The sequence below is a fragment of the Ruegeria sp. BHSC276 genome (assembly GCF_059612945.1).
Genome location: NZ_JBXWRP010000005.1, coordinates 274361 through 330242, shown reverse-complemented (window position 1 = coordinate 330242; position 55882 = coordinate 274361). Strand labels below are relative to the sequence as shown.

56 protein-coding genes (2 of these 56 cut by a window edge) are annotated in these 55882 nt (G+C 62.9%); 25 read left to right on the top strand and 31 right to left on the bottom strand.

Going from position 1 to position 55882, the window contains the following annotated elements; genetic code table 11:
* A protein-coding gene (locus AC2FMD_RS10745; protein WP_496681955.1) for an ABC transporter permease crosses the window boundary here: on the bottom strand, window positions 1-183 show its 5' end (the start). Its footprint begins 891 nt before the window's first position; 183 of the gene's 1074 nt are visible here — the first part of the coding sequence; the start codon lies at window positions 181-183; the stop codon falls past the left edge of the window.
* 114 nt (window positions 184-297) lie between these two features.
* Window positions 298-1266, bottom strand: a complete 969-nt coding sequence (locus tag AC2FMD_RS10740) for a sugar ABC transporter substrate-binding protein (protein WP_496794990.1) — start codon at window positions 1264-1266, stop codon at window positions 298-300.
* A 305-nt stretch (window positions 1267-1571) separates the two neighbouring features.
* Here AC2FMD_RS10740 and AC2FMD_RS10735 point away from each other — a divergent pair, with 305 nt between their 5' ends.
* Complete coding sequence (locus AC2FMD_RS10735) at window positions 1572-2696, top strand: ROK family transcriptional regulator (RefSeq protein WP_496742252.1); 1125 nt, start codon at window positions 1572-1574, stop codon at window positions 2694-2696.
* 51 nt (window positions 2697-2747) lie between these two features.
* Here the strand turns inward: AC2FMD_RS10735 and AC2FMD_RS10730 are convergent, their stop codons facing one another.
* Window positions 2748-3224, bottom strand: coding sequence for a GNAT family N-acetyltransferase (locus tag AC2FMD_RS10730; RefSeq protein ID WP_496742239.1), 477 nt, complete (start codon window positions 3222-3224; stop codon window positions 2748-2750).
* Entirely contained in the window at window positions 3225-3536 is a 312-nt protein-coding gene (locus tag AC2FMD_RS10725; RefSeq protein WP_149777332.1) for an ETC complex I subunit, read from the bottom strand. It lies immediately after the preceding gene.
* A gap of 160 nt (window positions 3537-3696) precedes the next feature.
* On the opposite strand from AC2FMD_RS10725, the gene uvrB reads away from it, so the two are divergent.
* A complete protein-coding gene (gene uvrB, locus AC2FMD_RS10720) occupies window positions 3697-5883 on the top strand; it encodes an excinuclease ABC subunit UvrB (RefSeq protein ID WP_496742238.1) in 2187 nt (728 codons plus the stop codon).
* A 78-nt stretch (window positions 5884-5961) separates the two neighbouring features.
* On the opposite strand, the gene AC2FMD_RS10715 is transcribed toward uvrB, so the two are convergent.
* Entirely contained in the window at window positions 5962-6636 is a 675-nt protein-coding gene (locus AC2FMD_RS10715; RefSeq protein WP_496742237.1) for a hypothetical protein, read from the bottom strand.
* Window positions 6637-6928: 292 nt separating this feature from the next.
* Here AC2FMD_RS10715 and AC2FMD_RS10710 point away from each other — a divergent pair, with 292 nt between their 5' ends.
* Entirely contained in the window at window positions 6929-7636 is a 708-nt protein-coding gene (locus AC2FMD_RS10710) for an ORF6N domain-containing protein (RefSeq protein WP_496742236.1), read from the top strand.
* Here AC2FMD_RS10710 and AC2FMD_RS10705 read toward each other — a convergent pair.
* The 5 genes from AC2FMD_RS10705 to AC2FMD_RS10685 all read right to left on the bottom strand — a co-directional run bounded on the left by AC2FMD_RS10705 (window position 7633) and on the right by AC2FMD_RS10685 (window position 9759).
* A complete protein-coding gene (locus tag AC2FMD_RS10705; protein WP_496681940.1) occupies window positions 7633-7986 on the bottom strand; it encodes an MmcQ/YjbR family DNA-binding protein in 354 nt (117 codons plus the stop codon). The two genes, AC2FMD_RS10710 and AC2FMD_RS10705, sit on opposite strands and share 4 nt — an antisense overlap.
* Window positions 7987-8050: 64 nt before the next feature.
* The gene (locus AC2FMD_RS10700) at window positions 8051-8278 is read right to left on the bottom strand and encodes a hypothetical protein (protein ID WP_496681939.1); all 228 of its coding nucleotides are present in this window, start codon (window positions 8276-8278) and stop codon (window positions 8051-8053) included.
* A 177-nt stretch (window positions 8279-8455) separates the two neighbouring features.
* Window positions 8456-8794, bottom strand: coding sequence for an excalibur calcium-binding domain-containing protein (locus AC2FMD_RS10695; protein WP_496711692.1), 339 nt, complete (start codon window positions 8792-8794; stop codon window positions 8456-8458).
* A 164-nt stretch (window positions 8795-8958) separates the two neighbouring features.
* Window positions 8959-9366, bottom strand: a complete 408-nt coding sequence (locus AC2FMD_RS10690) for a universal stress protein (RefSeq protein ID WP_496711691.1) — start codon at window positions 9364-9366, stop codon at window positions 8959-8961.
* A 72-nt stretch (window positions 9367-9438) separates the two neighbouring features.
* Window positions 9439-9759 carry an antibiotic biosynthesis monooxygenase family protein gene (locus AC2FMD_RS10685; RefSeq protein WP_496711690.1) on the bottom strand — a complete coding sequence of 107 codons (321 nt, stop codon included), beginning with the start codon at window positions 9757-9759 and terminating at the stop codon, window positions 9439-9441.
* 152 nt (window positions 9760-9911) lie between these two features.
* Between AC2FMD_RS10685 and AC2FMD_RS10680 the strand changes: the two genes are divergently transcribed.
* The gene (locus AC2FMD_RS10680) at window positions 9912-10577 is read left to right on the top strand and encodes a hypothetical protein (protein WP_496711689.1); all 666 of its coding nucleotides are present in this window, start codon (window positions 9912-9914) and stop codon (window positions 10575-10577) included.
* A 43-nt stretch (window positions 10578-10620) separates the two neighbouring features.
* Here the strand turns inward: AC2FMD_RS10680 and AC2FMD_RS10675 are convergent, their stop codons facing one another.
* The 3 genes from AC2FMD_RS10675 to AC2FMD_RS10665 form a co-directional block, all read right to left on the bottom strand.
* Window positions 10621-12906, bottom strand: coding sequence for a glycosyl hydrolase family 28-related protein (locus tag AC2FMD_RS10675; RefSeq protein ID WP_496794989.1), 2286 nt, complete (start codon window positions 12904-12906; stop codon window positions 10621-10623).
* A gap of 139 nt (window positions 12907-13045) precedes the next feature.
* On the bottom strand, window positions 13046-13447 hold the full coding sequence (locus AC2FMD_RS10670) for a DUF4864 domain-containing protein (RefSeq protein WP_496794988.1): 402 nt from the start codon (window positions 13445-13447) through the stop codon (window positions 13046-13048).
* 49 nt (window positions 13448-13496) lie between these two features.
* Window positions 13497-15071 carry a lysine--tRNA ligase gene (locus AC2FMD_RS10665; RefSeq protein WP_496681923.1) on the bottom strand — a complete coding sequence of 525 codons (1575 nt, stop codon included), beginning with the start codon at window positions 15069-15071 and terminating at the stop codon, window positions 13497-13499.
* Between the two features lie 258 nt (window positions 15072-15329).
* On the opposite strand from AC2FMD_RS10665, the gene AC2FMD_RS10660 reads away from it, so the two are divergent.
* Entirely contained in the window at window positions 15330-15752 is a 423-nt protein-coding gene (locus tag AC2FMD_RS10660; RefSeq protein WP_040633393.1) for a tellurite resistance TerB family protein, read from the top strand.
* Window positions 15753-15763: 11 nt separating this feature from the next.
* On the opposite strand, the gene dacB is transcribed toward AC2FMD_RS10660, so the two are convergent.
* Together dacB and AC2FMD_RS10650 are read right to left on the bottom strand one after the other, a co-directional pair.
* Entirely contained in the window at window positions 15764-17242 is a 1479-nt protein-coding gene (gene dacB, locus AC2FMD_RS10655; RefSeq protein ID WP_496742231.1) for a D-alanyl-D-alanine carboxypeptidase/D-alanyl-D-alanine endopeptidase, read from the bottom strand.
* Window positions 17243-17323: 81 nt separating this feature from the next.
* The gene (locus AC2FMD_RS10650; protein WP_496681920.1) at window positions 17324-17929 is read right to left on the bottom strand and encodes a nicotinate-nucleotide adenylyltransferase; all 606 of its coding nucleotides are present in this window, start codon (window positions 17927-17929) and stop codon (window positions 17324-17326) included.
* A 150-nt stretch (window positions 17930-18079) separates the two neighbouring features.
* Between AC2FMD_RS10650 and ettA the strand changes: the two genes are divergently transcribed.
* From ettA to AC2FMD_RS10630, 4 genes are all read left to right on the top strand, one after another.
* Window positions 18080-19747: an energy-dependent translational throttle protein EttA gene (gene ettA / locus AC2FMD_RS10645; RefSeq protein WP_496681918.1), complete on the top strand. Its 1668-nt coding sequence runs from the start codon at window positions 18080-18082 to the stop codon at window positions 19745-19747.
* Between the two features lie 95 nt (window positions 19748-19842).
* Complete coding sequence (locus AC2FMD_RS10640) at window positions 19843-20664, top strand: sulfotransferase family 2 domain-containing protein (RefSeq protein ID WP_496688160.1); 822 nt, start codon at window positions 19843-19845, stop codon at window positions 20662-20664.
* A gap of 154 nt (window positions 20665-20818) precedes the next feature.
* A complete protein-coding gene (locus AC2FMD_RS10635; RefSeq protein WP_496681913.1) occupies window positions 20819-21703 on the top strand; it encodes a sulfotransferase domain-containing protein in 885 nt (294 codons plus the stop codon).
* A 191-nt stretch (window positions 21704-21894) separates the two neighbouring features.
* Complete coding sequence (locus AC2FMD_RS10630; RefSeq protein WP_149777124.1) at window positions 21895-22101, top strand: cold-shock protein; 207 nt, start codon at window positions 21895-21897, stop codon at window positions 22099-22101.
* Between the two features lie 29 nt (window positions 22102-22130).
* Here AC2FMD_RS10630 and trxC read toward each other — a convergent pair whose 3' ends face one another.
* A complete protein-coding gene (gene trxC / locus AC2FMD_RS10625) occupies window positions 22131-22556 on the bottom strand; it encodes a thioredoxin TrxC (RefSeq protein WP_496794987.1) in 426 nt (141 codons plus the stop codon).
* Window positions 22557-22711: 155 nt separating this feature from the next.
* Window positions 22712-23362: an arylesterase gene (locus AC2FMD_RS10620; protein ID WP_496711683.1), complete on the bottom strand. Its 651-nt coding sequence runs from the start codon at window positions 23360-23362 to the stop codon at window positions 22712-22714.
* A 41-nt stretch (window positions 23363-23403) separates the two neighbouring features.
* Between AC2FMD_RS10620 and AC2FMD_RS10615 the strand changes: the two genes are divergently transcribed.
* Both AC2FMD_RS10615 and AC2FMD_RS10610 read left to right on the top strand, forming a co-directional pair.
* Window positions 23404-24099 (top strand): ABC transporter ATP-binding protein, encoded by a 696-nt coding sequence (locus tag AC2FMD_RS10615; protein ID WP_496688153.1) that lies wholly within the window; start codon window positions 23404-23406, stop codon window positions 24097-24099.
* Entirely contained in the window at window positions 24096-26624 is a 2529-nt protein-coding gene (locus tag AC2FMD_RS10610) for an ABC transporter permease (RefSeq protein ID WP_496742230.1), read from the top strand. The genes AC2FMD_RS10615 and AC2FMD_RS10610 overlap by 4 nt, the downstream gene beginning before the upstream one ends.
* Window positions 26625-26627: 3 nt before the next feature.
* Here the strand turns inward: AC2FMD_RS10610 and AC2FMD_RS10605 are convergent, their stop codons facing one another.
* Window positions 26628-27074, bottom strand: a complete 447-nt coding sequence (locus AC2FMD_RS10605; RefSeq protein WP_005978780.1) for an RrF2 family transcriptional regulator — start codon at window positions 27072-27074, stop codon at window positions 26628-26630.
* 96 nt (window positions 27075-27170) lie between these two features.
* Here AC2FMD_RS10605 and AC2FMD_RS10600 point away from each other — a divergent pair, with 96 nt between their 5' ends.
* Window positions 27171-27740: a gamma-glutamylcyclotransferase family protein gene (locus AC2FMD_RS10600; RefSeq protein WP_496688147.1), complete on the top strand. Its 570-nt coding sequence runs from the start codon at window positions 27171-27173 to the stop codon at window positions 27738-27740.
* A gap of 69 nt (window positions 27741-27809) precedes the next feature.
* Here the strand turns inward: AC2FMD_RS10600 and gltX are convergent, their stop codons facing one another.
* Window positions 27810-29135: a glutamate--tRNA ligase gene (gltX, locus tag AC2FMD_RS10595; protein WP_496794986.1), complete on the bottom strand. Its 1326-nt coding sequence runs from the start codon at window positions 29133-29135 to the stop codon at window positions 27810-27812.
* A 140-nt stretch (window positions 29136-29275) separates the two neighbouring features.
* Between gltX and AC2FMD_RS10590 the strand changes: the two genes are divergently transcribed.
* Window positions 29276-30208, top strand: a complete 933-nt coding sequence (locus AC2FMD_RS10590) for an MBL fold metallo-hydrolase (protein ID WP_496794985.1) — start codon at window positions 29276-29278, stop codon at window positions 30206-30208.
* Between the two features lie 127 nt (window positions 30209-30335).
* Here the strand turns inward: AC2FMD_RS10590 and AC2FMD_RS10585 are convergent, their stop codons facing one another.
* Together AC2FMD_RS10585 and AC2FMD_RS10580 are read right to left on the bottom strand one after the other, a co-directional pair.
* The gene (locus tag AC2FMD_RS10585) at window positions 30336-30602 is read right to left on the bottom strand and encodes a hypothetical protein (RefSeq protein WP_496794984.1); all 267 of its coding nucleotides are present in this window, start codon (window positions 30600-30602) and stop codon (window positions 30336-30338) included.
* A gap of 270 nt (window positions 30603-30872) precedes the next feature.
* Entirely contained in the window at window positions 30873-32531 is a 1659-nt protein-coding gene (locus tag AC2FMD_RS10580; protein ID WP_496794983.1) for an NAD+ synthase, read from the bottom strand.
* Between the two features lie 155 nt (window positions 32532-32686).
* Here AC2FMD_RS10580 and AC2FMD_RS10575 point away from each other — a divergent pair, with 155 nt between their 5' ends.
* Window positions 32687-34156: a 2-isopropylmalate synthase gene (locus tag AC2FMD_RS10575; RefSeq protein ID WP_496794982.1), complete on the top strand. Its 1470-nt coding sequence runs from the start codon at window positions 32687-32689 to the stop codon at window positions 34154-34156.
* Between the two features lie 4 nt (window positions 34157-34160).
* Here AC2FMD_RS10575 and AC2FMD_RS10570 read toward each other — a convergent pair whose 3' ends face one another.
* The gene (locus tag AC2FMD_RS10570; RefSeq protein ID WP_260064203.1) at window positions 34161-34826 is read right to left on the bottom strand and encodes an SDR family NAD(P)-dependent oxidoreductase; all 666 of its coding nucleotides are present in this window, start codon (window positions 34824-34826) and stop codon (window positions 34161-34163) included.
* Between the two features lie 287 nt (window positions 34827-35113).
* Here AC2FMD_RS10570 and AC2FMD_RS10565 point away from each other — a divergent pair, with 287 nt between their 5' ends.
* Window positions 35114-36685: a 2-isopropylmalate synthase gene (locus AC2FMD_RS10565; protein ID WP_260064196.1), complete on the top strand. Its 1572-nt coding sequence runs from the start codon at window positions 35114-35116 to the stop codon at window positions 36683-36685.
* 169 nt (window positions 36686-36854) lie between these two features.
* Here AC2FMD_RS10565 and AC2FMD_RS10560 read toward each other — a convergent pair whose 3' ends face one another.
* A complete protein-coding gene (locus AC2FMD_RS10560) occupies window positions 36855-37640 on the bottom strand; it encodes a 23S rRNA (adenine(2030)-N(6))-methyltransferase RlmJ (protein WP_496742224.1) in 786 nt (261 codons plus the stop codon).
* A gap of 156 nt (window positions 37641-37796) precedes the next feature.
* On the opposite strand from AC2FMD_RS10560, the gene AC2FMD_RS10555 reads away from it, so the two are divergent.
* The 6 genes from AC2FMD_RS10555 to AC2FMD_RS10530 all read left to right on the top strand — a co-directional run bounded on the left by AC2FMD_RS10555 (window position 37797) and on the right by AC2FMD_RS10530 (window position 44360).
* On the top strand, window positions 37797-38843 hold the full coding sequence (locus AC2FMD_RS10555; RefSeq protein WP_093963423.1) for a rod shape-determining protein: 1047 nt from the start codon (window positions 37797-37799) through the stop codon (window positions 38841-38843).
* A gap of 61 nt (window positions 38844-38904) precedes the next feature.
* A complete protein-coding gene (gene mreC / locus AC2FMD_RS10550; RefSeq protein WP_496742223.1) occupies window positions 38905-39810 on the top strand; it encodes a rod shape-determining protein MreC in 906 nt (301 codons plus the stop codon).
* On the top strand, window positions 39803-40339 hold the full coding sequence (locus AC2FMD_RS10545; RefSeq protein WP_496688134.1) for a rod shape-determining protein MreD: 537 nt from the start codon (window positions 39803-39805) through the stop codon (window positions 40337-40339). The genes mreC and AC2FMD_RS10545 overlap by 8 nt, the downstream gene beginning before the upstream one ends.
* Window positions 40336-42282: a penicillin-binding protein 2 gene (gene mrdA / locus AC2FMD_RS10540; RefSeq protein ID WP_496688133.1), complete on the top strand. Its 1947-nt coding sequence runs from the start codon at window positions 40336-40338 to the stop codon at window positions 42280-42282. Before AC2FMD_RS10545 ends, mrdA begins: the two co-directional genes overlap by 4 nt.
* Complete coding sequence (rodA, locus tag AC2FMD_RS10535) at window positions 42279-43418, top strand: rod shape-determining protein RodA (protein ID WP_496681881.1); 1140 nt, start codon at window positions 42279-42281, stop codon at window positions 43416-43418. The genes mrdA and rodA overlap by 4 nt, the downstream gene beginning before the upstream one ends.
* A gap of 15 nt (window positions 43419-43433) precedes the next feature.
* The gene (locus tag AC2FMD_RS10530) at window positions 43434-44360 is read left to right on the top strand and encodes a 2-hydroxyacid dehydrogenase (RefSeq protein WP_496742222.1); all 927 of its coding nucleotides are present in this window, start codon (window positions 43434-43436) and stop codon (window positions 44358-44360) included.
* An 88-nt stretch (window positions 44361-44448) separates the two neighbouring features.
* On the opposite strand, the gene AC2FMD_RS10525 is transcribed toward AC2FMD_RS10530, so the two are convergent.
* From AC2FMD_RS10525 to AC2FMD_RS10500, 6 genes are all read right to left on the bottom strand, one after another.
* Entirely contained in the window at window positions 44449-46464 is a 2016-nt protein-coding gene (locus tag AC2FMD_RS10525; RefSeq protein WP_496742221.1) for a M3 family metallopeptidase, read from the bottom strand.
* Between the two features lie 82 nt (window positions 46465-46546).
* Window positions 46547-47593, bottom strand: coding sequence for a HesA/MoeB/ThiF family protein (locus tag AC2FMD_RS10520; RefSeq protein ID WP_496742220.1), 1047 nt, complete (start codon window positions 47591-47593; stop codon window positions 46547-46549).
* Window positions 47593-48048 (bottom strand): dUTP diphosphatase, encoded by a 456-nt coding sequence (dut, locus tag AC2FMD_RS10515; RefSeq protein ID WP_496742219.1) that lies wholly within the window; start codon window positions 48046-48048, stop codon window positions 47593-47595. Before dut ends, AC2FMD_RS10520 begins: the two co-directional genes overlap by 1 nt.
* Before the next feature lie 45 nt (window positions 48049-48093).
* The gene (gene coaBC, locus AC2FMD_RS10510) at window positions 48094-49290 is read right to left on the bottom strand and encodes a bifunctional phosphopantothenoylcysteine decarboxylase/phosphopantothenate--cysteine ligase CoaBC (protein WP_496742218.1); all 1197 of its coding nucleotides are present in this window, start codon (window positions 49288-49290) and stop codon (window positions 48094-48096) included.
* 64 nt (window positions 49291-49354) lie between these two features.
* The gene (locus AC2FMD_RS10505; RefSeq protein WP_496742217.1) at window positions 49355-50179 is read right to left on the bottom strand and encodes a ChaN family lipoprotein; all 825 of its coding nucleotides are present in this window, start codon (window positions 50177-50179) and stop codon (window positions 49355-49357) included.
* Window positions 50176-51054 carry an RNA polymerase factor sigma-32 gene (locus AC2FMD_RS10500; RefSeq protein WP_496682065.1) on the bottom strand — a complete coding sequence of 293 codons (879 nt, stop codon included), beginning with the start codon at window positions 51052-51054 and terminating at the stop codon, window positions 50176-50178. The genes AC2FMD_RS10505 and AC2FMD_RS10500 overlap by 4 nt, the downstream gene beginning before the upstream one ends.
* 101 nt (window positions 51055-51155) lie before the next feature.
* Here AC2FMD_RS10500 and cobU point away from each other — a divergent pair, with 101 nt between their 5' ends.
* The 4 genes from cobU to AC2FMD_RS10480 all read left to right on the top strand — a co-directional run bounded on the left by cobU (window position 51156) and on the right by AC2FMD_RS10480 (window position 54768).
* A complete protein-coding gene (cobU, locus tag AC2FMD_RS10495; protein WP_496742216.1) occupies window positions 51156-51677 on the top strand; it encodes a bifunctional adenosylcobinamide kinase/adenosylcobinamide-phosphate guanylyltransferase in 522 nt (173 codons plus the stop codon).
* Entirely contained in the window at window positions 51674-52252 is a 579-nt protein-coding gene (locus tag AC2FMD_RS10490; protein ID WP_496682071.1) for a histidine phosphatase family protein, read from the top strand. The genes cobU and AC2FMD_RS10490 overlap by 4 nt, the downstream gene beginning before the upstream one ends.
* Window positions 52253-52310: 58 nt before the next feature.
* Window positions 52311-53189, top strand: a complete 879-nt coding sequence (locus tag AC2FMD_RS10485) for a glutathione S-transferase (protein ID WP_496742215.1) — start codon at window positions 52311-52313, stop codon at window positions 53187-53189.
* A 64-nt stretch (window positions 53190-53253) separates the two neighbouring features.
* Window positions 53254-54768, top strand: coding sequence for a YifB family Mg chelatase-like AAA ATPase (locus AC2FMD_RS10480; protein WP_496742214.1), 1515 nt, complete (start codon window positions 53254-53256; stop codon window positions 54766-54768).
* Here AC2FMD_RS10480 and gshB read toward each other — a convergent pair.
* Both gshB and AC2FMD_RS10470 read right to left on the bottom strand, forming a co-directional pair.
* The gene (gene gshB / locus AC2FMD_RS10475; protein ID WP_496688115.1) at window positions 54765-55697 is read right to left on the bottom strand and encodes a glutathione synthase; all 933 of its coding nucleotides are present in this window, start codon (window positions 55695-55697) and stop codon (window positions 54765-54767) included. The two genes, AC2FMD_RS10480 and gshB, sit on opposite strands and share 4 nt — an antisense overlap.
* Window positions 55698-55758: 61 nt before the next feature.
* On the bottom strand, window positions 55759-55882 hold the 3' end of the coding sequence (locus AC2FMD_RS10470; RefSeq protein WP_496682081.1) for a YraN family protein. The gene runs 248 nt beyond the window's last position; the window shows 124 of its 372 coding nt (coding positions 249-372); its start codon lies off the right edge, out of view — the gene reads right to left on this strand; the stop codon is at window positions 55759-55761.

The following is a 55882-nucleotide window of genomic DNA, read 5'->3' as shown; positions in this document are numbered from 1 at the left end:
GACGCCGAAAATCAGGATCGCCGCCACCAAAACGATCAGCGGCACCAGCGACGGGTTCACATGCAGAAAGTGTTGGACTGTCCCCATGAACCCGCGGTGGTGATCTTCGAATTCGGCAACCTGTTCCGGGCTGCCTTTGGCTGCGGCTTCGAAATCGTCGGACTGTCTCGATGTGTCGGACATCAATGAGGTTCCCCCATGCGCCAAGCTCCCGTCTTGGGGCGACTCTAGCAAAATTTCGGGTGAGGTCGTGGTTCAATTCAGGGGCCGCAGCGCGCGGCCCCTGAAGGGATCAGATCAGCCCCAGCAGAGGTCCATGCCCTCTTTGACCGAGATCGACTCGACGCCAGCGGCCGGCTTGTCCGTTACCAGCGCAACACCGGTGTCATAGAAATTTTTGCCGGGCGTGTTCTCGGGCTTCACGCCCTCGTCGGCCCATTTCTTGACTGCCTCGACGCCAAGCGACGCCATCAGCAGCGGGTATTGCTGCGAGGTAGCGCCGATCACACCGTCGGCCACGTTCTGCACACCGGGGCAGCCGCCGTCGACCGAAACGATCAGCACATCGTTTTCGCGGCCGATGGCCTTGAGCGCCTCATACGCACCGGCGGCAGCCGGTTCGTTGATCGTGTAGACCACATTGACCATCGGATCCTTGGCCAGAAGGTTCTCCATGGCCTTGCGGCCGCCCTCTTCGTTCCCGGCGGTGACGTCATGGCCCACGATGCGCGGGTCGGTCTCGTCGCCCCATTTGTTCGGGTCGCCCAGGTCAATGCCGAACCCCTGCAGGAAGCCTTGGTCGCGCAGCACCCCGACCGAGGGCTGGCTGACTGCCAGGTCCAGCATGGCGATCTTGGCGTTCTGGGCTTCGTCCCCCAGTGTGGCCGCGGCCCATTTGCCGATCAGCTCGCCGGCCAGAAAGTTGTCGGTGGCAAAGGTTGCATCGGCCGCGTCGATCGGCTCCAGCGGTGTATCCAGCGCGATGACCAGCACACCCGCGTCGCGCGCCTGCTGGACGGCGGGGACGATCGACGAGGTATCAGATGCGGTCAAGAGGATACCCTTGGCGCCATCCAGAATGCAGGTCTCGATCGCCTGCACCTGAGTTTCATGGTCGCCGTCGATCTTGCCGGCAAACGCCTTGAGCGTCATGCCCAGCTCTTCGGCCTTGGCGGTGGCCCCCTCTTTCATCTTCACGAAGAAGGGGTTGGTGTCGGTTTTGGTGATCAGACAGACCGTGTCCTGCGCGGCGGCAGCGCTCGCCATGGCTGTCAGGGCCAACGCGGTCGCGCCAGCAAATGCTGAAATTTTCAAAGCTTTTCCTCCCGTTATCTCCGACGCCCGCAGACGTCTTGGGCAAGCGGGCGAAATTCGATCCGCTCCCATGGACAAAACCATCAGGCAATTCCCGATTCCTGTCAATAATTAAATCACTCTTAATTATTATTGACACCCCACGGCCCACGCCACATTCTTGCTGGAACAAGGAGCACCCCGTGACCGAGAAACCCGCAATCGAGACCGGCCCCTCGAACCGCCCGTCAAACGTGCGCGGGACCAACCAAAGCGGCATGCGCGCGCGCAATGAAAAACTGGTTTTGTCGCTGGTCCGGCGCCATCAGGCGCTGGCCAAGTCAGAATTGGCGCGCATGGCCGGCCTGTCGGCGCAGACCGTCTCGGTCATCATGCGGCAGTTGGAAAGCGACGGGCTGCTGTTGCGCGGCGAGCCGCAACGAGGCAAGGTCGGACAGCCTTCGGTGCCGATGCGATTGAACCCGGACGGTGCCTATTTCCTGGGCCTGAAGGTCGGGCGCCGTAGCTCGGAGATGGTGCTGACCGATTTCCTGGGGCGGGTTCGCGACCGGTCCCGCACCACTTATGACTACCCCACCCCGCAGCAGACGCTCGATTTCGCAGTCCGGTCCCTGACCCACATGACAGAGGCGCTGTCCGAACCCGCACGCGCGCGAGTGGCAGGCTTGGGCATCGCCATGCCCTTTTACCTGTGGGACTGGGCACAGATTCTGCAGGTCCCGCAGGAAAAGATGGACCCATGGCGCATGGCCGACCTGCGGGCCAGCCTTTCGGACATCTGCGATGTTCCGGTCTATGCCCAAAATGACGCGACGGCCGCCTGCGGCGCGGAACTGGTATTCGGCCCAACCGAAGGACCGCGGGATTTCCTTTATTTCTATGTCGGCTATTTCGTCGGCGGCGGCGTTGTGTTGAACGGGTCCATCTTTGCCGGCCGGGGAAACGCCGGCGCGTTGGGGCCGATGCCGGTCTCCGTCGGGTCGGGGCAAGTACTACCCCTGATCGAGGTGGCCAGCCTGTATGTCCTCGAACGCGCGTTGGCGGCCTCTGGTTGCGACGCATCGGGCCTGTGGCATTCGCCCGAGCGCTGGACGATTCCCGCCGACCTGCTCGAGCGGTGGCTGAACCGGGCGGCACAGGGTCTGGCCCATGCCATCCTGTCCAGTTGTAGCCTGATCGATTTCGAGTGCGTCAAGATCGACGGCTGGATGCCGAATGCGGTCAAGTCCCGGCTGATTACGTTGGTTCGGGACCGCCTGTCCCGGCTGAACCTGACCGGGCTGGAAGCACCGTCGATTTCGGCCGGCTCGGTCGGACCGGACGCACGCGCGTTGGGCGCCGCCAGCCTGCCATTGTCGGACCGATATCTGGTCGAGACGTGAAGCGGCCCTTGAACATGGGCTGTCGAATGTGTCGTCGGGTCACCCGGCCGATCAGGGCCGTGGCACAAGATCCAAACGCATGAATGCGCTGTTGGGATCGTGATGATATCCAAAGATTGGGCCGCAATAGCCGTAGCCCAACGCCTCGTACAGTTTGCGAGCAGCGTCATAGTCCGGAAGATGCGCCGCGCCGGTTTCCAGAACAAGCGCTGCAAAGCCTTCTGACCGGGCGATTTCAGCCAGATGCTCCATCATCCGGCGGGCCAGCCCCCGGCCCCGCGCCTGCGGCAGCACATGCACCGATTTGACCTCGGCCGTGCCATCGGGCAGCGCCTTGAGCGCCCCGCAGCCCAGCACCTGATCGTCCTCTAGGATCGCCCAGAACCGGATGTCCGGCGCGGTCAATGCATCAGGTTGCAGCGTATGATTGCTCTCTGCAGGGCCGGCCCACCGGCTGTGCGCGACATGGGCCTCTACCACCGGACGCAATGCATCCGATGTCGGATCGGCCGGACAAATCCGGATCATTCAGTGGGTCCAGGGGCCGCGCCGGTCGGTGGCAAAGTTTTCGCCATATCCGCGCGGGCGGATATTGGGTTTGCGCTTGTGGGGCTCGACGACCTGCGCGTCGATGCCGTGTTCCCGCGCATAGTGCAGCGCCTCTTCCTTGGTGTCGAACCGCAGGCGCACCTGGGTCTGGGTGTCGCTGGAAGATGTCCAGCCCATCAGCGGATCGACCTCGCGCGCCGAGGCCGGGGCGTATTCCAGAACCCATTTGCGGGTCTTGGCCATTCCCGACGTCATTGCGTTTCGGGCAGGCTGGTAAATCCGTGCGCGCATGTCGCCTCTCCATACTCGGGTTGTCGCGCCCGTTTATGCGGCAGAGCGCGGGCGGCGACAAGATTGCAATTGCCGCAGGGCGATGCAAATGACCCGCCCGGCGGGGGTTGCATGCGGACAAAATAAGAACAAATGTAAGGGGCCGAAGCGGAGCCTGCTCATGCCCTACGCACATTCCGACAAGACCCAGTTGACCGCCGACGACGTGCGCGCCCGCCTGAAGCTCGAAGGCGGCAAGCGCTTTGTCATGCATACCGAGTTCGCCCCCGCCGGCGACCAACCCACCGCGATCAGGGAACTGGCGCAGGGCATTCTGGACGGCGAGCGCAACCAGGTGCTGCTGGGCGCCACCGGCACCGGCAAGACCTTCACTATGGCCAAGGTGATCGAGGAAACCCAGCGCCCCGCCATCATCCTCGCCCCCAACAAGACGCTGGCGGCGCAGCTCTATGGCGAGTTCAAGGGCTTCTTCCCGGACAATGCGGTCGAATATTTCGTCTCGTACTACGACTACTACCAGCCCGAAGCCTATGTGCCGCGCAGCGATACCTATATCGAAAAGGAATCGCAGATCAACGAACAGATCGACCGGATGCGCCACTCGGCCACCCGGGCGCTGCTGGAACGCGACGACGTGATCATCGTGGCCTCGGTCTCGTGCATCTATGGCATCGGCTCGGTCGAGACCTACGGGGCGATGACGCAGGATCTGAAGGTCGGGAACGAATACGACCAGCGGCAGGTGATGGCCGATCTGGTGGCCCAGCAATACCGTCGCAACGATCAGGCCTTCCAGCGCGGCAGCTTCCGGGTGCGGGGCGATTCCCTGGAAATCTGGCCCGCCCACCTCGAGGACCGGGCGTGGAAACTCTCGTTCTTCGGCGAAGAACTGGAACAGATCACCGAGTTCGACCCCCTGACCGGCGAGCGTACCGACACGATGGACCAGATCCGCGTCTATGCGAACTCGCACTACGTCACGCCGAAACCGACGATGCAGCAGGCGATCCTTGGCATCAAAAAGGAATTGCGCCAGCGCCTCGACCAACTGGTGGGCGAGGGCAAACTGCTGGAAGCACAGCGGCTGGAACAACGCACCAATTTCGACCTCGAGATGCTCGAGGCGACCGGCGTCTGCAACGGGATCGAGAACTATTCCCGTTACCTCACCGGCCGCGCGCCGGGTGAACCGCCGCCGACCCTGTTCGAATTCATCCCCGACAACGCCATCGTCTTTGCCGATGAATCCCACGTCAGCGTACCGCAGATCGGCGGCATGTATCGCGGCGACTACCGGCGCAAGTTCACGCTGGCGGAACACGGGTTCCGCCTGCCCTCCTGCATGGACAACCGTCCCCTCAAGTTCGAGGAATGGGACGCCATGCGCCCGCAGTCCGTCTTCGTCAGCGCCACCCCCGCGGCGTGGGAGCTGGAGCAGACCGGTGGCGTTTTCACCGAACAGGTGATCCGCCCCACGGGCCTCTTGGATCCCGAGGTCGAAATCCGCCCCGTCGAAATGCAGGTCGACGACCTTCTGGACGAGGTGCGCAAGGTCTCGGCCAAGGGCTATCGCACGCTGGTGACGACGCTGACCAAACGCATGGCCGAAGACCTGACCGAATACATGCACGAACAGGGCATCAAGGTCCGCTACATGCATTCCGACATCGACACGATCGAGCGGATCGAGATCCTGCGCGACCTGCGGCTGGGCGCGTTCGACGTGCTGGTGGGCATCAACCTGCTGCGCGAGGGGCTGGACATTCCCGAATGCGGTCTGGTCGCCATTCTGGACGCGGACAAAGAGGGCTTCCTGCGCTCGGAAACCTCGCTGATCCAGACCATCGGCCGCGCCGCCCGCAACGCCGAGGGCCGCGTGATCATGTATGCCGACCGCATCACCGGCAGCATGGAGCGTGCGCTGGAGGAAACCAACCGCCGCCGCGCCAAGCAGATCGCCTATAACGAGGAACACGGCATCACGCCCGAGACGGTGAAGAAGAATGTCGAGGACGTTCTGGCCGGTCTCTATGCTGGCGACGTGGACATGAACCGCGTCACCGCCACCATCGACAAGCCGATGCACGGCGCCAACCTCGAGGCCCATCTGGACGGGCTGCGCGAGCAGATGCGCAAGGCGGCCGAGAACCTGGAATTCGAGGAAGCCGCCCGCATCCGCGACGAGATCAAACGTCTGGAAGCGGTCGATCTGGCCGTCGCCGACGACCCCATGGCGCGTCAATGGGCGGTCGAGAAGGCCTCGGAAGAGGCGGTCCGGTCGCAGGGGCGGTCAACGGCCGGACGGCCGGGGCAGCGAGGTGGGAATGTGAAGAGAAGGAAGAGGTGAATCTTTTGTTAGCCTTCACCAAACTTTTTCTGGCAGAAGCTCCTTCGCGGCACCAAGCGTTTCTTGATAGCGGTCATTTTAGCTGCCTTTAAGTCGCTCAACTGACTCATTAAAAAACGAAGTAGCGGAGCCGACTACTGATTGTGTCGACGCGGTAACCCACTCCCAGCTTTGAGCAAAGACTTCAGACTCAAGCAGTTCCGGAAAGTTTTCTTTGACTGTCGCCAATGCTTCGCCACGTGCGGTGTACGCCGCTCTCCAAAGATCCGATGCGGACGGGAGGTCTTCTCGATCTGGTATTAGAGTTTCGGAACAATCAAAGCTTTCCATTGCCTCAATTTGTGCTGCCGTCGGATCCTTCTCTGCGTTGATAGCCGCCTCCAAGCCGGCCATTTCTTTTGCGTTTTGGCAGGCATCCTCGATTTCCAAGTATAATCCGCCAACAATTACTGCCGTACCCAGAAACGGAACCGCCTCACCAAAAGATGTTCCGATGTTTCTTGCCGCAGCTTTTCCCAGCCGTTCAGAGACACTTTTTCTCGTTTCTTTCGCGATTTTCTTTTGAGCCTTTCTTTTCCCAACACGCTCAGAAACCTCTTGAGTGGCGGCCGTTGTAATACCAACGCTGTTTAGGGCACCAGAAACCATCGCAAATGCGCCCCAAACTGAAAAGACAACGACATTCAATGCTACTGAAATACATAGCGTCAGCGCCGCAAACAGCCTGAAAGCCAGCCTAATCCGTCGAGTCATGTCCTGAACTCCAATCTTTCAACAAACTTGTTCGTCACGTAATTGGCGTTTGCACCAACTTTAGTCTTGCTTTCTCCAGCCAATTGCTTGCGCCTTCCGGACATGAAACATCGGGTTTTTGGTCTCTATGTGTGTTTGACTTGTTTCTGTGTCCTGACTGGCGAATGTGGGTCGATTGCTTTGGACGCCGACTGACTTTCGTTTATGAATGAGGTAGTCCCAATCCACCCTTGCCACCCACCTCCCCCTCCTCCACGTTTGAAATCACAAATTGTGATTCCAAACGGTTGCCATGACGAACACCAAGAACCTGCCCTCCACGCATGAGGTCCAAAGCGCCATTCACCGGGTGCGTGGCGCCCGCGTGGTGCTGGCCGAGGATCTGGCGCGGTTCTACGGAAAATCCGTCAGCGCCTTCAATCAGGCCGCCTCGCGCAACAAGGACCTGTTCGAGGGCTACCGCTTTCAGCTGACCGATGCCGAGGTCGCCGATTTGATATCACGGAATGTGATTTCAAAGCCCAAAGGCCGCGGTGGGCGGCGGGTCAATCCGTGGGTCTATACCGATTACGGCGTGGCCATCGCCTCGACCCTGTTCAAGGACCCGCGCGCGATCAAGATCACCCGGATGATCACCGAGGCCTTCGTCGACGGCGCCAACGCCCTGGCTGAAACCCCACGCAGCGCGCCCGAGATCCTGCCGCCCGAAGGCACTCCCGCCCCGCTGCTGCCCAATGGCGAGCAGTTGCGGGCGCTGGCCGAAAACATCCTCGATTCCGGGCAGCAGAGCCTGGTCGATTACATCGCCAACCCCACCACCAAGCGCCAGCAGGCGGTGGCGGTGATCATGAAAACGCTGGCCGAAACCGCAGGCGAAGAGGTGCGCACCCAGCACGAGCGCCTGCGCCTGCGCATCGCTGAACGGTTGGCCGCGGGCGATTACGCCGATGACGATGACCGCAAGCGGCTGATCGAACTGCTGCAGGCGATGAAGGGTTAAAGCCCCAGCTCTGCCCGCATCTTTTTCGTAAGCTTGGCCACGACCATCTCGTAGGACGTAACGATGTGGTCGCGCAGGGACGCGTCGCTGATCCCGCGTTCGTCGTAAACCTGCAGCCATTTCATGCCGCGCGAGGCCAGATAGGGCGCGGGCCGGATGCCGGGCTGATCCTGCAGTACTTCGTAGGTCAGATCGGTGGCCTTGAAAGTAAAGGCGTCCTTGCCGTCGTTCCAGCCGCAGATCGCAAACACCTTGCCGCCCACCTTCCACACATCCGCGTTGCCCCACTGCACAACGTGGCTTGTGGCCTTCAGAGAGGCGCAGAAGGCGTTGAATTCGTCCCGGGTCATGGGGCGCAGTGTCACCGACCCGCTCAACACTGGCAAGCGGGTAGCGATGGCCATGCCAAAGGGATCAGCCCTTGTCCCAGTGCGCCACCACATCAAAACCGGCCGGCGAGGGCGGTCCTTCCATGAATTCGGCGAAATGGCCCCACAGCTCGGCCACCTTCGGCGCATTCGCGTTCGAGGTTTCCTCGCTCTCGACCACCGAAATCACATATCCGCTGCCGTCTTCGTTCATCACGTTGGTAAAGCAATGCATGCCGGGCATGCCCATTATTTCGGCCTTCAATTCATTCATTTTTGCCGTGGCCGCCTCACGCGTTCCAGGCTTCATCTTGAATTGGGTTATTCTTGCAAACATGGTTTTTCTCCCTGTCTGTGGGCGAAATTGCCGCTTGCAGCTTAGCATACACGGGCAATTTTCCGTACAGACACAGGCAGAACGATCGCTGCATGCGGACGAGACAACCGCAGGTCAATCCACTTGGGGACGAACGAATTTGGCTGAACCAATTTTGCGTTGAGTTTGGCTTTTGGACCGGTCGGGCCTCGGCGCGACCGATTGAACTGGCGCCGGTGCGTTGAACCGATCTGTCGCGCCGGTTTCGCAGGCGATCCCGTTGCCATCGGGGTCGTTGCGCTCGTGATACCCCAATTGCCCCTTGCGCATCGGGCCAAGCCCGACCGAACGCGCCGCCTCGCAGCCCGCCAGCGCCCAAAGGTGCATCATCGCACCGGTGCGGTCATACTCGGACGTGCGCAGGTAGATACCCAAGGCGATGCCCGCAACGGTCACCGGCAGGGTCAGCACCATGAACAGGATGCGCCACGGCGAAAGCGCCCGCCGCCGCGTTGCCTCCGCAAGACACGTCTGTCGGTAGCCGAGCCTTGGGCGGCCTTCGTTTCATCGATCATGCGCCGTTTCTGAACCAACACTGTGGCAATGCCGTGGCGCCGACACCGAACCGGCCCACGGCGTCAACGCACCACATGCACCGCGCATTTGGCGTGGCGCACCACATGGGTCGCCGTCGACCCCAGCAGCAGATCCTGCATGCCGGGCCGGTGCGAGGCCAGAATGATCAGGTCAGGCTTGTTGGACTCGGCCCAGTCAAGGATCGTACGGCCTGAATGACCCTCAACCACGACGCCCTTGGCGTTTGGCAGCTTTGCGGCCAGGGTGTTGAGCTCGTCCTGGACCGCCTTGCGCGCCTCGGTCAGATATTCTGCCGGCATGTAGGAAATCGCATAGTCGGGAATGTGCTCGACCACATGCAACAGCGTCACCTTCGCATCCGGTGTCGCCAGGATCTTCGCCAGTTTCAGCGGCGCCGAGGTGTCACGCTCGGCATCGAAGGAAATCGGGACAAGAATATTGTGATACATGGCTCGCGCCTCCTTGAGTTTCGCCGGCAGAATGAAACGCCCGGCGGAAACGGACCTTGATCCAGGTCACGGTCAGTCGAAAGTTTCGGCAACGTCGTACATCACCGGCTCGAAACTTTTGCACAGTTCGTTGATCCGACGGTTGCGCTCTCGCATCTCGGGCGTCCGCAGCATGGCCAGAAAGTCCTCGCGCCGCCGCCACTGGGAATAGTTCGCGATCCGCGTCTGGGCGTCGTTGACATGCAGGCCCGCGGCAATGAACCCGGGCTGCTTGGAAATGAAGTCCGCATAGGCGTCCGTCAGCGCTTCGAGCAGGTCCTGGCATGTGCCCGGCGTCATTTCGAACGTGGTGATAACGGTCTGAACATTCGCATCTTTTGAAATCCTGGGCATCTTGCTCCTCCTGTTTTGAGATCAAGATTATCACAGCTTTTCGTAAGGTCTCGGTTTTCCTGCATTGGCGGGAACGCCCCGGTTCAAATGGCATTCAGAGAAATGAAAGCAAAGCTAACACTCTGTTAACCAAGATTGACGAATTTGCCTTCATGACCCGTTTGATCGCGCTTCTGCTCTCTTGTCTTCTTGCGTCCGGCCCGGCGCTGGCCGGTGCCTGGCTGCGCGAACAGAACAAGGCGTTCACGGCCCTGTCCGTGACCGGGTTCCGCCAAGAGGATGGGACGACCGCCTACAAGACGTCGCTGTACGCCGAATGGGGGCTGCGGCCGAACCTGACCATAGGGTTGGACGCCGAGGAACACCGCGATCTCTACGGCCATGCGCTGGTGTTCGCGCGGGTTCCCGTGGCGGATCTCGAAGAGGCGGGGCGTTTTGCCGCCGAATTCGGCATCGGCGCCCATCATCGGCAGCTTCAGGCCTGGGCGATGTACAAGGCGACATTGTCGTGGGGAAAAGGGTTCAAGACCCGGGTCGGCGGAGGGTGGATGGCGGTGGACGCGTCTTTTGAATACCGAACCCACGAGGCGGTGATCCGAAAGCTGGACTTTACCGCAGGCCTGTCCTCGCCGCGGCGCATCGACCCGCTGTTGCAGGTCGAAACCTCTTATGTGTCCGGGCGCCCGTTCTATTGGAGCGCCCGGCCATCCATCACGTATCGCCCGAAAGACGGCCCAAACACCTGGCTCGTGGGGCTCGAGAAGAACTCGTTCAAAGAGTCGGTCGGCCTCAAGCTATCCCTGTGGCGCGATTTCTGATCGCAGGCGACCGGCAGCGCTGAGACTGCCGGTCAACGGACGATCACCTCTCGACGCGCATGACCACAGTGACCTGACCACTCAGGCTTTCTGGCCACCGCAACCGCACCCGATCCTCTGCGCCACCCTGTTGCAATTGCACGTAAGGGGCCGCATAGCGAATCGCGCCCAGCGATGACTTGAGCGCCGCAACGGCCACAACACTGTCGCAACCGCGGGCTTGCCCGCCAAAGGGCAAGGCGCCACCGGAATCGACCAACCAGGCTTGCGCGGCCGAGTTCTGTTCGTGGCGCACCCGCAGAGGGTTGGCGGTTTTAATGGTCACGTTGTGATAGGTATTGTTGGCGAAGGTGACGTTGACAAAGCGGTCTGGGTCCAGCCCGGCAAAGCTGGTGTCGACGCGATCCACCCGATCGATCTTCCCATTGGCGGTACGGAACTTGTTGCCCGTAACCGTCAGCCCGTTCAGGAAGTGGCCGCTTCCATAGGGCCGGATAACGATATAGCTGAACCAGGCCGCGACATCGCTGCTGTAGAAGATGTTGTCAGTGATGCTCATGGCGCTGAACGAAAAGCCCGAGGCATAGTCAGGCGCGGCATCTCGTTCGTTGGTCCATTCGACAAAGCAGTTGTCAATGTAATTCTCGGCAATGGCCGAGCTGTTGTACGTGCCGATCATGACCAACCCGGCGTTCCGCACCCCGTTCGGAACGCTGTCCCCCTGAAAGAAGTGGTTGCCTAGAACAAGGTTGTTGTCGCCGCCCAGCACCGCAAAGTGATGGAACCGCACCGCCCGGTTGTGGCGCAACTTGACGTCATTGGCGTTGGCATTCAGCGCGATCGAACTGCGATCCGGCACATCCAGGGCCTCCTCGCTGGACAGAAACTGACACCCGTCGATCAGCATCCCCTGGCAGCCCACCCCGATCGAGGTGATGCCGCGATCCTTGGGCCGGCTGACGAAACAATTCTTCAATACGAAGGTGTTGCCACCCGGTGCTAGGCGAATGCCGCTGGACCGGCCGTTGCACTGGAATTCGATGTCCTCCATGCCGAATTTCTGCAACGCGCTGAAGCCGCTGAAGTCCAGCAGATACTTGAAATCCACGAAAGTGTAGGTCTGTGTTCCGGCGGCGTCATGGATCGGAGCGTTCAACGTGATCTCGTCCGCGCCTTCGTTTTTGGACCGCACATAGATTTCGCGTCCGACGCCGCTTCCCTGGACCAGGGCGCCGACCGGAATGTTGGCAACGTTTGCCACGTTGGTCAGCCTGTATGGATCCGCCGGATCATAGGTCGCGGTCGAGGTGAACGTCTGGGTATCCCACGCAGTGCTGTCCTTAACGTCGAACTGCCCGTTTCGGATCACGCGGCGGGTGGAATAGCTGGAGCGGTTTGGCACAGCGGCCTGCATGTCGATGGGGGCCGAGACCGAAATCTTGCGGCCGCACAGATCCAACGACTCATGATCGACGTTGTTCAACAGCGCCTGAAACGCCTTCTTGAAGGCGAGCGCCTCGTCGCCAAACGCTGTGACATAGGTCGACAGGTCGAAATTCTTGGTCAGCAGCAGCATCCGGTCATCGGGCATAATGACCGTACCTTCGAAATCGACCTCCGAATCCAGCCCCACGTCCTGGCCCAGGTAATAGACGCCCTCGGGCACATAGACCCGGCGGCCGTTGGCGGCTTGATCGGCGGCCTCGAAAGCCGCGGAATCATCAGTGACCCCGTCGCCCACGGCACCGAAATCGCGCACGTCCACCAGGCTGATCATGTCGCGCAGAAACACGCCGGTCACGTCGGTGATCTCGATGTCATCGACGCGCACCACGGCCCCGTTGGCGCCTTCGATATCCAGCCCGAAATGCCCATAAATGGCCGACATGCCCCACGGCATGTCCACGCCGGAGCGCTGGCCAGTGCCGACGATGGCCGTGATCTCGTGAACCAAGCCATAGGCCGTCAGTTGCGTGGCAGGCCCCTGTTCGACCAGTCCCGGAACATGCATGTCGCCGGCACCGCCGGCCCAACCTGCAATCCGTACTCGCGGCAGCGGACCGCTGACCGCCTTGACCCGTGCCTTGATCTGCAAATAGCACCCTGGCAACAGCGGTGTCTGTCCCATATAGCGCAGCTGCTGGATCGTATTGACCTTCAGGATCTCCAGGCACCCGCCGAAATCCGCATCCGCCGGCACGAACGCCCCCGAACCCGATCCATCGTATGTGGGCGTACCGGGCGTCCCGTCGCCGCTTGACCATACATCCAGACCATTCGCGAATTGCGGCGGCATGAACACGATGCCGTCGGTGATTGCCTTGTTCATTGAATACCCTTTCCCAATCGCGCCACGCTCCAACGCGGCACAGGCCAGCTCCCAGGCCCGGATGTTTCCGGACACGCGGGCTTGAGATATCGGAAAGGATTTAACCGCCGCTCACGGCACCGTGACGGTGGGTGTTGCGTCAGGCCGCGGGGTCGGCGTTACCCAGAAGGAGAACGCCATTGATTTTCCAGCCGTTCTCCCGCTGCACCATCTGATAGTCCAGGATATGCGCCCGACCGTCACCATCGACCACCATAACCTTTTGCCACCACTGGCCGTCGATCTGACGCAGGTCGAGAAACCTGACATCGGCAGGTCGCCAAACCATCGGATAGCCGTTGCGCACCATGGCACCGAAGTTTTCGGGCGTACGAAACAGGGTCTGGATTCCGGGGCTGGCGTAGGTGAAAGCGGTAACGAAGTCATCCGCCTGGAACGCCCGCATCTGGGCGAGGATATTCGCCTCGATCTCGGCGTTCTGGGCCAGGGCACCGGTTGCCATACCGGCGATCAGAGAAACGGCAATCAACAAACGACGCATGGGGCCACCTCCTGGGTCAGAGCGTAGCCCTGGGCGCGTTCGGGTCAAATCAGGCCAATTCTCCGGCCAGGGCCTTATCGATCAGGGCGATGGTTTCCGGCACGCCATAAAGCGCGATGAACCCGCCGAAGCGCGGCCCCTGGCTGGCGCCCAGCAGCACCTCGTACAACGCTGTGAACCAGGCGCGCATCGGATCGAACCGTTCGCGGCCGATCGCATAGACCACCGATTGCAACGCTTCGTCTTCGACCGGGCCGTCATAGGTTTCCAACGCCGCCTGCAATGCCTCCAGCGCCTCGCGCTCCTGCTCGGTCGGCAGGCGGAACGTGCGGGTCGGCTTGACGAAATCGTTGTAGTAACGCACCGCGAATCCGGCCGCCTGGTCCAGGTCGGGATGGGTCTCGGGTGTGGCCTCGGGCGCATAGCGGCGGATGAAGCCCCACAGCGTCTCCTTGTCCTCGGCCCCGGACACCGAGGCCAGGTTCAACAGCATGGCAAAAGGCACGATAAGGGTAGATTCAGGCACCTCGCCGCCGTGGATATGCCAGACGGGGTTGTTCAACTGCGCCTTCAGCTCCTGCCCCGGATAGGCCCGCAGTTGCTGATGATATTCGTCCACCGCCTTGGGGATCACGTCGAAATACAGCCGCTTTGCCGTCTTGGGCTTCTGGTACATGAAGTACGACAGGCTCTCGGGCGCGGCATAGGTCAGCCACTCCTCCATCGACAACCCGTTGCCCTTCGATTTCGAGATCTTCTGACCGTGCTCGTCGTTGAACAGCTCATAGCTCAGCGACTCGGGCGGCTGCTTGCCCAGCGCCCGGCAGATCTTGGAGGATTGCGTGACCGAGTCGATCAGGTCCTTGCCCGACATCTCATAATCCACGCCCAGAGCGGCCCAGCGCAGCGCCCAATCGGGCTTCCACTGCATCTTGACGTGACCACCGGTGACCGGGATCTCGACCCGCTCGCCATCGGGTTCTTCGTAGACGATGGTGCCCTTGGCGACATTGCGCTCCAGCGTCGGCACCTGCAACACATGGCCCGTCTTGGGCGAGATCGGCAGGAACGGCGAATAGGTCTCGCGCCGCTCGGGGCCGAGCGTCGGCAGCATGATCTCCATGATCTTGTCGAACCGTTCCAGCGCCACCAGCAGCATCTCGTCAAAGCGCCCGGAGGTGTAATACTCGGTGGCCGAGGCGAACTCGTAGTCGAAACCGAAACTGTCGAGAAACTCGCACAGCCGCGCGTTGTTGTGCTGGGCAAAGCCCTCATGCGTGCCGAACGGATCGCGCACCTTGGTCAGCGGCAGGTTCAGGTCCTGCTTCAGCTCTTCCTGCATCGGCACGTTGCCGGGCACCTTGCGGAACCCGTCCATGTCGTCGGAAAAGCAGATCAGCTTGGTGGGGATGTCGCTCAGCTGTTCAAAGGCGTGACGCACCATCGAGGTCCGCGCCACCTCGCCGAAGGTCCCGATATGCGGCAGGCCCGAGGGGCCATAGCCGGTCTGGAACAGCACGTATCCCTTTTCCGGCGGAGCCTTCTGATAGCGTTTGAGCACCCGGCGCGCCTCTTCGAAAGGCCAGGCCTTGGACGACATCGCGGCTTCACGCAGTTCAGACATTTGATCGGGTCTCCATCGGGACAAACAGCGCCGGCCACCCCATGCAACCGGACCACCCCTCCTATTGTGCCGGTGCAGCATAAGTCAATAAAGCACGCCCCCTCCTGCCCGACAAAACTGCTGTTTTTCGCAGCAACCTCGCACCCGCCAGGTCCTGCCGCACACCAGGGTCGTTCGGCGCGTTCGCAAGAAGCGGTTGAACCCTGCTGCGCGCGCTCCTATCGTGCCGCGGCAGACAGCCCAATTCAGGACGAACCGATGACCCAAGCCGTTGCCCACCCCATGTCGCCCCAGGACTGCCTCGTGGCAATCATGGTGGCCGTCTCCGCATCTGACGAGAACATCCGCACGGCCGAACTGGTCAAGATCGAGGCTGCGGTGAACATGCTGCCGGTTTTTGCTGAATATGACATCGACCGCATGCGGCGCGTCTCGCAGATCGTGTTCGACCTTTTCGAGCAGGAAGACGGCCTGGATGCGCTATTCGGTCTGATCCGAGACAACCTGCCGGAGCGGCTGCATGAAACGGCCTATGCGCTGGCCTGCGACGTAGCTGCCGCAGATGGTGCGCTAGCCGAAACCGAGCTGCGCCTGCTGGAAGAAATTCGCTATGAACTGAGCATCGACCGCCTGCATGCCGCCGCGATCGAACGCGGCGCCCGGGCCCGGCACACGGTCTGACGCGGTTCGGCTCAGCTTCCGTACAGCGCGCCCCAGCGTTCGATCAGCGCCTTCTGCAGCCTGCGAGACCGACGGTTCCAGCTGCGCGCGCCGTCGGGGCGTTCCCGGGCTTGACGCGGGATAGTCGCACGGTGCGCCATGTCGGCGGTGAAGATCGCAAAAGCCAGATCGGTTCCGCCGACCGTGGTCAGAAACCCGCCAAGACCGGACACGAAATTCAACGTCCCGGTCTTGGCATCGACCCGGACCGGGTTTCCGACCACACGCCTCCCCTTGGCGTCCGTCAACGTGAACGGCTTGAGCAACGGCCGCAGCAGCCCATCCTGCCGGGCGGCGACCAGCGCCTTGACCAGATCCGACGGCGCCATACGAGACGCTTCACCCAGACCCGAATGATCCACCATCGCAATCCGTCCGGTCCCGTATTTTGCGGCGGCCCAGCGGTTCATTTCGGCGGCGGATGCCGCCAATGAACCCGGGTACACCCCGCGCGCCCTTGTCGCAGCCATCCCCACCATCTCGGCCGTCAGGTTCGTGGAATATTTGAGCATGCCCTTCAGGATGCTGTCCAACGCATCGCTCTGATGCACAACCAGCACCTGTCCCCGTGGGGCCTGCCGCGTGACCTGCACCCGGCCCAGAACGATCCCGTTCACCCGGGCCAGCGTTCGGAAAACGTCGCCGGCATAAAGCGCCGGCTTGCGCACCGGCAACCACCGCGCGCCGCCCTTGCCCAACGCGCCCTTGGCCACGGTCCACCGGTCCTGCCGGGCGCTGCGTTTATATGTGTAGATCGGCAGACTGCGCGGCTCGACCCGAATCCGCGCCATGTCCACGGACGGGGTGTAGTTGGCACTTCGCGCATCCATCGACACGTCGTACCCCGAGGTCCCCAGTTTCCACTCGAAATGCACGCGGTTGAAGTTCAGCGAGATACCGCTGACCGACGGACTGTAACCCACATGGTCCGGCTGACCCGGGTCAATGCTGAACACAAAGGGCAAGGCCCCGTCATACACCTTGAAGGCGCCGCGCACCTCGGTCACCCCGGCCTTGCGCAGATTGGCGGCCATACCTGCCAGCACATCGGTATCCAACAGCGGATCACCGCCGCCCGCCAGAATCAGATCGCCCTTCAGGATACCGTTCTCGATGGGTCCATCCGCTATCAGCGCCGTCTCGAACCGATGGTCTGGTCCGAGCACATCCAGCGCGTAAAGCGCCGTCAGCGCCTTGGCGACGCTGGCTGGCGGCAACCCCTGATCGCCCCCGAAAGCCTCAAGTTCTGCGCCTGTTTCGACATCGGCTACGGCAAAGACCACCTCGCCTTTAAGGCCCGCCGCCGCAACGATCCTCTCGGCCGCGGAGAGCTCGGCACCCCGAGCAATCGGCCGCAACGACACCGCTGGCGCACCGGCCGCGCCGACTGTGGGGATCAAACTGGCCCCCAATCCCCCCAAAAATACACGGCGCGAAAAACGATCAGGCATGGGTCAATAAAAATCCCGTAGATCAGAGCAGACAACTACTCAAATCCAATATGCGCCAACAGGGGCCATTCCGGCAACACTTCAACCTGTCCATTCGCCGCTGGAACGAATCTGGGTCGAACTGACGTCAATCATCGGCACGTTCACGAAACACCAAGCAGGAGAGTCGGCACGACCCAGCAGGTGCCGTGCAGTCCCGTCGATGCGATACCGCGCATAGATCCGCGCCGCGGGCGACATCCGCGCCGAGATCCTGTCTCCGGGCCGGGCAACAACACCGACCGAAACGTTGTCCATGATCCAGCGCCAGTCCTTCCAAAGGTGGAACTGCGCGAGGTTGTCGGCGCCCATCAGCCAGACGAACCGGACGCCGGGATACAGGCGGCGCAGGGCGGCCAGCGTATCGGCCGTGGCCCGCGTGCCGATGCGCGCCTCGATATCCGTGACCGCGACGCGGGGATGACGCAAGATCGCGCGCGCCGCCTCCATGCGGCGCATCAATGGCGCGGGGCCGCGCTCCTTCAGCGGGTTGCCCGGCGACATCAACCACCAAACGCGGTCCAGCCCGAAGGCCTTCATCGCCTCCAACGTCGCGTGGACATGCCCCGCATGCGGCGGATCGAATGACCCGCCGAACAAGCCAACGACCTGCCCGGGCCGCGCGAATGGGATGGCGCTGCGAAACATCCTCCGTGGATGTTCAGAACCGGGCGGACTTGTCAATCCAAGGCCGCCACCGGACGGCGAGCGAATGCACGGAACGCATCAGCTTGCCCCGCCTGCCATGCTTGGCTATCAAGCGGGTCAACCCGAATTCCCCGATCCAGAGGACGTGACATGGCCGCCTATCAATATGTCTACCACATGCAGGGTGTCTCGAAGACCTATCCCGGTGGCAAGAAGTGTTTTGAGAACATCCACCTGAGCTTTCTGCCCGGCGTGAAGATCGGTGTCGTCGGCGTCAACGGCGCCGGTAAATCGACCCTGCTCAAGATCATGGCCGGCCTCGACAAGGACTTCACTGGCGAGGCGTGGGCCGCCGAAGGCGCCAAAGTGGGTTATTTGCCGCAGGAGCCGCAGCTGGACCCGAACCTGACCGTCCGTGAAAACGTCATGCTGGGCGTGGCCGAGAAAAAGGCCAAGGTCGACCGCTTCAACGAGATCGCGATGGAAATCGCCGAGAACTACTCGGACGAGTTGATGGAAGAGATGACCGCCCTGCAGGACGCGATCGACGCGGAAAACCTGTGGGATCTGGACAGCCAGATCGACGTGTCGATGGAGGCGCTGCGCTGCCCGCCCGACGATGCCGATGTCACAACCCTTTCGGGCGGCGAGAAACGCCGCGTGGCGCTTTGCAAGCTGCTGCTCGAAGCACCCGACATGCTGCTGCTCGACGAACCCACCAACCACCTGGATGCCGAGACCATCGCCTGGCTGCAGCAACACCTGATCGACTACAAGGGCACCATCCTAATCGTCACCCACGACCGTTACTTCCTGGATGACATCACCGGCTGGATTTTGGAACTCGACCGTGGACGCGGCATCCCGTACGAGGGCAACTATTCCTCGTGGCTGGAACAGAAGGCCAAGCGGCTGGAGCAGGAAGCCCGCGAGGACAAGTCCAAGCAGAAGACCCTACAGCGCGAACTGGAATGGATGCGTCAAGGTCAAAAGGCCCGCCAGGCCAAATCCAAGGCCCGCATCAACGCCTACAACGAACTGGCCCAGCAATCCGAACGCGAAAAGCTGTCGCGCGCCCAGATCGTCATTCCCAACGGCCCGCGCCTGGGTAGCAAGGTGATCGAGGTCAACGGGTTGTCCAAGCACATGGGCGACAAGCAACTGATCGAGGATCTCTCGTTCAGCCTTCCGCCGGGCGGCATCGTCGGCGTCATCGGCCCCAACGGCGCCGGCAAGTCGACCCTGTTCAAGATGCTCACCGGCCAGGAAAAGCCCGATGCCGGCACCATCGAATACGGCGATACGGTGCAGCTGTCTTATGTCGATCAATCGCGCGACGACCTCAACGACAACGACACCGTGTGGGAGGCCATCACCGGCGGCGCCGAGATCATCCAACTGGGCGATGCACAGGTCAATTCCCGCGCCTATTGCTCGTCGTTCAACTTCAAGGGCGGCGACCAGCAGAAAAAGGTCTCGCTGCTGTCAGGGGGCGAGCGCAACCGCGTCCACATGGCCCGCCTGCTGAAAGAGGGCGGCAACGTCCTGTTGCTGGACGAACCGACCAACGATCTTGACGTCGAAACCCTGCGCGCGCTGGAAGACGCGCTGGTCGATTTCGCCGGCTGCGCGGTCGTGATCTCACACGATCGTTTCTTCCTCGACCGGATCTGTACGCATATCCTGGCCTTCGAAGGTGACGCCCATGTCGAATGGTTCGAGGGCAACTTTGCCGACTACGAGGAAGACAAGAAACGCCGTCTGGGGCCGGATGCGCTGGAGCCCAAACGGCTGAAGCACAAGAAGTTCGCGCGATGAGACAGTTGGAATGAGAATACGTTCGCGGATATGTCCGCCCCGTAATCGTGACAGGGTCAATACAGGCTGCTTCGCAGTATCGAAAGGCTAAAGTGATGATTAGAGCATCCAAGCGACGCATCCAGCATTGCCGTTCGCTACTTCAGGAGAGGCTCGCCTTGCTGGAATCTAAACTTTCGCGGTCTTTCGAGCGCAAAAAGAACGCGATCAATCGCCAACTGAACTATCACCGTGGACGGCGCGAAGTTCGGCAAACGGGTTTTTGGTTCGTGGACATCCCGCGCACATCATCTTCGTCCATTCGAGCGCAACTTGGTGAAAGGTTTGGTATTGGTCATGGAAAGCTGAATATCCCCGAAAAAGACAAAGCGACCGAACAGATTTTTGAAGACCACCTGACCGCCGTTGAAATGCGCGACCTCCTTGGCGTTGAACTCTGGGAGAAGATCTTCACTTTCACGGTCGTGCGCAATCCGTGGGAGCGGATTCTGTCTCTGTACATGTACATGCGAAAAAACACGTCAGCTGTGGACGATTTGACATTTGAGCAGTTCGTGAAAAGCATCCATCAGGAACGTCTGTCCCCGGGCTCAACGATATTTACGTACCGTCCACTGACGCGAACGTGCCTGGAATTCATTTCTGATGAAAAAGGCAAAATCATCGTCGACAAGATCGTTCGATTTGAAAACCGACAGGAAGAATTGCCGAAAATCGGACAACAAATCGGCTGCCCGGAACTCGGCTCTCTGAAAATCAACAGCGCGCGTCCGCAGAAATCAAGGTACCAAGACTCTTACACTGACGAACTTCGTGATTTGGTCGCTGAGATCTATGCGCAGGACATTGACTATTTTGGCTATTCGTTCGACGAGCCGACGGATAACCAAGACTCAAGCAGCGCGGATAGCGGTTAGGTAGGTTTCGGCTCTGCTACAGAAGGCGGTAGCGTCGAAAAAATGCCGCAAATACCTTTTCGCTCGCCGACAGTCGGATAAACTGAACAAATAGCCGCCATTTCGCAAGACAACTGGCTTTTCCCATTGCTGCCAGGCCCAGACGAGGTTGAAATTGAAGAAACTGTTCGAAAAACTGCATCGTTCCGTTGATGAAGATCCGACACCCATCGAGCCGCCGATGCAGGAACAAGAGCTTTTCCTAGCCGCCAAGGAGCGGGTCTTGGAGGCGAACAACCGACCAAAGACACACAAGTCTTTTCTATTCTTCACCACGCATAAGTGTGCTTCGACCTTCGTCACCGCCCTGTTGGAAGAGCTTGCAGATCAAAGCGAATATGAAACCTTCAACTACGCCAGTGCGTATTGGGAACTGGGCGATGCGGTGGACTCAGCGGGCCTTCACATCCGCAAATTCCTTCCGCAGAACTATGATATGCTCTTCCGGCAATACGGCGAAATCTACGGTCCGCTCCGATTTCCTGTAGAGTTTCCCGGCCGGGAGAACTTCAAGCACATTTTCTTCTTTCGTGATCCGCGCGACGTGCTTGTTTCTTCCTTTTATTCATGGGCATATACTCATCCGGAACCCCTGAACACCAAGGCTCGCGAGAAATTCTTGGAGAAGCGCGCCAAGTTGTCCGAGGAAGGAATCGACGCATATGTGCTCAGGCAAGCACAGGAGTGGATTCTGCCGTTGTTCACGGAGTACCGAGAACTCGCCGAGACGGTTCCGGATGCCTTGTTCTTGACATACGACGAGTTCTCGCAACACACGGATGTCTTCCTGCGCAAGGTCACCGACTATCTTGAGATCGACCTGAGCGAGGAAAGCATTGAAAAACTGTCGAATTTTGCAAGCCCCATCCAGAAAGGCGCGCCAAAGCTGGAACACAAACGTTCGGGCAAAAGCGGGCAGTGGAAAAATGAGCTCAAGCCGGAAACCGCCGACGAACTGAATCGGATTCTTGCACCGATTCTGGACTATTGGCGGTTTTGATCCCGACATGTTCGCCCCGGTCGTGGTGACAATCGCCCTTGTCACCTGACCCGGGCAGTGCCATATACAACAAGCTTACGTTTTTCTACTTCGACCTACTGTCTCCGTTTTCGGCGTTCAGTCTATCGATACAGACAACGACGCCAGGCTGCCGCACTTCCGCGGGCAGCACCAAAACAGGAGACTACGGAATGCCCGCAGGCACCGTGAAATGGTTCAACACCACCAAAGGCTACGGCTTCATCGCACCCGAAACAGGCGGCAAGGACGTGTTCGTGCACATCTCGTCCGTCGAGCGTTCGGGCCTGACCGGCCTGGCCGACAACCAGAAAGTGACGTACGAGCTGCGTTCGGGCCGTGACGGCCGCGAAAGCGCCGACAATATCGAACTGGTGTAAGACCCTAAGGGTGGGCGCTCAAGCCCACCCTATCCCTTTACCCAAGCCACGATCTGCCCGCCCCGCATCGCGCCGGACTGCCGCTTGGTCTCTTTCCCCCGCTGAAACTCCACCATCGTCGGGATACCCCGGATCCGATACCGCGCACCGGCGGATTGGTGTTTCTGAGTGTCCAGCTTGACCAACCGGGCCTGCCCGGCCAGCGTGTCGGCCGCTTTCGAGAACTCGGGTGCCATCATGCGGCAGGGTCCGCACCACGGCGCCCAGAAATCGACCACCAACGGCAGGTCGTCATGTTTTGCCGCCTTCTCCAATATGGGCGGGTCCACTTCGACCGCCTTGCGCGGAACCAACGCAGCGCCACAGGTCCCGCATTTAGGACCAGCCGCCAGTTTTTCTGCGGGTACGCGGTTGAGTTGACCGCATTCCAGACAGGTCAATGTCTTGTCAGCCATTCCGGCTCCCATATTCAACTTCTCGAATGCATATAGGCAGGATGGCCGACCGTGCAATGGCCGCACCAAACACGTTCCATCCGTATTTCACGACCAAGCAGCACAAGGCAATCAGTACTGAAACGTCGGTGCATCAGAAAGCCCGCGCGAACTTTCTAGCGATCCTCTTTGACGGCTTCGACCAGCTCCAGAACCCTCGGGCCAAGGTTTTCCACGATCAACGCCACCCCTCGAGAGTTGGGATGAATGCCATCGGGCTGCATGTATGCCCGGGCCGCGCCCGGGTCGCCCCCAGCCGACAGCCCGGCAAAAAAACTGGGCGCAAAGATGGTGCCGTATTGTTGGGCCAGCTCCGGATAGATGGCGTTGAACGCGTCTTTGTAGTCCGCCCCGTAATTGCCCGGCGCCTGCATGCCGATCAGCAGAACCGGAACGCCCGCGGCCTGGGCCGTCTGCAGAATGCGCTCGAGATTGGTGCGCGACACTTGCGGCTCGATCCCTCGCAACAGGTCGTTGCCGCCCAGCGCGACGATCATGGCGTCGACATCCGGCGTCAGAGTCCAGTCGACCCGCGCCGCGCCGCCCGCCGTGGTATCGCCCGAGACCCCGGCATTGATCACCCGCGCCTCAACGCCGCGTTCCCGCAACCAGCGGGTCAACTGCGGTACGAACCCGTCCTGCTCGATCAGCCCATAACCCTGCGTCAGCGAATCCCCCAGCGCCGCGATGACGACCTGCTCGGCTGTGGCCGCAAAGCCGCAAACGGCAAATGCGCCCGCCGTCAGCACCTTGCGCAAATTCCGCATCGCTCCATATCCCATCTAAATCGCTCCAGCCGGATTGCCCGATGACTACACCCGTTCTGACCCTTGAAAATGCCGCTTTGACGCTGAATGGCAATGCCGGACCCATCGAAATCCTGCACGACATCTCCCTTTCGGTAGGCCGGGGCGAGTCTCTGGGCCTGATCGGCCCGTCCGGATCGGGCAAGTCGTCTCTGCTAATGCTGATGGGGGGGCTCGAACGGGCCTCGGCGGGCCGAGTTACGGCGCTGGGGCACGACCTGACCACGATGGACGAAGACGCGCTGGCCCGCTTCCGCCGTGATGCAATGGGTGTCGTCTTTCAGAATTTCCACCTGATCCCGACCATGACCGCTTTGGAAAACGTCGCCACACCGTTGGAACTGGCCGGCCACCGCGATGCCTTTGTCCGGGCCGAGGCCGAGCTGGACGCGGTGGGCCTGTCGCACCGGCGCGATCACTACCCTGCGCAGTTGTCCGGGGGCGAGCAGCAGCGGGTCGCCCTGGCCCGCGCATCGGCGCCGCGCCCGCGGATTCTACTGGCGGACGAGCCCACCGGCAACCTGGACGAAGCCAACGGCGCCGCGATCGTCGATCTGCTGTTCGGCCTGCGCGACCGCCACGGCGCGACGCTGATCCTTGTCACCCACAGCCGAAGTCTGGCCGCCAGATGCGACCGGGTCGTGCACCTGCGCGACGGCCGCATCAACGAAGATACCGCGCAAGAGGCCGCGGAATGAGCCTGAGTCAGGCCGCGCGGCTGGCCCGGCGCGAATTGCGCGGCGGGCTGAACGGATTCCGGGTATTCCTGGCGTGTCTGACCCTGGGCGTGGCGGCGATTGCCGCGGTGGGGTCCGTCCGCCAAGCCATTCAAACCGGCCTGACGCAAGAGGGCGCGGCCCTTTTAGGGGGCGACGCGCAGATCGAGCTGACCTATCGCTTTGCCGATGATGCCGAGCGCGCATGGATGGAACGCACCGCGGCGGAGGTGTCCGAGGTAGTCGATTTCCGCTCGATGGCCGTGACCCGAAACGGGCCCGACCCCATGCGCGGACTGACGCAGGTCAAGGCGGTAGACGACACCTATCCCCTGATCGGCACGGTTGTCCTGAATCCCGATATCCCGCTCTCCCGCGCGCTCGATGGTGAAGGCACCCGTCCCGGTGCTGTGATGGATCCGGTTCTGATCGAACGGCTAGGTCTGGCTATCGGCGACCGTTTTGCGCTGGGAACCCAGGAATTCATCCTGACCGCCGCCTTGATCCACGAACCCGATGCCGCTGGCGACGGGTTCACGCTGGGCCCGCGGACCCTTGTCCGCACGCGGGATCTGCGCGCCTCTGGCCTGCTGCAACCCGGCACGCTGTTTTCCACCAAGTACCGGCTCGACCTGCCGCCCCAAGCGGATCTGGCCGCGGTATCGGCGCAAGCGGCGCAGGTCCTGGACGGGTCCGGTATGCGCTGGACAGATGCGCGCAACGGGGCGCCGGGCATTGCTGAATTCGTGGCGCGTCTGGGCGCGTTCCTCGTACTGGTCGGCCTGTCCGGGCTGGCAGTGGGTGGTATCGGCGTCTCGGCCGCGGTGCGCGCCTATCTTGCCCGCAAGATCGAAACCATCGCCACGCTGCGAATCCTAGGCGCCGACCGGGCCACGATCTTTCAGACCTACCTGATCCAGATTGGCGTTCTGTCGGTCTTCGGAATCGCCGCCGGCGCCTTGCTGGGCGGTTTGGCACCGGTTCTGCTGGCCCCGGTGATCGAGAGCCGCCTTCCCGTTCCTGCGGTATTCGCGCTCTATCCCATGCCCCTGTTCGAAGCCGCGCTTTATGGCCTGCTGACCGCGCTTGTATTCACGCTCTGGCCGCTTGCCCGCACCGAAGACGTCCGTGCCGCTACCCTGTTCCGCGATGCGCTGTCCGCGGCCCGGGTCCTGCCGCGCCCTGCATTCCTGCTGGCCACGGCCATGGCCCTTACTGCACTGATCGCCACCGCCGCAGTGTTCAGCGGATCCACGCGGCTGACGCTCTGGACGGCTGGAGGGTTCCTTGGCGCCCTGACGCTGCTGGCCCTTTCGGCCTTCGCCATCCAGCAGGTTGCACACTGGTCTGCCCGGCGGGCCCGAGGCCGCCCGGCCTTGCACTGGGCACTGGCCGCCATTTCCGACCCGCGCGAAGGGGCGGCCCCGGTCGTTCTGTCGCTGGGGCTGGGCCTGTCGGTTCTGGCAGCCGTCGGCCAGATCGACGGAACCCTGCGCAACGCGATCTCGGGCAACCTGCCCGACGTGGCACCCTCGTATTTCTTCGTGGACATCCAGAAGGACCAGATGTCCGGGTTTCTGGACCGGCTGGAAAACGATCCCGGCGTTACGCGGGTGGAAAGCGCGCCGATGCTGCGCGGCATCATCACCCGGATCAACGGCCGCCCGGCGCACGAGGTGGCCGGAGACCATTGGGTTCTGGAAGGCGACCGCGGCGTGACCTATTCGGAACGTCCACCGCGGAATGCACGCATCACGGCAGGCGACTGGTGGGCGCCGGACTATTCCGGCCCGCCGCAGATCAGCTTTGCCACCGAAGAGGCCGAAGAGATGGGCCTGAAACTGGGCGACACCCTGACCGTCAATATCCTGGGCCGAGACATCACGGCCACGATCACCTCGCTGCGCGAGGTGGACTTCTCGACCGCCGGCATGGGCTTTGTCATGTCGATGAACCCGGCCGCACTGGCCGGCGCGCCGCACAGCTTCATCGCCACCGTTTATGCCGAGGAACGGGCCGAGGCCGCCATCCTGCGCGATTTGGCCGATCAATTCCCCAACATCACCGCGATCCGCGTGCGCGACGCGATCGACCGCGTCTCGGGCCTGTTGGCGGGGCTGGCGTCGGCCACATCCTATGGGGCGGGCGTGTCGCTGCTGACCGGGTTTCTGGTGCTGATCGGGGCGGCGGCCGCCGGTGAACCCGCCCGGCGCTACGAGGCCGCGATCCTCAAGACCATCGGCGCGGACCGTCGAAAGATCCTACTCAGCTTTGCGCTGCGCTCGGCCTTGCTGGGCTTGGCGGCAGGCAGCATCGCGCTCGCTGCAGGCGTACTGGGCGGGTGGGCCGTGGCGACCTACATTTTCGATACCCGGTACACGATCATCTGGCCCGCGGCCCTGGGGATCGTGGCGGGGGGGGTGATCGTCACACTGCTGGCGGGCCTTGCCTTCGCACTGCGCCCGCTGTCCGCCAGCCCGGCGCGCATCCTGCGCGCCAGTGACTGATAATCACCGAGCGCAAGTCACGGGCTGCAGAATCTTCAACAACGGATCGTTGTCACAGACCAACGCATCCAGCGTGATTTCGTCCAACGAAGCAAAAAACACCTCGGCTGCATCCTGCAGGGCCAGGCGCAACCGGCAGGCATCGGTCAACGGGCAGGTGTTGTCGGCATCCGCAAAACATTCGGCGATCGGCAAGTCGCCCTCGACATGGCGAAAGACCGACCCGATCCGGATCTGATCGGCCGGACGGCCCAGTTCCATCCCGCCGTTCCGGCCACGCTGCGTGCTCAGATACCCCAGCTGGCTGAGCTGGTTGATCACCTGCGCCAGGTGGTTTTCCGAGATGTTGCACACCTCGGCGATTTCCGACTTGGTCACCAGCCGGTCGGGATGGGCGGCGCAATACATCAGCAGCCGCACCGCGATATTCGTTCGTTTGGTGATCCGCATGAGATCCTCCCCCCGAAAAACAAGATGCAGCCTTATTGCACGCACCGCAAAAAAACGGTTTGACATACATCAATCGAAACTTCGGACAGCGCGTGAATGACTGACCCGTATTTCTTTGGCTATGGCAGCCTCGTGAATCTGGCCACACATGACTTCCCCGACCCGCATCCGGCCCGTCTGCGCGGCTGGCGGCGCGCCTGGTGCCACACCGACCTGCGCCCGGTGGCCTTCCTGACAGCGGTCCCCGACGCAAAGTCCGAGATCGACGGGATGATCGCCCATGTTCCCAAGAACGACTGGGCCGCGCTGGATGAACGCGAATGGGCCTATGACCGGGTCGCGGCCACCGAGCAGGTCAGCCATCCCCTGCCGCGCGAGATCGAGATCGCGGTCTATGCCGTCCCGCTACAGCGGCAGAATGATCCCAACCGGAATCATCCGATCCTGCTCAGCTATGTCGACGTGGTCGTGCAGGGCTATCTGCGCGCCTTCGGTGAAACGGGTGTCCGGGATTTCTTTGACACGACGGATGGCTGGAACGCCCCAATCCTGAACGACCGGGCCGAGCCGCGCTATCCGCGTCACCAGCAACTGCGCCCGGAAGAAACCGACCTGGTGGATGCCCACCTGAACCGCATCGCTGCGCAGATCGTTCAGGCCGCATGACAAAGGCGGGTCCAGTTCGAGCCCGCCTTGTCGTTTGTTCGAGTTCACTCACGCCTGCACGGCACGGGCCTATGTGCGCGCGCGGATAACCTGCAGCAACGGCATCAGAGCAGCCATCTCGGGCCCCCGCTCCATACCGGTCAGCGCCTTGCGCAGGGGCATGAACAGGCCCTTGCCCTTGCGGCCGGTCGCCTCTTTCACAACCGCCGTCCACTTGCCCCAGGTCTCGCCGTCAAACGGCCCCTCGGGCAGCAGTTCCATCGCCTGCGCAACGAATTCGCGGTCCTCCTCGTCGATAAGCGGCTCGGCCCCGTCGCGGCACAGCTCCCACCAACCCTTCAGGTCGTTCAGCGTGGTGATGTTCTCGCGCGCCATCATCCAGAACGGTTCGGCCAGTTCATCGGGCACACCGGCCGCGGCAACCGCGTCGGCAACCTTCTCGAGCGGTAGCGTCTGCAGATACCGGGCCGTCAGCGGGAACAGGTCCTGCACGTCGAACTTGGTCGGCGCCGACCCGAACCGGGTCACGTCGAAACCTTCGATCAGCTCAGCCATGACGCTGCGCAGTTCCACCGGATCTGACGACCCCAGACGGGCCATCAGGCTCAACAGCGCCATCGGCTCGACACCCTGCTCGCGCAGATCGCGCAGCGCCAGAGTCCCCAACCGTTTGGACAGCGCCTCGCCCTGCGGGCCGGTCAAAAGCGAATGGTGCGCAAAGTTCGGAACGGTTCCGCCCAGGGCCTTGATGATCTGGATCTGGGTCGCGGTGTTGGTCACGTGGTCGGCGCCGCGCACCACGTCCGTCACGCCCATCTCGGTGTCATCCACCACCGAAGCCAGCGTGTACAGAACCTGCCCGTCGCCGCGGATCAGCACCGGATCCGACACCGAGGCAGCGTCGATCGACACGTCACCCAGGATGCCGTCTTTCCATTCGATGCGCTCGTGATCCAGCTTGAACCGCCACACGCCGTTGCCGCGCTCGGCCCGCAGCGCCTCTTTCTCGGCCTCCGACAGGTTCAGGGCGGCCCGGTCATAAACCGGCGGCTTGCCCATGTTCAGCTGCTTCTTGCGCTTGAGGTCCAGCTCGGTCGGGGTCTCGAAGGCCTCGTAGAACCGGCTGATCTCGCGCAGCTTGTCGGCGGCCTCGGCATAGCGGTCCAGCCGGTCCGACTGCCGCTCGACCCGGTCCCAGTGCAGGCCCAGCCACTCGAGGTCCTGCTTGATCGCATCGACATATTCCTCCTTCGACCGCTCGGGGTCGGTGTCGTCGATGCGCAGGATGAACGTGCCGCCGGCCTTGCGGGCGATAAGATAGTTCATCAGCGCGGTGCGCAGGTTGCCCACATGAATGTAACCGGTGGGCGACGGGGCGAAGCGGGTCGTTGTCATGGATGTCTCCTGTTGGCGCGGCTCTTGTCATATGGGCGCGTTTTTGTCCAGCGATTGCTGGGTGGCCGACGCCGCCCAGGGTTGCCGGGACGCGCGGCCACCCTAGTTCATCACGCGTGATCACACAGGGAGACAGTTCAATGACACCGAAATTCACCCGCCGCGCCGCTTTGGGTGCCGCAGCCGCGCTGCCTCTTGCCGCCTCGGTCAAACCAGCCCTGGCCGCCGGACCGGGGGCCATGGCCAATTCGGCCGCCGCCCGCAGCTTCATGCTGGGCGATCTCACCGTGACGACCCTGCTTGACGGCAGCCTGCCACGGGACGGCGCCAAGGAAATCTTTGGGGGAGGCGCCTCGGACGAGGAATTCGCCCGAGTGTCGGCGGAAAACTTCATCCCTGCCGACAAGGCCCAGTTCTTCTTCACGCCCACGCTGGTGAACACCGGCAGCGAAATGATCCTGTTCGACACGGGCCTGGGCCAGGGCGGCATTCAAAAGGCCTTGGCCGATGCCGGCGTGTCACCCGATGACATCGACGTGGTGGTTCTGACCCACATGCACCCCGACCACATCGGGGGGATGACCACGAATGACGCTCCGACCTTTGCCAACGCGCGTTATGTCACGGCCGCGACAGAATATGACTTCTGGTCGGCGCAAGAGGCCGGAAACCGCGTCGGTGACATGGTGGCCGCCAAGGTCACTCCGATGGCGGACAAGATGACCTTCGTGGAAGACGGCGCCGAGGTCGCGCCGGGCATCACCGCCATGGCCGCATTCGGCCACACGCCCGGGCATATGGTCTATCACCTAGAAAGCAACGGTCAGCGGTTGATCCTGACTGCGGATCTGGCCAACCACTATGTCTGGTCCTTCGCCCATCCCGAATGGGAGGTTCGGTTCGACATGGACAAGTCTGCGGCGACCGCGGCGCGGCGCAAGGTTCAGGGCATGCTGGCCGCCGACAAGATACCGATGATCGGATATCACATGCCCTTCCCGGCTGCAGGCTTCGTCGAACAGCGCGGTGAAGGCTTCCGCTTCGTGCCCGTCAGCTATCAGATGATGGGGTAAACGACGGCGCACCATTGGACTGCCCGCGCTTAGCGCGGGCTTTTCTAGGCTGGAAGTTCGACAATAACAGTTGCTGGGTGCCGCTCTGCTGCTCTCAACGCTCGGTCTCGACGCACCCCGCCCGGGCTCAGGCCGCGCCAGCCAGTTCCGCCAGTTTCTGCCTGAAGGTCCCCACCAGGCTCGGCGCGGACTGCCCATCGTCGGGTTCCTCGTCGGCACGCAGATCAGGAAATTCCGGGCGCTTGATCGCTGCGGCCGGCATTCGGCGCCGTTCCTTTTGCAAAATATCCGCGATCGAGGCATCCACGTCCGCCACCTCCAAATCTTGCGGCGGCGACTTCATCGCTTTGTACTGCAAAGGAGCATGCAGCGGCTTGTCATAATCGTTAAACATCTCAACACCAACCAACTAACGTTCGGCACCCCACCACGGATGCTTTACCAGCGGCCCTGTCTTTCAAGATGCACGCGGCCGAAACGGCCAATCAAGGCAGGACCTGTACCAAATTATGTCGAAAAGATGTCATCGCAGCAAGGATCTGCGGGGCCAAAGCCTCTATCCGGCCAACAAAACACACAATGATGGATATTCAGATGACATTGTTTCTTTTCGCAAAACTAAACTGTGCATTTTGCCGCCCAAGACTCATCCCGGGCGCGCGGCTCACCCGCGATCCCGCCAGCGGTTCACGATCGGATAGCGCCGGTCCAGCCAGAAGGCCCGTTTGGTTAGCCGGGTGCCCGGCGCCGACTGGAATCTCTTGTATTCGCTGATGTAGATCAGATGCTCGACCCGGCGGGCATCGGCCTCGTCGAACCCGGCGGCGACGCAATCGGCGATCGAACCGTCCCGATCCACGAGAATCTCAAGAATGCCATCCAGCACCGGATAGTCAGGCAGGCTGTCGCTGTCCTTCTGATCCTCGCGCAGCTCGGCACTGGGCGGCTTGTCGATGACCGAGGGGCGGATGACCTCGCCCCCCGGCCCTTTCATCCAGTCGCGGTGATTGGCATTGCGCCAGCGGCAGGTTTCGAACACCCGTGTCTTGTACAAATCCTTGATCGGGTTGTAGCCGCCATTCATGTCGCCATAGATCGTGGCATAGCCCACGGCGACCTCGGATTTGTTGCCGGTGGTCAGCAGCATCTCGCCGAACTTGTTCGAGATCGCCATCAGCAGCAGACCACGCAGACGGGACTGGATGTTCTCCTCGGCAATGTCGGCCGGTCGGCCCGCGAACAGCGGCGCCAAGGTCTCGGTCACGGCGGCGCGCGATTGGCTGATCGGCACATAATCGTACTGCACGCCCAGCGCCTTGGCGACGGCCTCGGCGTCCTCGAGCGACGCGGCACTGGTATATTCCGACGGCAGCATCACGCAGCGCACGTTTTCAGCCCCCAGCGCATCGACGGCGATTGTGGCCACCAACGCAGAATCGACCCCGCCCGACAGGCCCAGCAACGCCTTGGAAAACCCGGTCTTGGCCATGTAGTCGCGCAGCGCCTGCACCATAGCGCGATAGTCCTGCTCCCACGTGTCGGGCTGTTCCGCGACCGCGCCCGGCGCGATGGTCCAGCCCTGTTCGCCGCGCTGAAGATCGACATGAGTCACCGCCTCGGCGAAAACCGGCATGCGGAAGGCCAGCGCCCCTCCGGGATTCAGGCCAAAGCTGCCCCCGTCAAACACTTGGTCGTCCTGCCCACCGACCATGTTGAGATAGATCACAGGCAAACCGGTCTCGACGACGCGCGCGACCATCTGGTTCAGGCGCACATCGTATTTGTCGCGGAAATATGGGGATCCGTTGGGGATCAGCAGGAACTCGGCGCCGGTCTCGGCCAGCGTCTCGGCCACGTCCTCGTGCCAACCATCCTCGCAGATCGGGCTGCCGATCCGGGTGTTGCCCACGGCATAGGGCCCGCCCAGCGGCCCGGCATCGAACAGGCGCACTTCGTCGAACACCGTTTCATTGGGCAGGTGATGCTTGAATACCTTGCTGACGATCCGCCCCTGGTTGAGGATCAGATAGGCGTTGTAGAGCTTGCCGTCCTCGACCCAGGGCCCGCCGATGGCCATGGCCGGCCCGTTCGCGCAGTCTGTGGCCAGTTGCCGCAACGCGTCCATGGCGGCGGCGTGAAAGGCGGGCTTCTGCACTAGGTCCTGCGTGTTGTAGCCGGTGACGAACATCTCGGGCATTGCGACCAGATCGGCGCCCGCCGCACAGCCCTGCTCCCACGCGGCCCGGGCCTTGGCTACGTTGCCCGCGATGTCGCCCACCGTTGGGTTCAGCTGTGCCAGCGTGATGCGGAAATGGTCGGCCATGTTTGCCCTCTTGCCCTCGTCACCTGCCAAGGCATTTAGCAGATCGGGCCGCAAGTGAAAGGCCATAGCGGCAAAACCCGTTGCCCGACCGGATGCTGTGTCATAGTTTTGCACGAGCGAACCCAACAGATGACAACCGGGCAGGCGGGACCCAGATGAAGCTTCTCAGGAATTCGATTGCCATCGCCGCGATGGGTGTGGCCGGCCAGTCTCTGGCGCAGCAGGGCCAGGTCATCGTTGCCGATGACGACGTGGGCGGTGTCTACGAGGGCACCTTCGAAAACGGTCTGCGCCACGGCACAGGCACCTACCGGCTGCCGGACGGGTTCGAGTATACCGGCGAATGGGTCGAAGGCGAGATCCAGGGCAAAGGGATCGCGCGCTACGCCAACGGCTCGGTCTACGAGGGCGACTTCGTCAAGGGCCGGCCCCACGGCAAGGGCAAGATCACCTTCGCCGATGGCGGCACCTACGAAGGCGAATGGGTGGACGGCGCGATCAACGGCACCGGTGTCGTGACCTATGCCAACGGCATACGTTACGAGGGCGGGTTCAAAAACGCGCAACACCATGGCAAGGGCGTGATGACCGACCTCGGAGGCTATGTCTATGACGGCGACTGGGTCGATGGCGTGCGCCAGGGCAAGGCCAAGATCACCTATGCCGATGGCGCCGTTTACGAGGGCGACATCAAGGCCGGGCAGCGCGACGGTCAGGGCACGCTGACGATGCCCGACGGGATGATCTATGCGGGTGAATGGTCCGAGGACCGGATCAACGGAACCGGACGCCTGACCCAGCCTAACGGAGACGTCTACGAAGGCCCACTGGTCGACGGCCGGCGTCAGGGCGCGGGCAAGGTGACCTATGCCAATGGTGACATCTACGAAGGCGAATTCGACGATGACCGGCGCGACGGCAAGGGCACCTACACGGGCACCGACGGATATGTCTATTCGGGCGAATGGAAGGACGGCCAGATTCACGGGCTGGGCGAGGCGACCTATCCCGACGGGTCGGTCTATGTCGGCGATTTCAAAGCAGATCTGGCCGACGGGCAAGGGCGCATCACCTATCCCGACGGCTCCTCGTACGAAGGCGACTGGGTTGCCGGGGTAATCGAAGGCCGGGGTACCGCCACCTATGCCAACGGCACGATCTATAAAGGCCAGTTCAAAAACGCCCGCACTCACGGAAAGGGTGTTCTGACCCGCGCCGACGGGTCCAGCTATGACGGAGACTGGGTGGACGGCGTGCGCCAGGGCAAGGGCAAGGCGACCTATGCCGACGGCACCGTATACACCGGCGATTTCCTGAACGGCCAGCGCCACGGCCAGGGCGAGGTGGTGATGCCCAACGGGTTCAAATATTCGGGCGCGTGGTCCGAGGGCAAGATCACCGGATTTGGCGTTGCGACCTACCCCAACGGCGACGTGTACGAAGGCAATTTCGTCAATGGCAAGCGTCAGGGCAGCGGCACGATGCGCTATGCCAACGGGGAAGAAGAAACAGGCACCTGGGAAAACGGCGCGCTGACCGAATCCGGCGCCGAACAGCCGACCGAGGCTGAACCGCAAGCGCCCGAAGCCGAAACGGACCCGGATGCCGCCCCGTCGGACGGGTAGAACGTCACCATGGCACCGGCTTTCCGGCCCAGTCGAAGAACTGCCCTGTCTGCTCGGGACGTAGACCATCGACAACCTGCATCAGGTTGCTCGCCGCCTCGTCCGGCGGGACCGCAGGGTGCCGGCCCAGGTATTTCTGCGTGAACGGGGTCTTGACCGTTCCGGGGTGCAGGGCGACGCAGATCGCATCCTTGTGGGTTCGGGCCAGTTCGATTGCGGCCGTATGCACGATCTGGTTCACCGCTGCCTTGGCCGAGCGATAACTGACCCAACCGCCCAGACGATTATCCCCGATCGAGCCCACACGTGCCGACAGTACCGCGAACACCGACCGACCGTTGCGCGGCAACAGGCGATGCGCGTGTTTCAGCACCAGAGCCGGTCCCACCGCGTTCAGGGCGAATTGATCCATCATGGCCTTGGCCGAAACCGCCCGAATAGTCTTTTCCGGTTCCGCCCCGTCGATCTCGAGCGCACCGGATGCCACCAGAACAAGGTCGAACGGCCCTTCGACACGGCCCAGCATCTCGTCGGCCAGTTCCGGCTGCATCAAATCCAGCCCGTTTTCCGACCGCGACAGACCGACGACATGAACCGACCGCGACAGAAGCTCATTGCAGACGGCCCGGCCGATCCCGCCGCTTGCACCTATGACCAAAGCATTTCTCATCGCTCTCCAGCTAGCGGAGTTGCCTGCGCAATCAATCCCCGTTTCCGATCCTTTCGCGAAATCGGACGGCCGCGCATTTTCCTTCTTTTCATTCCCGGTTCGGGGTGTATAACCTCGAACCCATGATCAACCGCGCAGATATCCCCTCGTTCGACGTCACCGCCCGTGGCGCGTCCCTGCGTGGCCTACTGATCCTAATCCGCCTCTGAGCGTGCCATCCGGCGCGCCCGCTCAGAGGAGGACGCCTGCGCGCCAATGGCTTTAGGACAGACAAGAAAGTGACCCCCATGACCAACGTGACCGACCAAGACCGCGTCTTGATCTTTGACACCACTTTGCGCGACGGCGAGCAAAGCCCCGGCGCAACCATGACCCATGACGAAAAGCTGGAAATCGCCGAGCTGCTGGACGACATGGGCGTCGACATCATCGAGGCCGGCTTTCCAATCGCTTCCGAGGGGGATTTCAAGGCCGTGTCGGAAATCGCGCAGCGCGCCAAGAACGCCCGCATCTGCGGCCTGGCCCGTGCGAATTTCGCCGATATCGACCGTTGCTGGGAGGCGGTGAAACACGCCGAGAAGAACCGGATCCACACCTTCATCGGCACCTCACCACTGCACCGGGCCATTCCGAACCTGACTCAGGACGAGATGGCCGAAAAGATCCACGAGACCGTCAGCCATGCCCGCAACCTGTGCGAAGACGTGCAATGGTCGCCGATGGATGCGACCCGGACCGAATGGGACTATCTGTGCCGCGTGATCGAGATTGCGATCAAGGCCGGCGCGACCACGATCAACATTCCCGATACGGTGGGCTATACTGCTCCGGCGGAGTCGGCCGATCTGATCCGCAGGTTGATCGAAACCGTTCCGGGCGCCGACGAGGTGATCTTTGCCACCCATTGCCACAACGATCTGGGCATGGCGACCGCAAACGCCCTGGCCGCGGTTGCCGGCGGCGCACGGCAGATCGAATGCACGATCAACGGCCTGGGCGAACGCGCGGGCAATACCGCGCTGGAAGAGGTCGTGATGGCCCTGCGTACCCGCAATGACATCATGCCGTGGAAAACGGGCATCGACACCACCAAGATCATGCATATCTCGCGTCGGGTGGCGACGGTTTCGGGCTTTCCGGTGCAGTTCAACAAGGCGATCGTCGGCAAAAACGCCTTTGCGCATGAAAGCGGCATCCATCAGGATGGCATGCTGAAGAACCGCGAGAATTTCGAGATCATGCGCCCCGAGGATATAGGGCTCTCGGGCACCTCGCTTCCGCTGGGCAAGCATTCGGGCCGGGCCGCGCTGCGCGACAAGCTGGAGACACTCGGCTACGAGGTCGGGGACAACCAGCTCAAGGACATCTTCGTGCGGTTCAAGGAACTGGCCGACCGCAAGAAAGAGGTGTTCGACGACGACCTGATCGCGCTGATGAGCGCTGATGACGCGACCAACGACCACCTGCAGCTGGTCTCGATGAAAGTCACCTGCGGCACCGGCGGTCAGGCCGAAGCCACGGTCGAACTGGAGGTCGACGGCAAGGATGTCATCGCCACCGAGCACGGGGACGGGCCGGTCGACGCCACCTTCAAGGCGATCCGAGTGATCTACCCGAACAAGGCGCATCTGCAGCTGTACCAAGTGCATGCCGTGACCGAAGGCACCGACGCACAGGCAACCGTTTCCGTCCGCCTGGAGGAAGACGGCATGATCGCCACGGGCCAATCCGCGAACACGGATACCGTGGTGGCGTCGGCCAAGGCCTATATCAGCGCGCTGAACCGCTTGATCATGCGCCGCGAAAAGGCCGGCCCGGGCGCGGATGCTCGCGAGATCAGCTACAAGGATCTGACCTGATCAGAAATGGCAGGCAGGGCTCCCGCGCCCGCGGCAGCCCGGCTTCGCCGCGCAGCCTGACGGCCTTGGGCCTGGCACCGCTCCCAAGGCGCGGTGCCGGGCCCAACACGTTTGGCGGCATCTTTGATGCTGTCAGACGGGGCGGGAGACCATCGCCCCTGAAGCGCCGTCAGATCTTTGCGAACAGGTCGGAAAGACGCGCCGCCTCGTCTTCGATCCCGAAGGGTGCATTGACCACGAACATGCCCGAACCGATCATCCGGTGCCCCTTCCGCGCAGGCGGAAACCGAACTTCGTGCACGAACGTTTTGGGAAGATCCAGGCTCTTCAGTGCCGACACCATCGAAACGTGCCGATCGTCCTTCAGGATCGGGTACCACAGGGCAATGAGGCCCACGTTCCACTTGCGGTGCAACTTGGCGATCAGCCCAGGCAGGCGGCCATAATCCGCCTTAACCTCGTAGCTGGGGTCAATCAGCATCATCCCGCGCCGAGGTGTGGGCGGCAGAACCGACTGAGCCAGCTCGAACCCGTCTTGTCTGTACGTCTTGGCACCGCGCCCAGTCAGAGCCTGGTTCAGCGCCGCGTATTCCTGCGGGTGAAGCTCGGCGAAATGCAGACTGTCCTGCGGACGCAGCAGGCTTGCCGCAATCAGCGGCGATCCGGGATAGGCCGTTTCGCCAAACTGCGCCTGAACCGAGTGCAACGCGCGTGCCAGCGGGTGATCATCGGCAAACCACCCGTTGCTCAGCGCGCGCCCGATCCCTGCCGCTGCCTCTCCGGTCTGCACGGCCTCGGGGGCATTCAGGTGATACAAGCCCCGCCCCGAATGAGTCTCGAGATAGCTGATCGGCTTGTCCTTGCGGCTCATGTAGTCCAGCATCCATGCCAACAAAGCGTGCTTTTGCACGTCCGCCAGATTTCCCGCGTGGTAAATGTGTTGATATGAGAGCATGTTGCCTTCTAAAGTCCCTGTCAGAAAGGCGGAAAGGCGCTGACTTACGCGGAATCAGCCCTTTTACCGGGCGTCTTGGCACCCTATAAGTCATCCGTCCCGGAACCGTCGAGTCGCGGGCAGTAGAAATTTCTGACAGACAGGATCAGGGGAAATATGGGGATCTTCGACAGTTTGGGCGGCCTGTTCACAGCGGATATGGCCATCGACCTCGGGACGGCCAACACGCTGGTCTATGTCAAGGGGCGCGGCGTGATCCTGTCGGAGCCCTCGGTTGTCGCCTACCATGTCAAGGACGGGGTCAAGAAGGTTCTGGCCGTGGGCGAAGATGCCAAGCTGATGCTGGGCCGTACTCCTGGCTCGATCGAGGCCATCCGCCCAATGCGCGAGGGGGTGATCGCCGATTTCGACACCGCGGAAGAGATGATCAAGCATTTCATCCGCAAGGTGCACAAGCGTTCGACCTTTTCGAAGCCCAAGATCATCGTCTGCGTGCCGCATGGCGCAACGCCGGTTGAAAAACGCGCGATCCGTCAGTCGGTTCTGTCGGCGGGCGCCCGCCGCGCGGGTCTGATCGCCGAGCCAATTGCCGCCGCCATCGGCGCCGGGATGCCGATCACCGATCCCACCGGCAACATGGTCGTGGATATCGGCGGCGGCACCACCGAGGTGGCCGTTCTGTCGCTGGGCGACATCGTCTATGCCCGATCGGTCCGCGTGGGGGGCGACCGCATGGACGAGGCGATCATCTCGTACCTGCGCCGTCAGCAGAACCTGCTGGTGGGTGAATCCACCGCCGAGCGGATCAAGACCACCATCGGCACGGCCCGGATGCCTGATGACGGGCGCGGCCAATCGATGCATATCCGCGGACGCGACCTGCTGAACGGTGTTCCCAAGGAAATCGAGATCAGCCAGGCTCAAGTGGCCGAGGCTCTGTCGGAACCCGTCCAGCAGATCTGCGAGGCGGTGATGACCGCACTGGAAACCACCCCACCGGATCTGGCTGCGGACATCGTGGACCGTGGCGTGATGCTGACCGGCGGCGGCGCGCTGCTGGGCGATCTGGATCTGGCCCTGCGCGAACAAACCGGATTGGCCGTGTCGATTGCCGACGAAAGCCTGAATTGCGTGGCTTTGGGCACCGGCAAGGCTTTGGAATACGAAAAACAGCTGCGCCACGCGATTGACTACGAAAGCTGAGGCGCGCACCCTCTGATCCGAGGGTCAACGATCGGGCACGAGCAGCACGGGAAGGAGTCCTGTGGCAAAAGACCGGGCACAGCGCGACGACTATACCACCCCCCTGCGCCGCTTGTTCACGGGGATCGTCGTCTTGTGCCTGCTGGGCATCTTTCTGGTCTGGCGCATCGACAGTCCCCGGGTCGAGCGGTTCCGGGCGCAGGTGGTCGATACGGTGGTGCCCTCGATGGATTGGGCCATGGTGCCGGTGACGGCCACCGTTAACCTGGTGCGGGATTTTCAAAGCTATCAGCGGCTCAGCGAACAGAACCGCGAACTGCGCAGCGAACTGCGTCGCATGCGCGCCTGGAAAGAAGCCGCGCTACAACTGGAGCAGGAAAATGCGCGCCTATTGGACCTGAACAATGTTCGACTTGATCCGCGTCTGACTTATATCACCGGCGTCGTCATGGCCGACAGCGGGTCACCGTTCCGGCAATCGGTTTTGCTGAACGTCGGCGAGCGCGATGGCATCGTCGACGGCTGGGCCACGATGGACGGCATCGGGGTGGTGGGGCGTATCTCGGGCGTGGGGCCAGACACGGCGCGGGTTATCCTGCTGACGGACGCGTCCAGCGCGATACCCGCCACCATTCAACCGTCCGGCCAGACGGCGCTGATCCAGGGGGACAACACCCCGGCGCCCGTGGTCGAATTTCTGGAAAACCGCGAACTCGTGCGTCCTGGCGACCGCGTGGTGACCTCGGGCGATGGCGGCGTCTTTCCGGCGGGCCTGCTGATCGGCCAGATCGCGGAAGACCCCAGCGGCCGCCTGCGCGTACGCCTGTCGGCAGATTTCGAACGCTTGGAGTTCCTGCGTGTGCTGCGCTATCACGCGGCCGATCCAATCCGCGATCCGGGCGGGTTGGTCGGTCCGAAACGCCCCGAAGCGTTGCTGCTTCCCGATGACGAGGCCGCCGATGGATAGGGCCGCGTCGCGCCTGTGGATGATGCGGGGCCTCTATCTGGCCTTGGGCATGCTGGTGATGTTTTTCCACCTATTGCCATTGGACACCCGCCCCGATCGCTGGCCGTTTCCCGAATTACTGATCGCCTTGACCTTCGCATGGGTCCTACGGCGGCCTGACGACGTTCCAACCCTCAGCGTGGCGTTCGTCATGTTGATGGAAGATTTGTTGCTGCAACGCCCACCGGGCCTGCTGGCAGCGCTGGTGGTCATGGGCGCGTCCTATCTTCGGTCGGCCGGGCCGGGCATGCGCGATATGGGCTTTGTAGCGGAGTGGACATCGGTCGGGGCGGTCATTGTGGCTATTTTCCTGTCAAACCGCATCGTGCTGGGGCTGCTATCGGTCGAACAGGGGGCGTTGGCGCCGGTTCTGGTCCAGGCGGCTCTGACGGTGATGGTCTACCCGCTTGTCGTCATCTTCGGCCAGGGCGTTCTGGGCGTCCGGCGCCCGTCGGCGGTCGACCCGACGATCCGGGGGGGGCAGGCATGAAACGCCCCACCAGGGACAAAGGCCTGGCCCACAAACGCCTGACCCGACGGGCCCTGGTACTGGGCGGCATGCAGCTTGCCTTTGCCGGGGGGCTGGCGGCGCGCATGCGGTACATGCAGGTCGAACAGGCCGATCAATACCGGCTGCTGGCCGAAGAGAACCGCATCAACATCCGGCTGATCCCGCCGACCCGAGGCCGTATTTATGACCGGAACGGACAGGTGATCGCGCAGAATTCGCCCTCGTACCGGATCGTCATCGTGCGCGAGGACGCCGGCGACGTCGACAAGGTGATCGCTGATCTGGCGCGGCTGATCCCGTTGAAGGAAGAAGAGATCGAGCGCGCCAAGACCGAAATGCGGCGCACGGCCCCGTTCCTGCCCGTCACCTTGGCCGACCAGGTGACGTGGGAGGACATCTCGAAAGTGGCGATCAATGCCCCGGCCCTTCCTGGCGTCACGCCCGAGGTCGGCCTGACCCGCCAATATCCCCGCTACGAGGATTTCGCCCATGTGGTCGGCTATGTCGGACCTGTCAGCGACTACGACCTGAGCAAGATGGAAGACCCCGAGCCGGTGTTGATGATCCCGCGCTTTCAGATCGGCAAGGTCGGGCTTGAGGCCAAGAAGGAAGACCTGCTGCGCGGCAAGGCGGGCGCCAAGCGGGTCGAGGTCAATGCAACCGGCCGGGTCATGCGGGAACTTGACCGCCGCGAGGGCCAGCCCGGCGCTGACCTGCAATTGACCATCGACGCCGACCTGCAGGAATACGCGCAGGCCCGGCTGGCCGGCGAAAGCGCCGCCGTGGTCGTGATCGATTGTGAGACGGGCGATCTGCGGGCCATCAGCTCGACACCCAGCTTCGACCCCAACCTGTTCGTGCGTGGGATCTCGGTGGCGGATTACCAGGCCCTGACCCAGAACAACCATCGCCCGCTGGCCAACAAGACGGTTCAGGGCACTTATCCGCCCGGGTCGACCTTCAAGATGATCACCGCGCTGGCCGCGCTGGAGGCCGGCGTCGTGGGCCCGGGCAACACCGTCTATTGTCCCGGCTACCTGAAGGTGGGCAGCCGGCGATTCCACTGCTGGAAACGCGGCGGGCATGGGACCGTCGACCTTGAAACCTCGCTGAAGCGCAGCTGTGATGTCTACTACTATGACGTGGCCCTGCGCGTTGGGATAGACAGAATCTCGGACATGGCGCGCAAGTTCGGTCTGGGCATCAAACACGACCTACCGATGTCGGCCGTGGCCGCGGGTCTTGCCCCGAACCAGGAATGGAAACGGCGCGTCCACGGCCAGGAATGGCTGATCGGCGACACGGCCAACGCCTCGATCGGGCAGGGCTACATGCTGGCATCGCCCTTGCAGCTGGCCGTCATGTCGGCCCGGATCGCCACAGGGCGCGCGGTCACGCCGCGTCTGATCCGCAGCGTCAACGGGGTCGAACAGCCCACGGGCGAGGGCGCGCCGCTGGACGTGAACCCCCGCAACCTTGAACAGGTCCGCAAGGCGATGTTTACGGTCTCGAACGACCGTCGCGGGACGGCCTATCGCAGCCGCATCATCGCCGACGAGTTCCGGATGGCGGGCAAGACTGGCACCAGCCAGGTGCGCAACATCACCAAGGCCGAGCGCGCCGCTGGCGTGATCCGCAACGAGGACCTGCCGTGGGAGCGCCGCGACCATGCCCTGTTCGTCAGCTTCGCGCCCTATGACAATCCGAAATTTGCGGTGGCGGTGGTCGTCGAGCACGGCGGCGGCGGTTCCAAGGCGGCGGCGCCGGTCGCCCGCGACGTGATGCTGCAGGCGCTGTACGGTGGCACGCCCCCGCTCGAGGCCTATCCGGTGGCCGACCGAGAGCGTATCAAGGAACAGCAAAAACGCCTGGAAGGCGATCGGCGTCCCAAGGCGCGGCCCGAGAAGAAGGATCGCGCATGAGCTATTTAGAATATGCCGTAAAGACCACGCCGACCGGGCTGCGCAAGTTTCTGTACATGAACTGGCCCCTGACCCTGTTGCTGATCAGCGTCGCCAGCGCCGGCTTTCTGATGCTGTATTCGGTCGCCGGAGGGTCGTGGCGCCCTTGGGCGGAACCGCAAATGGAGCGTTTCGGCCTCGGCCTTGCGGTCATGTTCATCGTGGCGCTGATCCCGATCTGGTTCTGGCGCAGCATGTCCTTGCTGGCTTATCTCGGCTCTCTAGGCCTGTTGGTGCTGGTCGAGCTGTTCGGCACGGTTGGCATGGGCGCCCAGCGCTGGATCGACTTGGGGTTCATGCGGCTGCAGCCCTCCGAACTGACCAAGGTCACGCTGGTGATGGTGTTGGCTGCCTACTACGACTGGCTGCCTTCGGAAAAGACGTCGCGACCGCTCTGGGTGCTTCTGCCTCTTCTCCTGATCCTGATCCCGACCGCGCTGGTGTTGAAACAGCCAGACCTGGGAACCGCGATCCTGCTGCTGGCGGCCGGAGGTGGGCTGATGTTTCTGGCAGGCGTGCATTGGGCCTATTTCGCCGCCGTCATCGCGGCGGGGGTGGGCCTGATCACTGCCGTGTTCAAAAGTCGCGGTACCGACTGGCAGTTGCTGAAAGACTATCAGTTCCGCCGCATCGACACCTTTCTCGACCCCTCAAGCGACCCTCTGGGCGCCGGATATCACATCACCCAGTCGAAAATCGCGCTGGGGTCCGGCGGCTGGAACGGACGTGGGTTCATGCAGGGCACGCAATCGCGCCTGAACTTCCTGCCCGAAAAGCACACCGACTTCATCTTCACGACCCTGGCCGAAGAATTCGGCTTCGTCGGGGGCATCACGCTGCTGACGCTCTACGGGCTGATTCTTGTCTTCTGCCTTGTCACCGCCCTGTCCGCCAAGGACCGGTATTCGTCCCTGGTGACCTTGGGCATCTCGCTGAACTTCTTTCTGTTCTTTGCGGTCAACATGTCGATGGTCATGGGTCTGGCCCCGGTGGTGGGGGTGCCGCTGCCGATGGTCAGCTATGGCGGCTCGGCCATGCTGGTGCTGATGGTCGCCTTCGGCATCGTCCAGAGCGCCCACATCCACCGCCCCCGCTGACCCGAAAGGCTTGCGATGTCGATCAATGTCCTGTTCTCTGCCCGCCCTGCCCTGTGGCCGGTCTATGAACCGCTCTTGACCAAGGGCCTGTCGGGGATGGACGCCACCATCGCCACCGATCTTCCGCCGGAACAGGTGGACTATGTCGTCTATGCCCCCAATGGCGGTCTGCTGGATTTCACCCCGTTCAAGCGGTTGAAGGCGGTGCTCAGCCTCTGGGCAGGGGTCGAGAAGATCGCCGGAAACGAAACCCTGACCGTTCCGCTGGCCCGGATGGTCGATCACGGCCTGACTCAGGGTATGACCGAATGGGTGGTGGGCCACGTCCTGCGCTACCATCTGGGCATGGACCGGCACATCACGGTGCAAGACGGTGTCTGGGCCCCGGACCCTCCGCCTTTGGCGTCCCAGCGAACGGTCTGCGTGCTGGGGCTGGGGGCGCTGGGGCAGGCGGCGGCCGTGGCGCTGTCCAGACTCGGGTTCAACGTCATCGGTTGGAGCCGCACCGCCAAGACCATCCCCGGAGTCAGCGGCATGCATGGGCCTGACGGCCTGCGCCGCGCGTTGCGACAGGCCGACATCGTGGTTCTGTTGCTGCCCGATACCCCGGCGACCGAAAACACCCTGAACGCCGAGACGCTGGCCCTGCTGCCCAAAGGCGCCCGGATCATCAATCCGGGGCGCGGAGCGCTGATCGACGATCAGGCCCTGCTGCAAGCGTTAGACACGGGCCAGATCGCCCATGCAACGTTGGACGTGTTCCGCACCGAACCCTTGCCGCCCCAGCATCCCTATTGGGCGCATCCGAACGTGACGGTCACGCCCCATATCGCCTCGGAAACCCGGCCCGAGACCGCAGCCCAGGTCATCTGCGAGAACATCCGACGCAACGAAGCCGGACAGCCGCTTTTGCATCTGGTCGATCGCGACCTGGGCTACTGACGGCGCAGGAACAGCGCCGCATGCCAATCTCACTTGGTCCGTCGCCCGGCCCGCAATGGGCAGCGCGCGGCGGGGCGCAACCGGTCGGTCACGCCGCGATCAGGCCCCGCCCTTTCAGCAAGGCATCAACGCCCGGCAAGCGACCGCGAAACGCCAGATACAGATCTTCGGCCTCTTTCGAGCCGCCGGTCGACAGGATGTGTTCTTCCAGCGCCCGCGCCTTTTCGGGGTCGAACGCACCGCCGGCCTCTTCAAAGGCCGCAAAGGCATCCGCGTCCATGACCTCGGACCACATATAGCTGTAGTAGCCCGAGCTGTAGCCGTCCCCGGCAAAGACATGCGCGAAATGCGGGGTCGCGTGGCGCATCCCGATCGCATGCGGCATCCCGATCTCGGCCAGAACCTCGGCCTGCCGCGCCATCGGATCGGCCGGAGCCGGACCTTCGTGAAAGGCCAGATCGACCAGCGCCGAGGCCACATATTCCACCGTCTGGAAGCCCTGATCGAAATTGGCCGCACCGAGAACCTTTTCCAGCATCTCGGGCGGCATCGGCTCACCGGTTTCGGCATGGGTCGCGAACTGGGCCAGCACCTCGGGCACTTCCAGCCAATGTTCGTACAGCTGGCTCGGCAGCTCGACGAAATCCCGCGCGACGCTGGTGCCCGAGATGCTTTCATAGGTCACGTTCGACAGCATCTGATGCAGGGCGTGCCCGAATTCGTGGAACAGGGTCCGCGCGTCGTCATAGGACAACAGGGCCGGGTCACCCTTGGCGAAATTGCACACGTTGATGACAATCGGCGTCTGCACCTTGGGAAACTTGGCCTGCGCCCGCATCGCGCTGCACCATGCGCCAGACCGTTTCGAGCCGCGCGCGAAATAGTCGCCGATGAAAACGGCCACATGCTGGCCATTTCGGGTGACCTCCCAGGCCCGGCAATCGGGATGATACAGCGGCACATCCAGCGGCGCGAACTCCAGCCCGAACAAACGGTTGGCACAAGAAAACGCGGCCTCGATCATCCGGTCCAGTTGCAGAAAGGGCTTCAGCGCCGCCTCATCAAGGTCATGCTCGGCCTTGCGGCGCTTTTCAGCATAATAGCGCCAGTTCCACGGTTCGAGCGGACCGTTGATGCCGTCGGCCTGCATCATCTGCGTCAGCACCGCGGCATCGGCCTCGGCGCGGGCCTTGGCGGGGGTCCAGACCTGCATTAGCAGTTCGCGCACGCGCTGGGGGCTGCGGGCCATCTCGGTCTCCAGCTTGAAGGCCGCGAAATTCTCATAGCCCAGCAGCCGGGCGCGTTCCTCGCGCAGCTTCAGGATCTCGGCCGCGATGTCGCGGTTGTCGGTTTCACCCCCATTCGCCCCACGCGCCGTCCAGGCGCGATAGGCCTTCTCGCGCAGGTCGCGCCGGGGCGAGAATTGCAGGAACGGCACGATCAGCGACCGCGACAGGGTCACGATAGGGCCATCCGCCCCCTTTTCCCGGCCCGCGGCCCGCGCGGCGTCGATCACGAAATCGGGCAGCCCGTCCAGATCATCCTCGGAAAGCGGCATGAACCAGTTGCGCTCGTCCGCCAGCAGGTTCTGGGTGAAGGCGGTGCCAAGGCTGGCCAGACGCGCCTTGATGTCCTGCATGCGGGCATCCGCCTTGCCCTGCAGGGCCGCCCCCGAGCGGACAAAGCCGCGATGGGTCAGCATCAGCACCCGCGCCTGTTCCTCGGTCAAGCCCAGGTCGTCCCGCTGCGCCCACAGGTCCGCCACCCGCCGGAACAGGGCCTTGTTCGACGAGATCGCCGCGAAATGGGCCGCCAGCTTGGGCGAAAAGTCGCGCTGCAGCGCCTCGCGCGCCGGATTGCTGTCGGCTCCGGCCACGGTGTAGAATACCGACAGAACCTTGCTCAGACCTTCACCGGCGGCCTCGAGCGCCTCGATCGTGTTGGCAAAGCTTGGCGGTTCGGGGTTAGCCGCAATCGCCGCGATCTGGTCGGTATGCGCCTGCAGCGCCTGCTCGAGCGCCGGGGCGAAGTCATCATCCGAGATCTCGGCAAAAGGCGCGATTTCAAACGGGGTCGTCCAGACGGACAGGATCGGATTGCTCATCGAATTCTCCTTTGAGCGTCAAGCTAGGAATAGCCAGAGGGATCGTCCAGAGGCGGACGCCAGGTTTCTGGAACGGGTGCTCTCAGCCCAATTGCCCGCAGACGGGGCAATCGGTGCGCCGCGACAGGGTGATCTTGCGGCTTTCACCGTAAAGCGCGTCATAGATCAGCATCTCGCCGCGCAGGGCCTGACCGGCACCGGCGATCACCTTGATCGCCTCGACTGCCATCATTGCGCCCACCACGCCGGGCAGCGGCCCGATCACCCCGGCCTCGGCGCAAGAGGGCGCAAGACCCGGGGCCGGAGCCTCGGGGAAGATGCACTGGTAGCAGGGCGCGCCGCTGGCCGGATCAAACACGCTCAGCTGCCCCTCCCACTGCGACAGCGCGCCCGAGATCAGCGGTTTGCCCAGCGCCACGGCGGTGCGGTTGGCCAGATATCGGGTCTCAAAATTGTCGGTTCCATCGAGGATCAGGTCATAGTCGGAAAACAGCTCGGCGGCGATCTCCTCGGTCAGACGACGGTGATAGGGGCGCACGATGACGTTGGGGTTCTGCGCCTCCATCGCCTGCTGCGCGGAGAAGACCTTGGGCATGCCGATGTCGGTATCGCGATGGATCACCTGCCGCTGCAGGTTGGCGTTTTCGACCACGTCGTCATCGATCACCCCGATCGTACCGACACCCGCGGCCGCCAGGTATTGCAAGGCCGGCGCGCCAAGCCCCCCGGCGCCGATCACCAGCACGCGCGCCGTCTTCATGCGTTTCTGGCCCGGTCCGCCCAACTCACGCAGGACGATGTGACGGGCATAGCGTTCCAGTTCGGTCTGGCTGAACTGCCCGGCGGGGGCGGGCGCAGGCTCGGCCTGCACCGAATGGGCACGACGGCGCAACGCTTTCACGATCGCGCCATACCCCGTCACCAAAGCCACCGCCCCCACCAGAATCAACCACATCGCGGCCGACCCGCCGGTGGCCAGACGGACCGGGTGCCCATCGGGCAGCACCAGATGCGACAGCACGACTCCCGCCAGTAGAACCACAATCGAGACCCATCGCGCGGTTCGGGATGCGCCGGTCAGATAGCCCAGCCCCCACAGCCCCGCAGCCAGAATCAAGACCAACAGCATCAGCTGCGCCCGGTGGAACCGAACCCACCGGCTCCGCGTTCCGTCTGCCGCAGGCGGCCGGTCAGCTCGAACCGGGCCTGCACGACCGGCGCGACGACCAGCTGCGCGATCCGGTCGCCATGGGCGATCTCGAACCGGTCCTGCCCCGCGTTCAGCACGATCACCCCCAGCGGGCCGCGATAGTCGCTGTCGATCGTGCCCGGCGCGTTGGGCAGCGTGATCCCATGTTTCAAGGCAAGCCCCGAGCGTGGGCGGACCTGCACCTCATATCCATCCGGTATCTCGATCCGCAGGCCGGTCGGCACCAAGGCGCGCTCTCCGGGTCTCAGAACGATTTTGCCCCGATCCGGCAGGTTGGCCCGCACATCCGCACCGGCGGCACCGGCCGTTTCATAAGACGGCAATGCAACCGCCGGATCGGCCCCGTCTTCCCGGATCACCCGAATTGCCACCATCGCTGCCCCCTCGTTTTCCAACTGCGTGCACCTGCAATGGGCCGGTCACCCGGCCAAAGCCGCCGCAATCCGTTCCGCCAACTGCGCGGCCACCGCGTCCTTGCCCATGCGCGGCCATTCCTCGGCGCTCTGGTCCGTGATCAGCACAACCGCGTTCTCGGCCCCGCCCATGATCCCCGTCGCCGGGCTAACGTCATTGGCCACGATCCAGTCACAGCCCTTGCGCGCCCGCTTGGCGGTTGCATGGGCGATCACGTCGTCAGTCTCGGCGGCGAAACCCACGACCAAGGCAGGCCGGCCAGCACCCAAGTGCGACACCCGCTTCAGGATGTCCGGGTTCTCGGCAAACTCCAGTGCGGGCGTGCCATCGCGGCTTTTCTTGAGCTTGCGGTCCGAGGCCCCGTCAACGCGCCAGTCGGCCACCGCGGCGGCGAACACGCCCGCATCCACCGGCAAGGCGGCATCCACCGCATCCGACATCTGCTGCGCGGTCTCGACACGCACCACCTGCACGCCGTCGGGCGGCGGCACCTCGGCGGGACCGGTGACAAAGACCACCTCGGCCCCCAGCGCCGCCAGAGCCCGGGCAATCGCGGCACCCTGCGCGCCCGAGGACCGGTTGGCGATGTACCGCACCGGGTCGATCGGCTCGTGCGTCGGCCCCGAGGTCACCAGAATCCGCTTGCCCGTCAACGGACCGTCCGCCAGCGCCGCCTCGACCGCCGCGACGATCTCCAGCGGCTCGGACATCCGCCCGGGCCCGTATTCGCCGCAGGCCATGTCGCCATCGTTCGGCCCCACGAACCGAACCCCGTCGGCGATCAACTGACGGTGGTTGCGTTTGGTCGCCGGGTGGGTCCACATCCGCACGTTCATCGCCGGCGCGCACAGAACCGGCGTGTCCGTCGCCATCAACAGGGTCGAGGCCAGATCGTTGGCCAGCCCTCCGGCCATCTTGCCCATCAGATCGGCCGTCGCGGGCGCGACTACCACCAGATCGGCCGAGCGCGACAGTTGGATGTGCCCCATCTCGGCCTCATCCGTCAGGTCGAACAGATCGCGATAGGCCTTTTCCCCGGCCAGGGCCGCCACCGAAAGCGGTGTCACGAATTCTTCGGCCGCGCGGGTCAGGACCGGAGTGACCGAGGCGCCCCGCTCGCGCAGGCGGCGGATCAGGTCGAGCGACTTGTAGGCCGCGATGCCTCCGCCGATGATCAGGAGAATCCGTTTGGATGCCAGCATGTTCAGCCTTTCCCGGTCGCAGTCGGACCCGACACTATGCCACGCATGGCCCGAGTTCCAGCGGTTAATCCTGCGTCTCGAACGCCTTGCAGGGGTCCTCGCGATCGGCGGCGGGACTGTTGATCACCGCATCGAATTCACCGGTCAGCGCACCGTCTTCGGCCTGCCCCAACACGAACAGCCTCAGCCCCGGCTGCAGACGGCTCAGGAAGGTCGGAATGCCCTGATCCTTGCGCGCATGCCCATTGCCCGTGATCACCGCCACCGGTCCGCCGGTCTCATCCACCGCGCGCAGGATGGCGCGGGCCAGAACCGCATCGCGCAGGCGTTGGATGGCGACCAGCTGTGGCAAAATCTCGGCGGGCATGGCGTTGCAGTGGGCCGCCTGCTGCTCGGCCTCGCGCGCCGCCTGATCCTCGGGGGCCAGCGGCACGGTCAGGCCGTATCGCGCCGCATCCGCGCCCAGCGCGGATGCGGCCCCGCGCTCCATCGCGGCCCGGGCAGCCGCACGGGGCACCATAGCTCCATAGACCGGGGCGTTCGAAGCCTGAAAAACCGGATAATACATGCTGAGCGGTGGCCATCCGGATTCCGCCCAGCGCAGGATGCGCGACAGTTCCTCGGGGTTTGACGCGGCCGTCTGCGCCAGACGCTGCGCGCCCTCTTCGGTGACCATTTCCCAAACGACGGCCGACGGCTCGATCGCTGCAATTGCCTCGGTCTGCACCACGTGATGGCGCGGGTTGTCGTGAACCTCGCCCAGGATGACCACATCGGCCTCTTTCATCAGGGCTAGAACATCGTTGGGTATGTATTCACCGGCCGCCGCCGCGCGCGCCAAACCGGTGAGGGAAACGGCAGCCGCCGTCAGAATCGCAAGAAATCTCATGCGAAGAAGTGTTGCACCTCGCGCGATTGCCCTTCAAGGCTCTTGCGCATTTTCACGAAGGCCGCCGCCTCGAGTTGGCGCACGCGCTCTTTCGACAGGCCCAATTCCTGACCGAGGCTTTCCAGCGTCCGCGCCGGGTCGCGCAACTTTCGCTCGCGCACGATGAACCGTTCCCGGTCGTTCAGCGCCTGCATCGCCGTGATGAGCCATTCCCGCAATTGGCGGGTGTCGTGTCCATGTTCCACGAGTTCGGCGGCCTGCGCGCTGTCATCCTCCAGCGCGTCGATCCATTCGCGTCCATCTTCGTCGGCCGACTGCACGGCGTTCAGAGAAAAATCGGACCCAGCCAGCCGGCCATGCATCATTTCGACATCACGCAGCGGAACACCAATCTCGGCCGCGATCATCTGGTAAAGCTGGTGCCGGTCCAGTTCCAAACCATCGGACGCAGCTTCGCGCTCCAGCCGCGCCTGCACCCGGCGCATGTTGAAGAACAGGGATTTCTGGGATGACGTCGAACCGGTCCGCACCATCGACCAGTTGCGCATCACGTAGTCCTGAATGCTGGCCTTGATCCACCACACCGCATAGGTCGAGAAGCGAACCCCGCGATCCGGGTCGAACTTGTCTGCTGCCTTCATTAGGCCCAACCCGGCCTCTTGGATCAGGTCATTCATCGGCGCGCCATAGCGTTTGAACTTGGCCGCCATTGAAATTGCCAGTCGCATATAGGCCATAATCAATCGGTGTAGGGCCTGTTCGTCGCGCTCGTCGCGCCAAGCGTAGGCCAGGCGCAATTCGGTTTCCGCATCCAGCAATTCGGCTTTCATAGCCTGCCGGGACATCGAGAAGTCGTTCGGGTTATCCAGTGCCATGCAGCTCTCCCATCTGTCGTAGGCGCCGCCGGTCTTGCCTTGCCGACGTATGGTCGATACGCAAGGGCGCACCGGGTGGATCACTGTAAAGGTAGTAAAAAATGCATCCCGATTTAACCTTTGTGCTGGGTGGCGCGGCGTCGGGAAAATCTGCATTTGCCGAGCAACTCTCTGTTTCAACAGGAAAAACCCGCGTCTACCTGGCAACATCACAAGTGTTTGATGATGAGATGCGCCTAAAAATCAGGCGCCATGTGGACCAAAGAGGCGACGGCTGGCACACGATCGAAGCCCCGATGGACCTGCGTATTGCCTTGGCAGGGCTGAGCCCGGATCAGGTCTGTCTGATCGATTGCGCCACGATGTGGCTCAGCAATCACTTGCTTGCCGACAGCGATCTTGAACGGGAACAGGCCGCCCTTTTGGCCGCGCTACGGACCTGCCCGGCGCAGGTCGTGATGGTCTCGAACGAGGTGGGACACGGTATCGTTCCTGACAATGCGCTGGCCCGCAAATTCCGCGAGGCGCAGGGGCGGCTGAACATTGCCCTCGCCGCCCAAGCCGATCTGGTGGTTCAGGTCATCGCGGGACTACCGCAGGTCTTGAAAGGCCAGTTGCCGTGACCCGGTTGCATTTGGTCCGCCACGGCCCGACCCATGCCAAGACGATGGTGGGCTGGTCCGATATTCCCGCCGACCTGAGCGACCACGCGGCCCTCACGCGCCTACACGACCACCTGCCGCGGGATGCGCTGGTCATTTCCTCGGACCTGTCGCGCGCTGCGGATACGGCCACGGCAATTCAAGGCACGCGCCGCCGCCTGCCGCACCACCCCGACCTGCGCGAGATCCATTTCGGCACTTGGGAAATGCGCACCTTTCCCGAGATCGAGGCAGAAGACCCCGAACTGGCCTTTGCCTATTGGGACAGCCCAGGCGACGTGCGTCCGCCCAACGGCGAAAGCTGGAACGCGGTCCGCGCGCGGGTCGACGCGGCGATCGACGGTTTGATCGCTATGCATACAGGCGCCAATCTGGTCATCGTGGCTCATTTCGGCGTGATCCTGACCCAGGTACAGCGTGCCTTGGATCTGGACGCGCAACAGGCCTTTGCCCATCGCATCGACAACCTGTCGGTGACCGAGTTGGCGTTTGACGGCAAAACCTGGTCGGTCGGCCGGATCAATCATCTTCCGTGAATACAACGCACACAAATCAGCGTTTTACCGATGTCAGGCGTTCGGCCATCCTTGAGCCATGACATATGACCTTTTCATCGGGGACCGCCTGTTTTCAAGCTGGTCCATGCGCGGATGGCTGATGCTGGAAAAATTCGGCCTGCCCTACACGACCCACATGATCGGCCTGTATTCGGGCACGATGGCCCGGGACATGCAGCCGCTGGCCCCGGCCCGTCTGGTCCCTGGGCTGCGCCTGCCCGACGGCACGGTGGTCGGCGAAAGCCTCGCCATCGCCGAGACGCTGGCCGAACGCCATCCCGATGCCCAGCTTTGGCCGCAAGACGCCGCCGGCCGCGCAACCGCCCGTTGGCTTTGTGCCGAGATGGCCGCCGGGTTCCATGCACTGCGGTCGGCCTGCCCCATGCAACTCAAACACCGCTGGAAAGGGTTTGAGCCGTCCGGCGAAACCCGCGCCGATCTGACCCGGATCGAGACCCTGTGGGCGCATGCGCGCAAAATTTCGGGCATGGAGTCCGGCCCGTTGTTCGGCAGCTATTCGCTGGCCGATGTGTTCTATACACCGGTCGCGGCCCGGATCATCGGCTACGGTCTGCCCGTATCCGCGCAGAACCACGACTATTGCATGGAGTTGTTGTCGGACCCGGCGGTTCGACAATGGCGCGCGATGGGTCTAACGGTCGACTACGACCCGTTCCCCTATGACCAGCCGCTCGACGCCGAGCCTTGGCCGATCGGCGAGGCCTCGACAGCCCGCGCAGTTGAGGCGGGGCCGTCGGTCAATGACCTCTGCCCCTATTCCGGCGAACCGGTGACCGCATTTCTCGAACTGGACAGCAAACGATGGGGCTTCTGCAACACTTTCTGCCGCGACAAAACCGTGGCCGACCCCGGAGCGTGGCCGAAATTCACGCATATGATCCGGCAAGCGATGTGACCGTTAACCATTCCTAAACCGGCGCCATGGCAGCAAGGCCCTGTTAACCACGAACAGGATCGCCATGGTCGCCCGCGCTCATACCGTTGCTTTTCAGGGGGTCGAGGCCCGCCCGGTCGAGGTGCAATGCGCCGTATCCCCAGGGCTGCCCGCCTTTTCAATCGTCGGCCTGCCGGACAAGGCCGTGTCCGAGGCCCGCGAACGCGTGCGCAGTGCGCTCAGTGCAATGGCCATTGCGCTGCCATCCAAACGCATCACGATCAACCTGTCGCCCGCCGACCTGCCCAAGGAAGGCAGCCATTTCGACCTGCCGATCGCGCTGGCCCTGCTCTGTGCCATCGACATCCTGCCCGCCGACGCCGCCGAAGGCACCATGGCTCTGGGCGAGCTTTCGCTGGACGGCTCATTGGTACCCGTGGCCGGCGCCCTGCCCGCCGCGATGACCGCCGCGGTCGAGGGCCGCACGCTGCTGTGTCCGCGCGCGTCAGGTGCCGAGGCGGCCTGGGTCGACGCAACCCAGGTGATCGGGGCCTCGTCCCTGGGCGACGTCGTGCGCCATTTTACGGGTCAGTCGCCCCTGTCGGTCGCCGAACCCGGCGAGGTCAGGTTGGAGCCCTCGACCCGCGATCTGCGCGACGTCAAAGGGCAGGAACGGGCAAAACGCGCGCTGGAAATCGCGGCAGCCGGCCGTCACCACATGATCATGATCGGCACGCCGGGATCGGGCAAATCCATGCTGGCTGCCCGCTTGCCCGGCATACTGCCGCCGCTGACGCCCACCGAGGCGCTGGAGACCTCGATGATCCAATCGCTGTGCGGTATGCTGGACGAGGGCGGCATCAGCAGGACCCGCCCGTTCCGCGAGCCGCATCACACGGCATCGATGGCGGCGATCGTAGGCGGCGGAAAAGGCGCGAAACCCGGAGAGATTTCCCTGGCCCACAACGGCGTCCTGTTCATGGACGAGTTCCCCGAGTTTCCGCGAACGGTTCTGGAAACCCTACGCCAGCCCATCGAAACCGGCGAGGTCATGGTCGCCCGCGCCAACGCCCATGTGAAATACCCCTGCCGGTTCATGTTGGTGGCGGCAGCGAACCCCTGTAAATGCGGATATCTCAGCGACCCGTCCCGCGCCTGCTCGCGCGCACCCGTCTGCGGCGAGGACTATCTGGGCCGCATCTCGGGGCCGCTGATGGACCGGTTCGATCTGCGGATCGAAGTGCCGCCCGTAGGCTTTACAGACCTTGACCTGCCGCCATCCGGAGACAGCTCGGCCACCGTTGCCACGAGGGTGCAGCAGGCGCGCGTTGTTCAGGCCCGGCGCTTTCAGGACACGCCCGGCATTCGCCAGAACGCCGATATCGAGGGCAATCTGCTGGAAGAGGTCGCCGCTCCAGACGCCGAGGGCAAGGACCTGCTGGTCAAGGCGGCCGAACGGTTCGGCCTGTCGGCGCGGGCCTACCACCGCATTCTGCGTGTGGCCCGCACTATTGCGGATCTCGAGGGCGCACCCGATGTGCGCCGCCCCCACGTGGCCGAGGCGCTGAGCTATAGGATCAGCGCCCGGGTTGCGGCTTAGACCTTGGCCTCAATCGCCTGCCAGATCTTTTCGGCAATATTGGTTCCGTTGAACCGCTCCAATTCCTGGATTCCTGTGGGCGAAGTCACGTTGATTTCGGTCAGATAGTCGCCGATCACGTCGATGCCTACGAAGATCTGGCCTTTTTCCTTCAGCAGCGGTCCGATGGCCGCGCAAATCTCAAGATCACGGTCGGTCAGGCCAATCTTTTCGGGGCGACCACCCACATGCATGTTCGACCGCGTTTCACCCTCGGCTGGAACGCGGTTGATCGCGCCGACTGGTTCGCCATCTACCAGGATCACCCGCTTGTCGCCGTTGCGCACATCCGGCAGGAATTTCTGAACGATCAGCGGCTCTCGCGAGAAACCGGTGAACAACTCGTGCAACGAGGTCAGGTTGCGGTCATCCGCATCGAGGCGGAACACGCCGGCCCCACCATTGCCATAGAGCGGCTTGAGGATGATGTCGCCGTGCTTTTCCTTGAACGCCTTGATCGTCCGCAGATCGCGGGCGATCGTGGTTGGCGGAGTCAGGTCAGGGAAATCCAGAACCAGCAGTTTTTCCGGGTAGTTGCGCACCCAGAACGGATCATTCACCACCAGCGTCTGCCCGCGCAGCCGATCCAACAGGTGCGTTGAGGTGATATAGTGCATGTCGAACGGCGGGTCCTGCCGCAGCCAGACGACATCGAAATCCGCAAGATCAACCTCGCGCTCAGGCCCCAGAACCGCCGGCTGGTCAGCAACCCGCTGCACCGTCATGTCGTGACCGCGGGCGGTGATGCGCCCCTCTTGATAGGCCAGTTGATCGGGTCCGTAGTAAAACAGCTGGTGGCCGCGGGCCTGGGCTTCTTCGGCCAGCCGGAACGAGCTGTCGGCATTGATGTCCACGGCCCCGATCGGGTCCATCTGAAAGGCGATTTTCATGGCGTGTCCCTCGTGTTCACGCCAGATACATGGCCCAGCGGGGACGGGTGTTCAATGGCGATCAGCCCTGACCAAAGGCGTTTTCGACGATTTGCACTGCGCCCGTTGCATCCACCAGAGCCGCATCGAACCGGACATCGGTCAGCTGTCCGCCCGGTTCCTGTGCCAAATACTGCGCCGCCGAG

Bases quoted from the DNA above. Each gene is read 5' to 3' on its own strand.
- AC2FMD_RS10690 (WP_496711691.1), bottom strand. From the start codon at position 9,366: ATGTATCACAATATTCTTGTCCCGATTTCCTTCGATGCCGAGCGTGAC.
- AC2FMD_RS10735 (WP_496742252.1), top strand. From the start codon at position 1,572: ATGCGCGCGCGCAATGAAAAACTGGTTTTGTCGCTGGTCCGGCGCCAT.
- coaBC (WP_496742218.1), bottom strand. From the start codon at position 49,290: ATGCTGGCATCCAAACGGATTCTCCTGATCATCGGCGGAGGCATCGCG.
- uvrB (WP_496742238.1), top strand. From the start codon at position 3,697: ATGCCCTACGCACATTCCGACAAGACCCAGTTGACCGCCGACGACGTG.
- AC2FMD_RS10565 (WP_260064196.1), top strand. From the start codon at position 35,114: ATGACCAACGTGACCGACCAAGACCGCGTCTTGATCTTTGACACCACT.
- AC2FMD_RS10700 (WP_496681939.1), bottom strand. From the start codon at position 8,278: ATGAATGAATTGAAGGCCGAAATAATGGGCATGCCCGGCATGCATTGC.
- AC2FMD_RS10560 (WP_496742224.1), bottom strand. From the start codon at position 37,640: ATGCTCTCATATCAACACATTTACCACGCGGGAAATCTGGCGGACGTG.
- AC2FMD_RS10680 (WP_496711689.1), top strand. From the start codon at position 9,912: ATGACCCGTTTGATCGCGCTTCTGCTCTCTTGTCTTCTTGCGTCCGGC.
- AC2FMD_RS10675 (WP_496794989.1), bottom strand. From the start codon at position 12,906: ATGAACAAGGCAATCACCGACGGCATCGTGTTCATGCCGCCGCAATTC.
- rodA (WP_496681881.1), top strand. From the start codon at position 42,279: ATGAGCTATTTAGAATATGCCGTAAAGACCACGCCGACCGGGCTGCGC.
- AC2FMD_RS10600 (WP_496688147.1), top strand. From the start codon at position 27,171: ATGACTGACCCGTATTTCTTTGGCTATGGCAGCCTCGTGAATCTGGCC.
- AC2FMD_RS10630 (WP_149777124.1), top strand. From the start codon at position 21,895: ATGCCCGCAGGCACCGTGAAATGGTTCAACACCACCAAAGGCTACGGC.
- AC2FMD_RS10685 (WP_496711690.1), bottom strand. From the start codon at position 9,759: ATGCCCAGGATTTCAAAAGATGCGAATGTTCAGACCGTTATCACCACG.
- cobU (WP_496742216.1), top strand. From the start codon at position 51,156: ATGCATCCCGATTTAACCTTTGTGCTGGGTGGCGCGGCGTCGGGAAAA.
- AC2FMD_RS10740 (WP_496794990.1), bottom strand. From the start codon at position 1,266: ATGGCGAGCGCTGCCGCCGCGCAGGACACGGTCTGTCTGATCACCAAA.
- AC2FMD_RS10545 (WP_496688134.1), top strand. From the start codon at position 39,803: ATGGATAGGGCCGCGTCGCGCCTGTGGATGATGCGGGGCCTCTATCTG.
- gshB (WP_496688115.1), bottom strand. From the start codon at position 55,697: ATGAAAATCGCCTTTCAGATGGACCCGATCGGGGCCGTGGACATCAAT.
- AC2FMD_RS10665 (WP_496681923.1), bottom strand. From the start codon at position 15,071: ATGTCTGAACTGCGTGAAGCCGCGATGTCGTCCAAGGCCTGGCCTTTC.
- mrdA (WP_496688133.1), top strand. From the start codon at position 40,336: ATGAAACGCCCCACCAGGGACAAAGGCCTGGCCCACAAACGCCTGACC.
- AC2FMD_RS10730 (WP_496742239.1), bottom strand. From the start codon at position 3,224: ATGATCCGGATTTGTCCGGCCGATCCGACATCGGATGCATTGCGTCCG.
- trxC (WP_496794987.1), bottom strand. From the start codon at position 22,556: ATGGCTGACAAGACATTGACCTGTCTGGAATGCGGTCAACTCAACCGC.
- AC2FMD_RS10555 (WP_093963423.1), top strand. From the start codon at position 37,797: ATGGGGATCTTCGACAGTTTGGGCGGCCTGTTCACAGCGGATATGGCC.
- AC2FMD_RS10520 (WP_496742220.1), bottom strand. From the start codon at position 47,593: ATGCTGTTGGTCTTGATTCTGGCTGCGGGGCTGTGGGGGCTGGGCTAT.
- AC2FMD_RS10580 (WP_496794983.1), bottom strand. From the start codon at position 32,531: ATGGCCGACCATTTCCGCATCACGCTGGCACAGCTGAACCCAACGGTG.
- AC2FMD_RS10505 (WP_496742217.1), bottom strand. From the start codon at position 50,179: ATGAGATTTCTTGCGATTCTGACGGCGGCTGCCGTTTCCCTCACCGGT.
- AC2FMD_RS10695 (WP_496711692.1), bottom strand. From the start codon at position 8,794: ATGGTGCTGACCCTGCCGGTGACCGTTGCGGGCATCGCCTTGGGTATC.
- gltX (WP_496794986.1), bottom strand. From the start codon at position 29,135: ATGACAACGACCCGCTTCGCCCCGTCGCCCACCGGTTACATTCATGTG.
- AC2FMD_RS10715 (WP_496742237.1), bottom strand. From the start codon at position 6,636: ATGACTCGACGGATTAGGCTGGCTTTCAGGCTGTTTGCGGCGCTGACG.
- AC2FMD_RS10725 (WP_149777332.1), bottom strand. From the start codon at position 3,536: ATGCGCGCACGGATTTACCAGCCTGCCCGAAACGCAATGACGTCGGGA.
- AC2FMD_RS10530 (WP_496742222.1), top strand. From the start codon at position 43,434: ATGTCGATCAATGTCCTGTTCTCTGCCCGCCCTGCCCTGTGGCCGGTC.
- AC2FMD_RS10485 (WP_496742215.1), top strand. From the start codon at position 52,311: ATGACATATGACCTTTTCATCGGGGACCGCCTGTTTTCAAGCTGGTCC.
- AC2FMD_RS10705 (WP_496681940.1), bottom strand. From the start codon at position 7,986: ATGACCCGGGACGAATTCAACGCCTTCTGCGCCTCTCTGAAGGCCACA.
- AC2FMD_RS10620 (WP_496711683.1), bottom strand. From the start codon at position 23,362: ATGCGGAATTTGCGCAAGGTGCTGACGGCGGGCGCATTTGCCGTTTGC.
- AC2FMD_RS10710 (WP_496742236.1), top strand. From the start codon at position 6,929: ATGACGAACACCAAGAACCTGCCCTCCACGCATGAGGTCCAAAGCGCC.
- AC2FMD_RS10615 (WP_496688153.1), top strand. From the start codon at position 23,404: ATGACTACACCCGTTCTGACCCTTGAAAATGCCGCTTTGACGCTGAAT.
- AC2FMD_RS10500 (WP_496682065.1), bottom strand. From the start codon at position 51,054: ATGGCACTGGATAACCCGAACGACTTCTCGATGTCCCGGCAGGCTATG.
- AC2FMD_RS10590 (WP_496794985.1), top strand. From the start codon at position 29,276: ATGACACCGAAATTCACCCGCCGCGCCGCTTTGGGTGCCGCAGCCGCG.
- AC2FMD_RS10480 (WP_496742214.1), top strand. From the start codon at position 53,254: ATGGTCGCCCGCGCTCATACCGTTGCTTTTCAGGGGGTCGAGGCCCGC.
- AC2FMD_RS10670 (WP_496794988.1), bottom strand. From the start codon at position 13,447: ATGCGTCGTTTGTTGATTGCCGTTTCTCTGATCGCCGGTATGGCAACC.
- AC2FMD_RS10570 (WP_260064203.1), bottom strand. From the start codon at position 34,826: ATGAGAAATGCTTTGGTCATAGGTGCAAGCGGCGGGATCGGCCGGGCC.
- AC2FMD_RS10525 (WP_496742221.1), bottom strand. From the start codon at position 46,464: ATGAGCAATCCGATCCTGTCCGTCTGGACGACCCCGTTTGAAATCGCG.
- AC2FMD_RS10585 (WP_496794984.1), bottom strand. From the start codon at position 30,602: ATGTTTAACGATTATGACAAGCCGCTGCATGCTCCTTTGCAGTACAAA.
- ettA (WP_496681918.1), top strand. From the start codon at position 18,080: ATGGCCGCCTATCAATATGTCTACCACATGCAGGGTGTCTCGAAGACC.
- dut (WP_496742219.1), bottom strand. From the start codon at position 48,048: ATGGTGGCAATTCGGGTGATCCGGGAAGACGGGGCCGATCCGGCGGTT.
- AC2FMD_RS10610 (WP_496742230.1), top strand. From the start codon at position 24,096: ATGAGCCTGAGTCAGGCCGCGCGGCTGGCCCGGCGCGAATTGCGCGGC.
- AC2FMD_RS10640 (WP_496688160.1), top strand. From the start codon at position 19,843: ATGATTAGAGCATCCAAGCGACGCATCCAGCATTGCCGTTCGCTACTT.
- AC2FMD_RS10575 (WP_496794982.1), top strand. From the start codon at position 32,687: ATGAAGCTTCTCAGGAATTCGATTGCCATCGCCGCGATGGGTGTGGCC.
- AC2FMD_RS10660 (WP_040633393.1), top strand. From the start codon at position 15,330: ATGACCCAAGCCGTTGCCCACCCCATGTCGCCCCAGGACTGCCTCGTG.
- dacB (WP_496742231.1), bottom strand. From the start codon at position 17,242: ATGCCTGATCGTTTTTCGCGCCGTGTATTTTTGGGGGGATTGGGGGCC.
- AC2FMD_RS10650 (WP_496681920.1), bottom strand. From the start codon at position 17,929: ATGTTTCGCAGCGCCATCCCATTCGCGCGGCCCGGGCAGGTCGTTGGC.
- AC2FMD_RS10605 (WP_005978780.1), bottom strand. From the start codon at position 27,074: ATGCGGATCACCAAACGAACGAATATCGCGGTGCGGCTGCTGATGTAT.